This is a genomic window from Streptococcus sp. SR4 (assembly GCF_000517725.1).
GTDB lineage: Bacteria > Bacillota > Bacilli > Lactobacillales > Streptococcaceae > Streptococcus > Streptococcus salivarius_F.
In genome coordinates this window covers 1-57671 of sequence record NZ_AZYW01000048.1, presented here as the reverse complement: position 1 = coordinate 57671, position 57671 = coordinate 1, and the positions used below count along the sequence as shown (strand labels likewise).

Below are 57671 nucleotides of genomic sequence, written 5' to 3'. Positions count from 1 at the left end.
GCACAAGCGTTTTATAAAGACTATAAGGCATTTTTCCTATCTGAATTTCCTGATGATAAGATTCAAGCCAATCTACAATACCCAATTTATTTAGGTGCAGGGAGCGGTGCTTGGACAAAGACCCTATTTGAACAGGCTGATGGTATTTTACAAAGACGATACAGTCGAATGAAAACTAAAATGGTTAAAAAAGGAGTTCTTAAGCTTACAAAAGCACCTCTTAAAACAGTTAAGATTCCATCTGGTAATCATTCATTAATCAAGAACCACGAGTCCTTTTATGAAATGGGGAAAGCTAATTTCATGATTAAGGAGATTGATAAATGAGAGTACTTATATCAGCTGTAGGTGACACAGACCCTTTTAGAAATTTTCATGATGGCGCCTTAATTCATATTGCAAGAAAATATCGTCCCGAAAAAGTTATATTGATTTTTTCAGAACATACTGCAAAAAAACAAGGTAATATTGAAAAAGCCTTGTTTTCTATTGCTCCTGATTATAAGCCTGAACTCATAATTCATGATTCCATTATTAGTGATAATGAGGTTCATATTTTTGATGTGATGTTTCAACGCTTCTCTGATATTTTGCAAGAATACTATACTAAAGAAGATGAATTTATCTTGAATCTTTCTAGTGCAACACCTCAAATCAAATCTGCTCTATTTGTGATTAACCGTTTAAATGGTATCAATGTCAAAGCGGTTCAAGTTTCGAGTCCTGAACACGCTTCAAACGAGAACATCGGTCATGATAATGATGAGAACATTGATGAACTCATCGAAGTCAATGAAGATAATAAAGTCAATTTTATTGACCGAACGATTGAAGATAATGCTGAAAAATTTAGTCAGGCTCTCTTGAAGAAAACAGCTCGTGATTTTATCGAGAAGTTTGATTATAAGGCGGCATTAGACATCCTAGACCAATTATCAGATTTCCCAAATTTAAAAAGTGTTCGAAAAGAAATCCGTGATATTGTAGAATGTCTGTCAAAACAAGATGTTCCGCAAGGGTTACGTCATAAAAAGTTTAACGAAGAAGAACAAAAAATTCTTAGTGCCTATTTGACCATTGAACTGCAAAGAGAACGTGGGAATGTAAGTGAAAGTTTTATACGAATAAAAAACTTAACTGAGTTTATTTTGGAAGACTATATTGAAAAAAGAAACCCAGGTTTAATCGATGATTATTGTGAAAGTATTCAGAAATATTATCTAAGTCTTTTCGATTATAGTAAACTTTTAAAAGCAACAAGAGAATTTAAACTTAGAAAAACAATCGCTCCAATTATTGAGATGAATTCTTCTAGAAATACGGTTGCCCACAGCTTAAGTCCTTTGGACTCAGATGCAGTTAAACAACTAGGGATAGCTATGAAAACCTTAAAAACTCTAGTGAGAGAACAATATCATTTTAGCCAGAGTGATTTTAATTTTTATCAGGATTTGAATAAAAAATTATTGACTAAGTTGAACTAAAGAGGTAATCCAAATTGAAAATTTTAATCTCTGCTGTAGGAACAACCGATCCTATAAGTAATAATCACGATGCAGCTTTACTTCATATCGCAAGAAATTATAGACCTGACAAGATTGTCCTTGTATATAGTCAAGAAATGATGGTCAAACAAGATTTGATAAATAAGGTTTTGCTCTCAATCGAAGGCTATAACCCTATCATTGAAATTGACTCTACAATCTTGAATAACGACGAAGTCTTTCTTTTCGACAAAATGTATGAAGTAATGGGGCTGATTGTTCAAAAGTATACTAATGACGATGACGAAATCATCTTAAACTTGTCATCAGGTACACCACAAATTATTTCGGCTCTCTTTGCCCTTAACCGTATCAATGACTATAATACTCAAGCTATTCAGGTTGCTACTCCTAAAAAAGGTGCAAACAGAGAATACAAGTCTCTGACTGACACTGAGATAGATGCTCTTATTGTGGAAAATCAAGATAATAATGTAGATTTTGTTGACCGAAGTATTAAAGATAAATCTGAGAAGTTTACACAAGCATTAGTCAAACGTCATCTTAGAAGTTTAATTGCTTCTTTTGATTATCAAGCAGCAGAAGCCATAATCAATCGAAAAGAATATAATAAATTACTTTCTAAAAAGAGAATTGCTTATATTCGTGAGAAACTAAACGATTTTTCACGTGTTTTCAAAAACCAATCTATTCTTTCAGATATCCTATCGTTTCCTCTCGATGACTCCCAAAAGAAAGCTTTGAATTACTATTTGTTGATTGATGTTTTAAAAGAACGTGAGCATATTGCTGATGTCTTGATTAAGGCAAAATCACTAGCTGAATTTGTCATCGAAGAAACCATCAAAAAAAATCATGAGGGCTTAATCGTATTTGATGGCAATCTGCCAAAACTGAATCCCGATTTTCCTGATTGTGAGGCAATTTTAGACGATATTGATAAGAAAATGAAAAAATCTAGGGGGATTGAAGACACTGAAGAACGCATTTTTTCAGTACAATCAACACTTAATCTATTAGCTTACTTGAATATCCTTGAGTTCTATGAATATGACTCTCAGCTTCAAACAGCGATTAATAGCATTTTAAGTTTGAATGGTGAACGAAATAAAGTTGCTCACGGTTTGTCAGAAATTGATACGCGATTATTAAGTCGTAAGAAGTTAAAACAACTTTCTGACAACTTGCGATTGCTTCTTGTTGATTGTTTGGGTATTGATTCAAGCTATTTTAACTATTATGACAAACAAAATGAAGAGCTTATCAAGATGCTTGAATAGATATTGGGGTGTCATCCCCCTTTGACATTCCCATATAAAAGCGCTATAATAGAACAAATTGAACTGAACCTTTAATCGAGTCCAGAGAGGCGAGAAAGGTGTACTGAGATGCTACGGCATCACTAAAGGGTAGGGACTGCCCTATTTTCGTGCAACCTTCGCTGACTGGCGGAGGTTTTTTGTGTGAAAGGATATAAGAAATGAGAGAAAATCGTCCTGTTATTGCCCTTGATTTCCCGACTTTTGAGGATGTGAAGGCTTTCCTTGCTAAGTTTCCTGCTGATGAAAAGCTCTATGTGAAGATTGGTATGGAACTTTACTATGCGGCTGGGCCTGAGATTGTGCGCTACGTTAAAGAGCTTGGCCATAGTGTTTTCCTTGACCTTAAGCTTCACGATATTCCAAATACTGTGAAATCAGCTATGCGTGTCTTGTCTAACCTTGGCGTTGATATGACTAATGTGCATGCGGCTGGTGGTGTGGAAATGATGAAGGCTGCGCGTGAAGGCTTGGGAGATGGTCCAATCTTGATTGCTGTAACACAGTTGACCTCTACCTCTGAAGAGCAGATGCGTGACTTCCAAAATATCCAAACCACACTTCAAGAATCAGTGGTTCATTATGCTAAGAAGACTGCTGAAGCAGGTCTTGATGGTGTTGTCTGCTCAGCACACGAAGTAGCAAAAATTAAAGAAGCGACGAATGAAGATTTCGTTTGTTTGACACCTGGTATTCGTCCAGCAGGAGCAGCAGTTGGTGACCAAAAACGTGTTATGACACCTACTGATGCTCGCCAAATTGGTTCAGATTACATTGTTGTTGGTCGTCCAATTACACAAGCTGACGATACAGTAGCAGCTTATCACGACATTAAGGCCCAATGGAACGGTCAATAAATTTTCAAAAAGACCTTATTTCATAGGAAAATAGATTGAATTAGGTTATAATAAAGAATAGAAAACGCTTTACGGAGGATAATAATTATGACATTAGCAACACAAATCGCATCTGACTTGCTAGATATTAAAGCAGTTTACCTAAAACCTGAAGAACCATTTACATGGGCATCAGGAATCAAATCACCAATCTACACAGACAACCGTATTACTTTGTCTTACCCAGAAACTCGTACACTTATCGAAAATGGTTTTGTGGAAAAGATTAAGGAAGAATTCCCTGAAGTAGAAGTAATTGCAGGTACTGCAACTGCAGGTATTCCTCACGGTGCGATTATCGCTGACAAGATGAACCTTCCATTCGCCTACATCCGTAGCAAACCAAAAGATCACGGTGCTGGTAACCAAATCGAAGGTCGTGTGGTTAAAGGCGAAAAAATGGTTGTTGTTGAAGACTTGATTTCAACTGGTGGTTCAGTACTTGATGCTGTAGCAGCTGCAGAGCGTGAAGGGGCTGATGTTATCGGTGTTGTGGCTATCTTCACTTACGAATTGCCAAAAGCTGAGAAAAACTTCGCGGATGCTGGTGTGAAATTGGTTACTCTTTCAAACTACACTGAGTTGATCAAAGTCGCTAAAGTTCAAGGCTACATCACAGCAGATGGACTTCAACTTTTGAAGAAATTCAAAGAAAATCAAGAGACTTGGCAAGACTAATTATCAAGATTTAAGGCGGTACGTTTTAGGCGTTTCGCTTTTTTTAGTATAATTTAGGAAAAGATAAGCAGGGAGAGTATAAGATGACAATTAATGAGTGGTCAGATGCAACGGCAATGGCTCAAGCCGTGCAAAATAAGACGGTCAGTCCCCGAGAACTAGTGGAGGCTACCATTCGTGAAGCAGAGAGGACGAATCCTAACATCAATGCTATCGTTAGCCAACGCTATCAGAAAGCTTTAGAAGAAGCAGAAACTAGAGACTTTTCAGAGAAACCTTTTGCTGGAGTCCCGATTTTTCTAAAGGATTTAGGGCAGGAGCAAGCTGGTGAGCCGTCAACCGCGGGTTCTCGCCTATTTACAAGTTATCGAGCTAAGGAAACAGATAACTATGTCAAAAAGCTTGAGGAACTAGGCTTCATTATTTTAGGACGTTCTAGCACTCCTGAGTTTGGCTTCAAAAATATCAGTGATGCTCAGATTCATGGTTCTGTCAATCTACCTGATGATATAACGCGTAATGCTGGTGGCTCAAGTGGTGGGGCGGCAGCTCTTATAAGTTCTGGCATTTCTCCCTTGGCACCGGCTAGTGACGGAGGAGGCTCTATCCGTATTCCAGCTTCCTTTAACGGACTTATCGGGCTTAAGCCTACCAGAGGACGAATTCCAGTTGGCCCAGGTTCTTTCCGTGGATGGCAGGGAGCCTCTGTCCAGTTTGCCTTGACTAAGACTGTACGCGATACAAAACGCTTGCTCTATCACATGCAGACGTGTCAGATGGAAAGTCCTTTTCTTCTACCGAAGCTTAGCAAAGTGTCGTTAGAAGAAGCAGTTAGACCTTTGAAGATTGCTTTGTCGACTGTCTCTCCTATTGGTGGTAAGGTGTCAGAATCTGCTATTGCGGCGACAAAAAAGGCTGCTAGAGCCTTGGAAAGTCTAGGACATCATGTGCATGAAATCAGCGATCAGCCCTTGAATGGGATTGAAGCCATGCAGTCTTACTACATTATGAATAGTGTCGAGACGGCTGCCATGTTTGACTCTATTGAGGCTGGTTTAGGACGGAAGATGATCTTTGAAGATATGGAGTTAATGACTTGGGCTATCTTCCAATCTGGGCAAAAGATTTCTGCCAAAGTTTACTCTAAAGTCCTAGCTCAGTGGGACCAGTATAGTCATCAGATGGCAAATTTTCATGAGTCTTACGATATTCTTCTGACACCTACAGTTGCGGATGTGGCACCTAAGCATGGACAGTTTGCCCTCTCTGAAAACTTACAAAATCAACTCAAATATGTGGCTGATTTTGACTGGCCAAAGCAACAGGAACTTATTTGGAAAATGTTTGCGGATAGTTTAGATTGGACCCCTTTTACGCAACAAGCTAACCTAACGGGACAACCATCGATTTCTTTACCTGTTTATCGTAATGAGCAAGGGCTGTCACTTGGTGTTCAACTGACAGCCGCCAAGGGAAGAGAGGACCTCTTGCTACACTTGGCCCAACAGATGGAAGAACGTTCGGTTTTTAGCTAGACATCCCTATTCTCAGTTCAATATTTTGTAAAACCCTTTCAAATAGTGTAGGCTAAGATTATAAGTTTTTAACTTAACTTCATTTTTTAAGGAGATACACATAGATGAAAAAGAGATTTTTCGCCGTATTTAGCCTAATTTTGGCTGCGGTCTTTTTGGTTGCCTGCTCGTCACAGAGTACAGGTGAGAAGAACTGGGAAAAGATTGAGAAACGTGGTAGCATCAAGGTTGCGACTGCTGGAACACTTTACCCACAAACCTACCACGATGATAAGAATAATCTGACTGGTTATGACGTTGAGATTCTCAAAGAAGTTGGAAAACGTCTTAAGTTGAAAATTGAATTCACTGAGATGGGCGTGGATGGCATGCTTACTGCTGTAAATAGTGGTCAAGTAGATATTGCTAACTACTCACTCGAAGATGACAACAAGAACGTTAAAAAATTCTTGCGTTCTGAACCATACAAGTATTCATTTACTTCAATGGTAGTTCGTGAATCAGATAATTCAGGAATTTCTTCATGGAAGGACCTCAAAGGCAAGAAAGCAGCTGGTGCTGCAAGTACAAAGTACATGAAGATTGCCAAAAAAATGGGTGCTGAACTCGTCGTATATGACAATGTTACCAATGACGTTTATATGCAAGACTTGGTAAATGGTCGTACAGACGTTATCGTCAACGATTACTATTTGCAAAAGATGGCAGTAGCTGCTATCAAGGATAAGTACCCTGTTAAGATCAACGACGGCATCTACAGTAACCCTTACTCAACAAGCTTTACTTTCTCATTGAAGAATAAAACCCTTCAAGAAAAAGTTAATAAAGCTATCAAAGACATGAAGAAAGATGGTACCCTTACCAAAATTTCAGAGAAGTTCTTTGCTGGTCAAGACGTTACAAAGAAAACGAAAGTTGACTACACTGAGATTGACATCTCTGATGTTGAATAATATGAGCGATCCAATTGGATCGCTTATTTACTAAAGAAATGTTTAGAAAGATAGACTTATGATTATTGATTTTTCACTGATTCTAAAAAGCATTCCCTATGTCCTGTCTGGTCTGCCCTATACTTTGGGGATTTCCCTTTTAAGCTTTATGGTTGGGAATGTATTTGCTATCATCCTTGCCTTTATGCGGATGTCGCAAAAACCTTGGTTGAAGTATCCTGCCCGTGTTTATATTTCCATCATGCGTGGGGTCCCTATGTTGGTCGTGCTCTTCATTCTTTATTTTGGTTTGCCTTACATTGGTGTTCAGCTGCCTGCCCTTCTTTGTGCCTTTATTGGTTTCTCTTGTGTTAGTGCGGCTTATATGGCAGAGATTTTCCGTTCATCCATAGCTGCCGTAGATAAGGGGCAGTGGGAAGCCGCTCGCTCTCTGGGGCTTCCTCAGAAGTCTATTATCCGTCGGATTATCTTACCTCAGGCCATGCGTATAGCGGTAGCACCACTTGGTAATGTCATTATCGACATGGTAAAGAGTTCCTCGTTGGCGGCTATGATTACAGTGCCTGACATTTTCCAAAATGCTAAGATTATCGGTGGGCGTGAGTATGACTACATGTCTATGTATATCTTAATCGCCCTTATTTACTGGACTTTGAGCTTTACTTTAGAACTGCTTGAAGGCTATCTTGAAAAACGTTTAGCTACCTATTGATTTTTGAAAAAATTGTTTGAATATCTAATAAAATATTGAAATTTATTTAATTCTAATCTTATAAATGTGGTATAATAAAAGCGATTTAAAAATCAGAAAGGTCTTTTGGAATGAAGAAGAAAACAGTCGTTGCAACGACACTATCAACCCTACTCGTCTCAACTGCCATCTTGGCTAATGCTGTCCAAGCTGATGAGGTAGAAACTCATGCAGCTGTAACAGCACCAAGCACTGAAGTGGTAGCTACAGAGGCAACTACCAATGCGACATCTACTGCAGCAACAACTGCAATAAGCGAGTCTGCAGCTCCAGTAGCTAGTTCAACATCAGTTGTTACTGCTTCAACAGCTGAAACAAGCGAGACACCAGTTGCCACTGCCAGTGAAACAGCAACTGCAGCCGCAACTCCTACAACAGAAGTTGTGACAAATGCTAGCACAAGTGCCAGCAACGACACTGTAACTGTTCTTCACACCAACGATGTTCATGGTCGTATGGTTGAAGATGATCGTAACGGAGTTATTGGTGATGCCCTTTTGTCTGGTATCGTCAATGATTCTCGTTCAAAAGGAACAACCCTTGTCTTTGACTCTGGGGACTCATTCCAAGGTCTTCCAATCTCAAACAGCTCTAAGGGTGAGGACATGGCAAGCGTCATGAATGCTGTTGGTTTTGATGCCATGACAGTGGGTAACCATGAGTTCGACTTTGGTCTTGACCAATTGCGTCGTTTGAGCAAACAAATCAATTTCCCAATCATCACATCTAACGTTTATGTGGACGGCGTACGTCTTTTCCAACCATCTACAATCGTTGACAAAACACCTGGTGTTGATGGAGATGAAGTAGTTGTTATTGGTGTTACTACACCTGAGACAGCTACAAAGACACACCCACGTAATATCACTGGGGTCTCTTTCACCGATCCTATTACTGAGGTTAAAGCTGTTGTTGACCAAGTAGAATCAAATGCTCGTGCTGAAGGTAAGGAATACAAGACTTATATTGTCCTTAGTCACTTGGGTATAGATACAACAACTCCAGTTGAATGGCGTGGATCAACATTGGCAGAAGCTCTTTCAAACTATGCACCTTTGAAAGGAAAACGTGTTCTTGTCCTTGATGGTCACTCACACACTCTTCACACAGCAACATACGGCGATAATGTCACTTACAACCAAACTGGTAGCTACCTTAACAATGTCGGCCGCGTCGTTTATAATTCTGACCGTGTCTTGTCACATGACGTGATTTCACACGACGAAGCTAAGAAGAATTATAAAGTTAACCCAACAGTTAAAACTATGATTGATGACATCCAAGCTAAGTACAAGGCAGATTCTTCAAAAGTAGTTATCGAAAATAGTCCAGTTAAACTTAGCGGTGACCGTATGGATGTTCGTGTTCGCGAAACTAACCTTGGTAATGTTGTCGCTGATGCTCTCTTAGATTACGGACAATCAGCCTTCACACACAAGTCTAACCTTGCCGTAACAAACGGTGGTGGTCTTCGTGAAACAATTGCCAAAGACAAACCAATCACTAAAGGTGATATCATTGCCGTTCTTCCATTTGGTAACTCAGTTGCTCAAATTCAAGTGACAGGTCAAAATATCCATGATATGTTTGTCAAATCTCTTGGTTCTATTCTCCAAGTTGACGAAAGTGGTAAAACTGTTCTGGACGAAAATGGCCAACCTCTTCTTGAACCATCTGGTGGTTTCCTTCAAGTCTCAGGAGCTCGTGTTTACTATGACACAACTCTTCCAGCTGAAAAACGTATCTTGTCAATTGACATTTTGGACCCAGAAACTGGTGTCTATAAACCACTTAACACTAACGAAACTTACTATCTTGTAACCAACGACTTCTTGGCTGCTGGTGGTGATGGCTTCACTATGCTAGGTGGTCCTCGTGAAGAAGGTCCTTCAATGGACACAGTCTTTGCGGATTACTTGACACGTGCAGACCTTTCTAAGTATGCCGTTATCAATCCAAATTCACGTACCATTTCAATTTCAAGTGCTGATTTTGCTGCCTTGAACAAAAAAGAAAATGCAGCAGACCCTACACTTAATCCTTTGGAACCTGTTACTCCATCAACTATTGCTAAAGATTTAGAAACTAGCAAACCAGTCGTATCTAAAGTAGTGACGACTCCTAATGGAAAAGTATTCTTCATTTCAACGAGAAGTGAAGCACTTAAAGAAACTGAAAAAGCGACAGAAGCTTCTGCTCAAACTGAAGTTCTTCCTACAACAGGTGACAAGGGCTCACACGCTGGTCTTCTTGGACTTGGTATGTTGCTAACTCTCTTTGGACTTAGTGGTAAACACAAAGGCAAAGAGAAAAACTAAGAAGTTTACAGATAAAAAAAGAGTTAACCATTTGGCTAACTCTTTTTTGTTTTCTTCTTGTTACTATGTGTCTTACGATACTGGCTTGGTGTTTGGTCGTAATAGTGTTTAAATTGGCGGTTAAAATTGGATAGGTTATTAAAACCAACATTAGTAGCAATTTCCAAAACTGGTTTAACGCTATTACGAAGCTCCTCGCAAGCAGCATTGAGTCTTGCTTGAATGATAAATTCTGTACAAGAGGTACCTGTATGTTGCTTAAAAATCGTCATAAAGTGAGTCTTACTATACCCCATAAGCTCTGATAACTTTTCAATAGTCAGATTTTCGGCATAATGTTGATTAATATAATCAATGATTTCCCGAATCTTTTCATTCTTACGATAATGATCATCAGAAGTTTTGCGCTCTACCAAACGATAGAAGTAGAGGAGGTAAATTAATTCTTCTAGTTTTGACTTGAGAAGGAGTTCATAGTGACGATCTTTCTGACGAATCATTTTAAAAATCTCAAAGAGGAGAGCTTTGATTTCCCTATACCCCTCGTCTGACGGTCTCAGGCATTGTTTAAACTTGAAATTAGAATTCTGTAAAGGCTGTAGGTAGCGTAGACTAAGCGGGTCCACCAGCGACTGTCCCAGCATATCCAAATGAAAATGTAAGGTGTCCGTATGATGAGGCTGATTATCTACGGGGTGAATCGAATGAAGGCCATTCGGACGTATTAAAAAGATATCTCCAGCCTGACTGTCAAAATAGTCATAATCAATGTGATAACGAGCTGTCCCCTCATAAACGTACTGAATCTCAAGTTCAGGATGCCAATGAAAAAGAATATCAGGGCGTCCATTTTCAACCTTAGTTTCCGTCAGTCGAAAAGGAAGCAGATTATCGTCAAAGTCTATCAAATGTTTAAAATCAGTATCAGTAGTTGCTTGACTCATGACAAACCTTTCAAAATCATAGGATAGTACCATGATAGCATTTTCTTTCTTAAAAAGCATGAGGTAATCGTCTTATGGTATTGATAGGTTTTAGTTTACATAACTTTATTTCTGTATTTATGATACAAAAAATAAAAAGATGACAGAGCATCTTTTTTACATAAATTTAGTTATGTTTATTTTCCTAGACAGAACTGGCTAAAGAGTTGCGTAATGAGTTCATCTGGGGCAGCATCACCAGTGATTTCTCCCAGAATTTCCCAAGTACGTGTCATATCTACTTGTAAGAGGTCAACAGGCATGCCTAATTCAAGACCTTGATTGACTGCTTCAAGGCTTTCGAGGGCTTTTTCAATGAGTGAAATGTGACGGGCATTTGAGAGATAAGTAGCATCTTTCTCCACTAGACCAGCATTATCAAAGAAGAGTTGATTGATGCGATCTTCAATTTTGTCGATGTTTTCATTCTTGAGGACTGAAATCGGAATGACATCTTCAGGAAGCTCTTCCATTTGGATTGCTTGTGGAAGGTCTGTCTTATTTAGGAGAATGATTCGATTGCTATTTTGGCTGATTTCGAGTAATGTACGGTCTTGCTCAGTTAACGGTTCAGAGCTATTAAGGACAAGAAGAACCAGGTCAGCCTCTTCAAGAGCTTTCTTAGAACGCTCCACACCAATTTTTTCAACAACATCGTCTGTGTCACGGATACCAGCGGTATCAATTAACTTAAGTGGAACGCCTTTGATATTAACGTATTCTTCAATGACATCACGTGTTGTACCCTCAATGTCTGTAACGATAGCCTTCTCCTCACGTAGGAGATTGTTAAGAAGGCTAGATTTTCCGACATTTGGACGACCAATGATTGCCGTTGAAAGACCTTCTCGTAGAATTTTTCCTCGTTTGGCAGTAGCCAGAAGATTTTCTAGAAGTGCTTGGAACTCTTGCGTTTTTTCGCGGACTAGATTTGTAGTAACTTCTTCAACATCATCATACTCTGGGTAATCAATATTCACCTCGACTTGAGCCAAAGTGTTAAGAATTTCTTGGCGAGTGTTATTAATGAGATCCTTGAGCGAACCATCAAGTTGAGAAACGGCAACGGCCATAGCCTTATCAGTCTTAGCACGAATCAAATCCATGACCGCTTCGGCCTGGGTCAAGTCCACACGACCATTCAAGAAGGCACGTTTGGTAAATTCTCCAGGTTCGGCCATACGAGCACCAGAACGGATAAGGAGTTGAAGGATTTCATTGGTTACAGCGACACCACCATGGGTGTTGATTTCTACCACATCCTCACGTGTAAAGGTCTTTGGTGCACGCATAACACTGACCATGACTTCATCAATGGTTTCATCATTTTCCACGATATGACCGTAGTTGATAGTATGTGAAGCGATCGTTTCTAAATTTTTTCCTTTGAAAACCTTATTAGCAATAGCAACTGCATCGGTTCCAGATAGGCGAACAATACCGATAGCACCTTCACCTAAAGGTGTTGAGATGGCAGTAATCGTATCAAATTCTTTGGTAATTGACATAGTAATTCCTTTGGATTTATTCTTTACAAGTTATAAAATGATTTAATTTCATTGTAACGCAAAAGAGCAGTAGTCGCAAGGATTGGTGCCGACAAAGCCAAGAAAAAAGAGCCAAAGCTCTTTAGTTTATTTGTGGCGTTCAAAGTATGATTTGGTTTCTTTGATGATAATTGGTGATAGGACTAGGAGGGCAACCAAGTTAGGCAAAGCCATCAAACCGTTTACGATATCCGCAATTTTCCAAACAACATCAAGTGTGAGGTAACCACCAAGAGCAACCATGACTACAAAAATGAGGCGGTAGAGTGGAAGGAATTTCGTTGATTTGAAAATGAATTCGAAACAACGTTCACCGTAGTAAGACCAACCCAAGATTGTTGTAAAGGCAAAGAGAACCAAAGAAAGTGTCAAGGCAATTTCACCAAATGTACCAAAAACAGAAGAGAAGGCTGCTTGTGTCATTGGGGCACCTTCTAGGCTACCTGACCATTGACCCGTTACAAGGATGGCAAGACCAGTAAGCGTACAGATGATAATCGTATCAATGAAAGTACCTGTCATTGAAATCAAACCTTGTTCAACTGGTTCTTCGGTCTTAGCAGCAGCTGCAGCGATAGGAGCTGATCCAAGACCTGACTCATTTGAGAAGACACCACGCGCAATACCAAGTCGCATTGCAACCATGACTGTCGCACCAGCAAAACCACCCACGGCTGCTTTACCAGTAAAGGCAGATTGGAAGACCATTTCAAGGACTGGAAGAAGTTGATTAAAGTTAGTAAAGATAACCACAAGAGCTGCTAGGATATAGAGCCCAGCCATAAATGGTACGACCTTTTCAGAAACTTTAGAGATAGATTGGATACCACCAAAAATGATAGCAGCAGTGATAAGAGCAAGAATGACACTTACGATTTTTGGTGACCAGTCAAAGCTATTTTGAAGTGAAGCGGTGATTGAGTTAACTTGAGAGAAGGTACCAATCCCCAACCATGCAACAAGCACACCTGCAAAGGCAAAGAAGTAGGCCAAAGGTTTAGCAATTGTTTGCCATTTTCCAGAAAAACCGTGTGTGATGTAATACATTGGACCACCAGAGACATTACCTTGGTCGTCAAGTGTACGGAATTTAATAGCCAAAAGACCTTCAGAATATTTGGTTGCCATACCAAAGAAAGCGGCAATCCACATCCAGAAAAGGGCACCAGGTCCACCAGTTTTGATGGCAGTAGCTACACCGACAATGTTACCTGTACCAACAGTTGCAGCAAGAGCAGTCGCCAAGGCTGCAAAACTAGAAATATCACCTTCCCCTTTATCTTCAGCAAAGATAAGTTTAAAAGCTTTAGGAAGACGAAGAACTTGCAAAAGACCAAGACGAATTGTAAGGTAAATCCCAGTTCCTACAAGAAGGACCAGAAGGGGTGGACCCCAGACAAAATCATCAATGGTAGTAAAAAAGTCTAACATAAATTTACAATCTCCTTTAACCGAGACGTCAAAAAAGAGGTTTGGCTTAACCAGACCTCTGAGAATACAAAGCTATTACTACAAGTTAAAAAACTTGCGATGCTTTCTGTCCTTTTACCTGAGAGTTTCGGTTGTTACCCCTTGCCCCTTCGGTGTCTTGTATACAGCTAAGGCTGCTTCAAGATCTCTCCAGAAGTCCGTCAATCACCAGTCATCCTGATGACATCACTCGGTTCTTATTTTATTGTGATTCTATCTTATCGAAAAAACCGAACAGTGTCAACACTAATTTTCATAAAAAGTATAAAAATCCGAATATTATTCTTTAGCATGTCTTCCTCCAAAGCTAGAAAAAGCTAGGAATATCAGTAATCTTAAGCAAAGTACTTCCAAATAAAAACAAACGATTATTTTCTAAAGTTATTTCATACGCATTATGAATAGAGTCTGCATTTTCATCTAAAAAATGATAAAATAGTAGAGCTTATTTTTGAGAATGGAGAATATGATGAACCCATTATTAACTGGTATGAATGACAAACAGGCCGAAGCCGTCCAAACGACTGAGGGGCCTTTATTGATTATGGCTGGTGCAGGATCTGGGAAGACACGTGTGCTTACCCACCGCATTGCCTACCTCATTGACGAGAAAATGATTAACCCCTGGAATATCCTAGCCATTACCTTTACCAATAAGGCAGCTCGTGAGATGCGTGAACGTGCTATGGCTTTAAATCCAGCAACTTCAGAAACCTTAATTGCAACCTTCCATAGTATGTGTGTGCGAATCCTTCGTCGTGAAGCGGACCATATTGGCTACAACCGAAACTTTACTATCGTAGATCCTGGGGAACAACGTACTTTGATGAAACGTATTCTCAAGAATCTGAACCTGGACCCTAAAAAGTGGAATGAACGTGCCATCTTAGGGACGATTTCTAACGCCAAAAACGACCTCTTGGATGAAGTGGCCTATGAGCACCAAGCTGGTGATATGTTCACCCAAATCGTTGCTAAATGTTACAAGGCCTATCAGGAAGAGCTCCGTCGTAGTGAAGCTATGGATTTTGACGATTTAATTATGATGACTTTGCGTCTCTTTGACAAAAATCCTGATGTCCTCGCATATTATCAGCAGCGTTATCAGTACATTCACGTGGATGAGTACCAAGATACCAACCATGCTCAGTATCAGTTGGTAAAACTCTTGGCATCTCGCTTCAAGAATATCTGTGTCGTAGGTGATGCGGACCAATCAATCTACGGTTGGCGTGGGGCTGATATGCAGAATATCCTTGATTTTGAGAAGGACTATCCTGAAGCCAAGGTAGTTCTCTTGGAAGAAAATTACCGTTCAACCAAGAAAATTCTCCAAGCAGCCAACGAAGTTATCAAGAACAACCGTAACCGCCGTCCTAAGAAACTTTGGACTCAAAATGATGACGGTGAACAAATTGTTTATTACCGTGCTAATGACGAGCGTGATGAAGCTGTTTTTGTTGCTTCAACTATTGATAACATTATTCGTGAAGAAGGTAAGAACTTCAAGGATTTCGCTGTACTTTACCGTACCAATGCTCAGTCTCGTACCATTGAAGAAGCTTTACTCAAGTCTAATATTCCTTATACCATGGTTGGAGGAACCAAGTTCTATAGCCGTAAAGAAATTCGTGATGTCATTTCTTACTTGAACTTGATTGCCAACCCTGCGGATAATATTAGCTTTGAACGTGTCGTTAATGAACCTAAACGTGGAGTTGGACCCGGTACACTAGAAAAGATCCGTAACTTTGCCTATGAGCAAAACATGAGTCTCCTAGATGCTTCTGCTAATATTATGTTATCACCGATTAAGGGGAAAGCAGCTCAGGGCGTTTACGATTTTGCTAACATGATTCTGAAGCTACGTGATCAGCTAGATGGACTAAGTATCACTGAAGCTGTAGAGGCTGTTTTGGATAAGTCTGGTTATCTGGATGCTCTTTCGATGCAACAAACACTTGAAAGTCAAGCGCGCATTGAAAATATCGAAGAATTCATGTCTGTTACTAAGAATTTTGACGAAACCAACACCGATGGTACGGAGGACGAGACAGGTATTGACCGTTTAGGCCGTTTCTTGAACGATTTAGCGTTGATTGCTGATACGGACGATGGTGATATGGAAGCAGCAGAGGTAACCTTGATGACTCTCCATGCTGCCAAAGGGCTTGAATTCCCAGTTGTCTTCCTAATTGGTATGGAAGAGGGAGTCTTCCCTTTGTCACGTGCCTCAGAAGAGCCAGATGAACTCGAAGAAGAGCGTCGTTTGGCTTACGTAGGTATCACTCGGGCGGAAGAGATTCTTTTCCTTACCAACGCTAATACGCGTACGCTTTTTGGTAAGACTAGCTATAATCGTCCTAGCCGTTTCTTACGTGAAATTTCAGATGATTTATTACAATATCAAGGTCTAGCACGTCCAGCCAATTCATCATTTGGTGTTCGTTTTACAAAGGAAGAGCCTACACAATTTGGTCAAGGCATGAGTTTACAACAAGCGCTTCAGACCAGAAAAGCAAATGCACAGCCGCAAAGACATACTGGTGCTCAGCCATTTTCAAAAGCCACTGGGGGACTACCTTTTGGTAAGGCTTCAGACTCAGGCAACTCAGCTACTGATTGGGAAATCGGAGATATCGCTCACCACAAGAAATGGGGAGATGGTACCGTCCTAGAAGTAACTGGAAGTGGCAAGACACAGGAACTTAAGATAAAATTCCCAGAAGTTGGACTTAAAAAAGTCTTGGCAAGCGTAGCACCTATTGTGAAGAAATAGAAAGGGACCGAAAGGTCCTTTTTATAAGCCCTCCCTATCACATTGATAAAAAATTTCTATTAGACAGCTAGCTTTTCTGGGTGTAGAATGAAGGCAACTTTTGTTTTGGAGGACACCCATATGTCACGAGAATTTTCATTTGAAACCTTACAATTACACGCTGGACAAACACCTGACAAGGAAACAAAATCACGTGCTGTTCCAATTTACCAAACCACTTCATATGTTTTTGACGACGCTCAAGAAGGTGAAGATCTCTTTGCCCTTAGAAAGCCTGGTAATATTTACACACGTATTACCAATCCAACAGTAGCAGTACTTGAAGAACGTATTGCAGCCCTCGAAGGGGGTGTTGGTGCCTTGGCTACGGCATCAGGTATGGCTGCTATCACCTATGCTATCCTTGGTTTGGCACATGCTGGTGATCACGTTGTTGCCGCGACAACCCTCTATGGTGGGACATTCAATCTCTTAAAAGAAACTCTTCCACGCTATGGTATCACAACAACTTTTGTAGATGTTGACAATCCTGAAGAAATTGAAGCTGCTATCAAAGATAATACCAAGCTTGTCTTGATTGAGTCTTTGGGAAATCCGCTTATCAATATTCCTGATTTTGAAAAAATTGCTGAGATTGCTCACAGTCATAAGATTCCATTGGTTGCTGACAATACTTTTGGAACTCCATATCTCATCAATGTTATCTCCCATGGTGTAGATATCGTGGTTCATTCTGCAACTAAGTTTATCGGTGGACATGGAACAACTATTGGAGGTCTTATCGTCGATTCTGGTAAATTTGACTGGGAAGCTTCAGGCAAATTCCCACAATTGGTTGACGAGGACCCATCTTACCACAATATCAGCTATACGCGTGATGTTGGTCCAGCAGCATTTGTAACTGCCCTTCGTACACAACTTTTGCGTGACACAGGGGCTGCCTTGGCACCTTTCAATGCTTTCTTGCTCTTGCAAGGACTTGAAACACTTTCACTTCGTGTCGAACGCCACGTCGAAAATACTAAAAAAATCGTAGACTTTTTGGAAAATCATCCAAAAGTTGAAAAAGTTAACTATCCTGGATTACCATCAAGTCCTTACTATGATTTGTCACAAAAATACTTCCCTAAAGGACCAGGCTCTATTTTCACTTTCCATGTTAAAGGTGGACAAGACGAAGCGCGTACCGTAATTGATAGTCTTGAAATCTTCTCAGATTTAGCTAACGTTGCTGACGCAAAATCTTTGGTGGTGCACCCTGCAACAACAACTCACCAACAATTGGCAGAAGCTGATTTACTAGCTTGTGGCGTCACTCCAAATCAAATTCGTATCTCAGTTGGTTTGGAAAACGCAGATGATTTGATTGAAGATTTAAAACTAGCTCTTGATAAAATCTAAGTATTTCAATACAAAATGATTTAGCCAGCTCTTTAGCTGGTTTTTTGTTATACTATCCCTATGAAATTTGTTTTTGATTTGGATGGAACCCTATGTTTTGATGGTATGACTATGTCAAAAGACCTACAAAAGGTTCTTTTAACTGCACCAAAATACGGTCATGAAATTATTTTTGCAACAGCACGCTCTTACAGAGACTGTCTTAGTATTTTAGAAGGAGAATTGAGAAAGCTGACAGTAGTTGGCTTAAACGGTGGTGAAGTCTTTCAAGATGAACACTTAGTATCACAATACACAATACCTTCTCCTGCTCTAAGAACGATTGTTAGCTACTGTGATACTTATAATCTCCCTTATTTTATTGATGATACCTTTAATTATACTATTCAAAATCCTGAGCAAATCCCTTTTCTTTCAAATGTTGATCCATTAAACAAAGCAAGGATTTTGCCTGTTCATGAACTTAATGAGCCTATCAAAGTTGTTATTCCATTTGTAGAGCATGAAGATATACGTGAAGACCTTATCTTTAATCTAAACAAACTGGATTGTTTAGATCTTAGTTATCATGATATTGAAAGATGTCTTTACATTAATCCTAAGGGAGTTACCAAGGCTAGTACTGTTTTAAACCACTTTGGTAAAGACTTTGTAGCTTTTGGAAATGATCAAAATGATATTTCTCTTTTCAAAAATGCTATATATGGAGTGCAAATTGGTGATTATCCCTACCTAAAAAACTTTGCGGATGAGGTTATTCCTGAAATTAATGCAATTATTGCTGAAAAAATTAAACTTCTGTTTGAAAAATTCTAAACAAATGCTTAGGCTTATTGCTATATTTACAGTACAATAGTAAAAAAAGTATTGGAGGACGACTAACATGCCAACATTTATTGGAAAACCAGTTACAGTAGCAGAAGACAAACAACTTCAAGTTGGAGATACCTTGCGTGACTTTAACTTAACAGCAACAGATTTGACGAAAAAATCACTTTCAGAATTCGATGGAAAGAAAAAAGTTATCTCTATCGTTCCATCAATCGATACTGGTATCTGTTCAACTCAAACACGTACCTTTAATAAGGAATTGTCAGAATTAGACGATACAGTAGTTATTACTATTTCAGTGGACCTACCATTTGCACAAGCTCGTTGGTGTGGTGCTGAAGGACTTGAAAATGCCATCATGCTTTCTGACTACTATGATAATAGTTTCGGTAAAGATTATGGTGTCCTCATTGAAGAATGGCACTTGTTAGCGCGTGCAGTTTTAGTGGCAGATGCTGACAATAAGATTACTTATGTCGAATATTTGGACAATATCAATACTGATCCAAATTATGAAGCAGCAGTAGCAGCGGTTAAAAGCTTATAAAATGAGGCTCAGGTCTCTTTTTTATTTTGCCTTTCTTACAGTTTTTACTTGCAAAAGTATTAGCTTCTTGCTATTATTGTATAGCAATACTCAATACGGATAGTAAAATATAAAAAAGGAGATTCAATGTCTGAAAAAGAAAGACCTCAACTGATTATCGATTACGAAGCTAACACAGACAAACTTGTTCGTTTAGGCGATGTTGTCGATCAATTTAAAGGAAAAGCTGTCCCTGCTAAGGCAGAACCTGGCGAATTCGCTGTCATTAATCTATCGGATATGACACCCAACGGCATTGCTTACGATGACCTAAAAACATTTTCTGAGGAACGCCGCAAACTTTTACGCTTTCTCTTAGAAGATGGAGATGTACTTATTGCATCTAAGGGAACTGTTCATAAAGTTGCTGTTTTCGAAGATCAAGGCAAGCGTGAAGTTGTTGCCTCATCAAATATCACAGTATTACGACCTAAGGAAAAACTTCGTGGTTTTTACATCAAGTTCTTTCTTGAGACAGATATTGGTCGTGCCTATTTGGACTATGCTGATAAGGGAAAGGCTGTCCTCAATTTATCGACAGCTGACCTCTTGGACATCAAAATACCTGAAATACCGATTGTTAAGCAAGATTACCAAATTGCCGCCTATCTACGTGGTCGTGCCGATTTCCACCGTAAGATGGTTCGTGCAAAGCAAGAGTGGGAAAATATCCAGCATAATGTTACAGAAGCTCTATTTGGAAATTAACCAAAAGCCAGCAAACTAGGATTTGTTGGTCTTTTTTTATTATTCTCGTGTATAATGGTAGTAGTAAATATGTTATTAGGAGGTCATTATGACTACCAACACCATAGATTTATCACAACCAGTCGCAACAATCATAAAAGAGCATCCAGAGGTTAAGGATTTACTGATTGACCTTGGTTTTAAGCCCTTGTCTAACCCAGCTATGCTAAATACTGTCGGTAAGGTAACCAGTCTAAAAGCTGGCTCTAAGTTAGCTAATATTCCCCTAGATAAAATCAAGCAAACCTTACTGTTCAATGGTTATGATGTCATCGGAGACTAACATGGAAAAAAATCGTATTCAAATACTTAAAGAAATTCTCCTAGATTTACATCATGGAGCTAGTCCCGAAAGTGTTCAAGAGCGCTTCAATCAACACTTCAGGGGAGTATCTGCCCTTGAAATCTCTATGATGGAGCATGAATTGATGTCTTCTGAAGATGGAGTTACCTTTGAAGATGTTATGAGCCTTTGTAATGTCCACGCTAACCTCTTTAAAGGAGCTATTGCAGATGTGGAAGTGGCGGACGCTGATCAAGAGGGCCACCCTGTCTATGTCTTTAAACAAGAGAATTTAGCCCTACGTTCAGCTATTCTCCGTATCCGACGTATCCTAGAAAACATCAGTAAGCCCGAAAATGAAGACTTTAAATCTGACCTAGTCAATGGACTTAAACATCAGATGTCTTTATTAGGACAATTCCATAACCATTACACACGTAAAGAAAAACTCTTCTTTCCAATAATGGAGCGTTATGGTCATGACTCTCCTCCAAAGGTTATGTGGGGGGTAGACGATGACATCCGAAAACTCTTTCGAGATGCAGAGGCTAAACTCCAAGAACTTCCAAAAGGAAATTTAAAGGATTTTGAAAAATCCTTCGAAGCTTTTTCAGAAGAATTTGAAGCTATGATTTTCAAGGAAGAAGCTATCTTACTGATGATTCTGCTTGAAACCTTCACGCAGGATGATTGGCTTTCAATTGCCGAAGAAAGTGATGCCTATGGCTATGCAATTATAAAACCTACAGCCGTCTGGCAACCTAAGCGTGAGCGTTTTGAGGAAGACAATACGGAAACATCGCAAGAACAGTCAGGTCTGAGCACTGACGCACATACGGGCAATACCCGAATTATTGAAACCCCAGAAGGGCAATTCACCATCAGCTTCACCCCAAAACCAAAAACTGAAACTGTCGTAGATAGAGAAACAACGCAACCTTTTGGCAATGGTTATCTTTCTGTGGAGCAGGCCAATCTTATTCTAAATCATCTCCCTTTGGAAATTACTTTCGTCAATAAAGACGATATTTTCCAATACTATAATGATAATGTTCCTGCCAATGAAATGGTTTTTAAACGAACACCTAGCCAAATTGGACGAAACGTTGAACTTTGCCATCCGCCAAAAGTACTTGATAAGGTCAAGAAAATCTTTGAATTACTAAGAAGTGGAGAGCGTGACCAAGTTCCAATGTGGTTCAAATCTGAACGTTTAGGAAAATTCGTCTATGTTACCTATGCAGCTGTTAGAGATGACAAAGGAGACTTTCAAGGTGTCCTAGAGTATGTACAAGATATTAAACCTTTCTTTGAACTAGAAAGCGATCTTAAAAGAGACATTGATTAAAAAAGCTAGCAGTCTTGCGATTGCTTGTGATTATAATTCTCAAGAGGTTAGAGACTTTGCTCTCTGCCTCTTTATGTTTCTACCTAGCTCTTTAGGATTGCTTTTGATATAATTATAAGTATGATTTCAGGAATTATTAATCTAAAAAAAGAGGCTGGAATGACCAGCCATGATGCTGTATTTAAACTACGCAAAATATTACAAGAGAAAAAAATCGGACATGGTGGTACCCTTGATCCAGATGTTACTGGTGTCCTACCTATAGCAGTTGGAAAAGCGACTCGTGTCATTGAATACATGACTGAAGCAGGGAAAGTCTATGAGGGAGAAATTACCATCGGCTTTTCGACAACTACTGAGGATGCTAGTGGAGAAATCGTCCAAATAACTCCAGTCACAGAGCTTGATGAAGAAGCCGTTGACAAAGCAATGGCTAGTTTTGAGGGAGAAATCACACAAATTCCCCCTATGTACTCAGCAGTTAAGGTCAACGGAAAGAAACTTTATGAGTACGCACGCGCTGGAGAAGAAGTAGAACGTCCACAACGTCAAGTGACCATTACCGAATTTGTCCGTACCTCACCCATCGAGCTAGAAAACGACACTGCGAGATTCACCTTCCGTGTTGCTTGTAGCAAGGGAACTTATGTCCGTACCTTATCTGTTGATTTGGGTGCTAAACTCGGCTACGCGAGTCATATGTCTGCTCTTCGTCGAACAGCCTCAGCTGGTCTAACCTTAGATAAGGCACTAACTCTCTCTCAAATTTCAGAAATGGTAGAAGCAGGGAATACGTCCTTCCTCCTTCCTATCGAATTTGGTGTTCAGGATCTGCCAGCAGTACAAGTCACTGAAGATGATGCTAAAGAAATCTCATTTGGTCGCTTTATTGCTATTGATAGCCAAGAACCCTTGGTTGCGGCCTTTTTAGGAGACAAAGTTCTAGCCATCATGGAAAAGCGAAATCAAGTTTATAAACCTAGAAAAGTATTAAGTCAATGAAAATAACTTCTATTAACGATTATAAAGATATCCATCAGGAAAAGGGTACAGTCCTTGTCTTAGGCTATTTCGATGCTCTTCATCGTGGTCATAAGGTCCTTTTTGATAAGGCGCGCCAGATTGCTGATGACAAACAGCTTGAAGTAGCTGTTCTTACCTTTAATGAAAGTCCTCAACTGACTTTTCAACGATATACAGATGATCTCCTTCTGCATATTACAGCACCTCAAAGGCGTTGTGATCTTTTTGAAGCCTATGGAACAGATCAACTTTATTTAACAGATTTTAATAGTGATTTTGCTCGAACGAGTTCAGATGATTTCATTGCCCGCTATATTAAGCGTTTAAAAGCTCAAGAGGTTGTTGTGGGCTTTGATTACAAGTTTGGACACCATCGAACAGATGCGGACTATCTATCCCGTAATTTTTCTGGTAATGTTCATGTTATTGAGGAACAACAAAGCGATGGTGAAAAGATTTCGTCAACACGTGTACGTCAATTGATACAAGAAGGTAAGGTTAAAGAAGCCAATAAACTACTTGGCCACGAATTCTCGACACGTGGCATCGTGGTACATGGTGATGCCCGCGGACGTACCATTGGTTTTCCAACTGCTAATTTAGCACCAATCGACAGAACTTTTCTCCCTGCTGATGGTGTCTATGTTGCCGATGTGGTAATTGATGGTAAACGTTATCGTTCCATGACCAGCCTAGGTAAAAATGTTACCTTTGGGGGAACAGAACTCCGTCTTGAAGCCAATATCTTTGATTTTGAAGGCGATATTTATGGAAAAACAATTGAAGTTTTTTGGCTAGATTATATCCGTGATATGATTAAGTTCAATAATATAGACGAACTATGCGCTCAACTGAAGACCGATAAAAAAATCGCGGAAAAATTTTAAGAAAGCGTAGCCAAAACTAATCAAATAATGTATAATGATTAGGAATGTTAAAGTGAAAGGGGTGTTTGCATGGTAACTTTATTTTTATCACCTAGCTGCACCAGCTGTAGGAAAGCACGAGCCTGGTTGACCAATCATGAAGTTGCTTTTGACGAACACAATATTATCACGAGCCCATTAACTCACGATGAGTTGATGAAGATTTTATCTTACACGGAAAATGGTACTGAAGATATCATTTCAACCCGTTCAAAAGTCTTTCAGAAGCTGAATATCGATGTGGATGATTTGACCATCAAGGAACTCATTCAATTGATTTCTGAATATCCAAATCTTCTTCGTCGACCTATCATTATGGACACCAAACGCATGCAAATCGGTTTCAACGAAGATGAAATTCGTGCCTTTTTGCCTCGTGATTATAGAAAGCAAGAATTGCGTCAAGCGACCATTCGAGCTGAAATTGAGGGTAACAATGACTAAAGGAAATTATTCCTACCCACTCGATCCATCATGGAGCACTGAGGAAATTACCACAGTGCTTCATTTTTTGAGTCAGGTAGAAAAAGCATACGAGAGCAAGGTTGACCGTGACCAACTCTTGCAAGCCTATAAGGCATTTAAAACCGTTGTCCCAGGCAAAGCGCCTGAAAAGCAACTAGACAAGGCCTTTGAAGAAGCTAGCGGTTTTTCAACCTATCAAGCTGTCAAAGCTGCTAAAGCAAAAGATAAAGGATTTGTATCACTTGGAAAATAAATTGATTTTTGCCAAAGAAATCATCAAAGAAGCTGGTGCTTTTATTAAAGAAAGTTTAAGTAAAACAATCACGGTCGAAGAAAAGACGGCTTTTGATGATTTAGTCACTAATATTGATAAACAAACACAAGATTTACTCGTGGCACGTATTAAATCTGCCTTTCCTTCAGACAATATTTTCGCTGAAGAAAATGGCTTGGTGCATAATATCAAGGATGGAAACGTCTGGGTCTTGGATCCTATTGATGGAACGGTCAATTTTATTGTCCAACAAGATAATTTTTGTGTGATGATTGCCTACTATGAAGAGGGGCAAGGAAAATTTGGTCTCATTTATAACGTCATGGCTGATCAACTTTTCTATGGTGGTGGCCAGTTTGATGTGTATTGCAATGACAAATTGCTTCCTGCCTATAAAAATCGACCATTAGACCGGTGCCTAGTCGCTAGCAATGGAGCTATGTATGCTAAAAATTTTCACGGCTTAAAAGACCTTATTGATAATACCTTGGGTGTTCGTGTCTACGGTGGTGCCGGTTTAAGCATGTCAAAAGTCCTATCTGGTCAAATTTTAGCTTACTTTTCAGTTATTTACCCATGGGACTATGCTGCAGCAAGTATTATGGGAGAAAAATTGGGTTATCACCTTGAGACCATTACCGGAGAACCACTGGATTATTCTAGTCGTCAAGCTGTGATGCTTGTGCCTAAAGACAGACTTGAAGAAATCAAGGATATTATGGGCTCAGAAAATTAATTTAAAACAAAAAACCATACTGGACAAATCAGAACAGTAAGTTCTCTTGGTTAGTCCAGTTTTTTGATAGAAAGGAAACTATGCAATTTCCATCAGACTTTATAGAAAAATATAATATGCTCCTTGGAGATGAAGCGGAGGAATTCTTTGCATCTTTTGACCAAGAAGCCGTGTCCGCCTACCGTACCAACCCTCTGAAAAAGCAGCAGAAGGAATTTCCTGATGCTATTCCAGAGACGTTATGGGGACATTACGGAAAAATTTCTGGAAAATCCTCAGATCATGCGACCGGTTTGGTCTATTCTCAGGAACCGGCTGCCCAAATGGTCGCTCAAGTGGCAGCTCCAGCCAAGGGAAGTCGTGTCTTAGATTTGGCAGCTGCTCCGGGTGGAAAGTCTACTCATCTTCTAAGCTACTTAGATAATACAGGTCTGCTTGTCAGCAATGAAATCAATCCAAAACGTAGCAAAATTCTAGTTGAAAACATAGAGCGTTTTGGAGCAAGAAATGTTGTGGTGACTAACACGTCAGCCGACAAACTAGCTAAAGTTTTCAAAAATTATTTTGATACAATTGTCTTTGATGGACCTTGTTCTGGCGAAGGAATGTTCCGCAAGGATCCTGATGCCATCCAATATTGGCACAAGGATTACCCTAGTGAACTGGCACAATTGCAGAAGGATATCTTGTCAGACGGTTTGAAGATGCTGGCTCCTGGTGGACAACTTATTTACTCAACCTGCACCTGGTCGCCTGAGGAGAACGAGGGCGTTGTCGCTTGGATTTTAGAGAATTATCCTGACCTTGAATTGGTGGAAATTCCTAAACTAAACGGCATGAGCGATGGCATTAATTTTCCAGAAACAGCCCGCATGTATCCGCATCGTTTCAAGGGTGAAGGTCAGTTTGTGGCAAAATTCCAGGATAAGCGCTTGCCCGAAAAGACTCGTATCAGAGAAGGAAAATCTAACCTAAACAAGGAGCAGAAGCAACTTTGGGAAGATTTTGCAAAGAAACACCTTAAGACTGATCTAGATGGTTTACTCCAAGTTTTTGGGGACAATCTCTATCTGCTTCCTAAGGGACTTCCAGATCTTTCTAAAGTTAAAATTGCTCGTAATGGTTTGCATCTTGGTGTCTTCAAGAAAAAACGTTTCGAACCAAGTTTTGCGCTTGGAATTGCGTTAACCTCTGATGAAGTTGTTTCAAGTATAGAGCTAACTCAAGACCAGTTTGCCCAATATGTTTCTGGTAATGTGGTCACTCTAGATCAAGCGCAACCAAACGGTTGGTATCAGCTTTTAGTGGATGGCAATGGATTTGGATTTGCCAAAATCGTTGGAAACACGGTTAAAAACTACTATCCTAAGGGATTGAGATTCCATGTATAAGGGCCTGTAATCAAACTTTAATATGACTTTATTATCTTATACTTGGTATAATTAGATAGATGTCTTTTTACAGCATATATAAGACACTATCTTACTTAAGTTACAAAATGTCGGAGGACAAAAATGAAAAAAACAAAAGTCCTTGCAGTGATTCTGTCACTGGCAATGACCATACTAGTCTTAACTGGCTGTGCCTCTTGGATTGACCGTGGCCAGTCCATTACAGCAGTTGGTTCTACGGCCCTTCAACCCTTAGTGGAGGCGGCAGCAGATGGGTTCGCTGAGAAGAACCCTGAGAATATCGTTAACGTCCAAGGTGGCGGTTCTGGTACTGGACTTTCTCAGGTACAATCTGGTGCTGTTCAAATTGGGAACAGTGACCTTTTTGCCGAGGAAAAATCTGGAATCGATGCCAGTAAGCTTGTTGACTATCAAGTTGCCGTTGCTGGAATTGCAGTGATTACAAATAAAGAAGTCTCTGTCGATAACCTGACAACCGAACAACTTCGCAAGATTTTCACTGGGGAAATCACAAACTGGAAACAGCTTGGTGGTAAAGACTTAGAGATTACTATTATTAACCGTGCAGCCAGCTCAGGATCACGCGCAACTTTCGATGCAGTGATTATGGACGGTAAATCGCCAATCCGTACCCAAGAGCAAGATTCTAATGGTATGGTTAAGTCAATCGTTGCTCAGACACCAGGTGCTATTTCATACCTATCATTTGCCTACCTTGATGATTCTGTTAAAACATTGAAGTTAAATGGATTTGAACCAAAAGCTGAAAATGTTGCAACTAACGATTGGCCGATTTGGTCCTACGAGCATATGTATACCAAGGGAAAACCGGATAGCTATACCAAACAATTCTTAGATTACATGATGAGTGACGAAGTCCAAGAAAATGTCGTCGCAAAAATGGGTTACATTTCCATCCATAGCATGAAAGTTACCAAGGATGCTGATGGTAACGTCTCAAAGAAGAGTGAGGAGTAAGCATGAAAAATGAAGAATTGGTGAAGCAATTAACATCACCCTCTAAAAATTCACGCCTCGAGAAGTTTGGTAAAACAATCACTTTCCTTTGCCTAGCTTTGATTGTTTTTATCGTAGCCATGATTTTACTTTTCGTTGCTCAAAAAGGGCTGGCGACTTTCTTTGTTAATAAAGTTAGCTTGATCGAGTTTCTCTTTAGTGGCGATTGGTCGCCATCTGAAGGCAAGTTCGGAGCTCTTCCAATGATTTTGGGATCATTCGTAGTTACCTTGCTCTCAGCCTTGGTAGCAACGCCATTTGCCATTGGAGCAGCCATCTTTATGACTGAAATTTCTCCGAAAGGGGCTAAATTCCTACAACCAGCTATTGAACTTTTGGTGGGGATTCCATCTGTTGTTTATGGATTTATTGGTCTCCAAGTCGTGGTTCCATTTGTTCGCTTAATTTTTGGTGGAACAGGTTTTGGTATTCTTTCAGGTACCTTTGTCTTGTTCGTCATGATTCTACCAACCGTAACCTTTATGACAACAGATACGCTTCGTGCAGTGCCTCGTCACTATCGTGAAGCCAGTCTGGCCATGGGAGCTACACGCTGGCAAACGATTTGGCGTGTGACACTTAATGCGGCTAAACCAGGTATTTTCACGGCCGTTATCTTTGGTATGGCCCGTGCCTTTGGTGAGGCTCTCGCCATCCAAATGGTTGTCGGAAATTCCGCAGTGATTCCAACTTCTTTAACGACACCAGCAGCAACATTGACATCTGTCTTGACTATGGGAATCGGGAATACAGTCATGGGTACTGTTTCAAACAATGTCCTTTGGTCTCTCGCCTTGGTGCTCTTATTGATGAGTCTTGGTTTCAATATGTTGGTGAAATTCATTACCCGTGAGAGAAAGAGAAATTATGAACGCTAAAAAAATTGATAAAATTGCCATCGGCACACTCTATGTGATTGCTGGCATTATTGTAACAATCCTGGCAGCCTTGATTCTCTATATCTTGGTTCGCGGGATACCACATATCAGCTGGTCATTCTTGACTAGTCGATCATCATCTTACAAAGCTGGTGGAGGAATTGGGGTTCAACTCTACAATTCATTCTTCCTTTTGGTTATTACCCTGATTATTTCTGTGCCTCTTTCCATGGGAGCTGGAATCTTCTTATCAGAATATGCTAAAAAAGGACGACTTACCAACTTTGTTCGTACCTGTATTGAAATCCTTTCTTCACTACCTTCAGTGGTGGTCGGACTCTTTGGTTACTTGATTTTCGTTGTCCAATTCCAGTATGGATTTTCAATCCTATCAGGTGCCTTGGCTTTAACGGTCTTTAACCTACCACAAATGACTCGTACGGTTGAAGATAGTTTGCGAACAGTCCATCATACCCAACGTGAAGCTGGGCTAGCTCTAGGCTTGTCTCGATGGGAAACAATCTTACACGTTGTTGTTCCAGAGGCCTTACCTGGTATTGTTACTGGTATCGTTCTTGCTTCTGGTCGTATTTTCGGGGAAGCAGCAGCGCTTATCTATACAGCAGGTCAATCGGCACCAGCACTTAACTGGAGCGACTGGAATCCGCTTAGTATCTCTAGTCCAATCTCGATTTTCCGCCAAGCAGAAACACTTGCTGTTCACATCTGGAAGGTCAACTCAGAAGGTACGACACCTGACGCCACTGCAGTATCAGCTGGTTCAGCAGCAGTACTCTTGATTTTCATTTTGATTTTCAACTTTGGTGCACGTCGTTTGGGAGCTTACCTCCATAAGAAATTAACATCCGCTTAAAGGAGTTATCATGACAAAATACAATTGGGACGAGCGTCATATTATCACCTTCCCAGAGAAGGAGCTCGCTCTTGAAACAAAGGACTTGCATGTCTATTATGGTCAAAAAGAAGCCATCAAAGGCATCGACATGCAATTCGAGAAAAATAAAATTACGGCTCTTATTGGGCCTTCAGGATGCGGGAAGTCAACCTTTCTTCGTAGCCTAAACCGTATGAATGATACGATTGATATTGCTAAGGTTACTGGACAAATCCTTTATCAAGGCGTCGATGTCAATGCAAGTAATATCAATGTTTATGAAATGCGTAAACATATTGGAATGGTTTTCCAACGTCCAAATCCGTTTGCCAAGTCTATCTACAGAAACATTACCTTTGCTCACGAACGTAAGGGTGTGAGAGATAAGCAAACGTTGGACGAGATTGTTGAGACATCACTTAAGCAAGCAGGTCTTTGGGATCAGGTTAAAGATGATCTTCATAAATCTGCCTTTACGCTATCAGGTGGTCAGCAGCAACGTCTTTGTATTGCTAGAGCTATTGCCGTGAAACCGCAGATTCTTCTCATGGATGAACCTGCAGCTTCTTTGGATCCTGTAGCTACTATGCAACTAGAAGAGACCATGTTCAAACTTAAGGAGGATTACTCTATTATCATCGTGACGCACAATATGCAGCAGGCAGCGCGTGCCAGTGATTATACAGCATTCTTCTACCTTGGTGATCTTATCGAATATGATGAGACCAAGAAAATCTTCCAAGATGCTGCCCTACAGTCAACTAATGACTATGTATCAGGACGCTTTGGATAGAAAGGAGCACTTATGACTGAACCTATCATTTCAATCAATGATTTATCGGTGTATTTCGATAAGAAAAAAGCCCTCAATAACGTGACAATGGATTTCTATCCAAATGAAATCACAGCTCTTATCGGTCCTTCAGGATCGGGAAAATCAACTTTGCTTCGTTCTATCAACCGAATGGGAGATTTAAACCCCGAGTGGACACTTACTGGTGCTGTTTCTTACAACGGTCACAACGTCTACAGTCCTCGAACAGACACCGTTGAGCTCCGTAAAGAAATCGGAATGGTCTTCCAACAACCCAATCCTTTTCCAATGTCTATCTATGAAAACGTGGTTTATGGCCTCCGTATCAATGGTATCAAAGATAAGGCTGTCCTTGATAAAGCAGTAGAAGAGTCACTAAAAGGAGCTTCAATCTGGGAAGAGGTTAAAGACCGTCTCCATGACTCAGCACTTGGACTTTCAGGAGGGCAACAACAACGTGTCTGTATTGCACGGGTCCTTGCCACGTCTCCAAAGGTTATCCTTCTTGACGAACCAACGTCTGCCCTCGACCCTATCTCCGCTGGTAAGATTGAGGAAACCCTATATAACCTTAAAGACCAATATACCTTGCTATTAGTCACACGTTCTATGCAACAGGCAAGTCGTATCTCACAACGAACAGCCTTTTTCCTCGATGGAGAACTCATTGAGTATTCATCAACGAAAGACATGTTCCTAAATCCACAACATAAAGAAACAGAAGATTATATTACCGGTAAATTCGGTTAAGAAAGGACAGATTACTAAAAAAATTATGATGTTACGAACACCCTTCGAAGAAGAATTAGAAAAACTCCACAACCAATTTTACGCTATGGGTACAGAGGTTGCAGCTCAGCTTAAGAAAGCTGTACGTGCCTTTATCAGCCATGATCGTGATTTGGCTAAGGAAGTCATTGAAAATGACGAAATCGTCAATAACTACGAAACCAAACTTGAGAAAAAATCGCTTGAAATTATCGCTCTTCAGCAACCTGTATCAAGTGATTTGCGAACAGTTATCACAGCGCTCAAAGCATCTAGTGACGTTGAACGCATGGGTGACCATGCCGTTGCTATTGCTCAAGCAACTATCCGCATTAAAGGTGAGGAACGCCTAACTGAAATTGAAGCTGAAATCAAGAAAATGGGGAAGGCAGTTCGCCACATGGTCGAAGATGCTCTAGATGTTTACTTGAACAGTGACGAACAACGCGCTTATGAAATCGCAGCTTCAGATGAAATCATTGATAACTATTTCCGTGATATTCAAGCCATGACAGTAGAAGGTGTTCGCAAGAATCCTGATGCTGCCTTCGCTGCCAAAGAATATTTCCAAGTACTTATGTATTTGGAACGTATTGGTGACTATGCCCGCAATCTCTGCGAGTGGGTTGTCTACCTCAAGTCTGGTAAAATCATTGAACTGTAGGCAAAGCTTCCAATCTATGTTATAATGGGTCTGTATTGAATAATTCAGACCCTTTTCTTTTGCAAAAGGGTCTGATATCGAAACATTTGTCAGTCTGTTTCGATACGAAAAGTTAGATTAGGAGTATATACGTATGACAGCATCTGTTGCTCGTTTTATCGAAAGTTTCATCCCTGAAAACTACAATCTTTTCTTGGACATTAATCGTTCTGAAAAGACCTTTACAGGGAATGTTGCCATCACAGGTGAAGCCCTTGATAACCATATCTCCCTTCACCAAAAAGACCTTACCATTAGTTCCGTTCTCTTGGATAATGAATCATTAAACTTCCAAATGGATGATGCTAACGAAGCCTTCCATATTGAACTTCCAGAGACCGGTGTTTTGACGCTTGTCATTGAATTCTCTGGTCGTATTACAGATAATATGACAGGGATTTACCCATCATATTACACCTACAATGGTGAGAAGAAAGAAATTATTTCAACGCAGTTTGAATCTCATTTTGCGCGCGAAGCCTTCCCATCTGTTGATGAACCAGAAGCCAAAGCTACTTTTGATTTCTCATTGAAATTTGATGCTGAAGAAGGCGATATCGCTTTGTCAAATATGCCTGAAATCAATAGCCATCTACGTAAAGAAACTGGGGTTTGGACTTTTGAGACAACCCCTCGTATGTCTACATACCTCCTTGCCTTTGGTTTTGGTGCTCTTCAAGGTAAGACTGCGAAAACACATAACGGAACTGAAGTTGGTGTCTTCGCTACAGTTGCACAAGCTGAAAACAGCGTTGACTTTGCCCTTGATATTGCCGTTCGTGTCATTGATTTCTACGAAGACTACTTCCAAGTCAAATATCCTATCCCATTGTCATACCATCTGGCTCTTCCTGACTTCTCAGCAGGTGCCATGGAAAACTGGGGACTTGTTACCTATCGTGAAGTTTACCTACTAGTAGACGAAAATAGCTCAGCTGCAAGTCGTCAACAAGTAGCTCTTGTGGTTGCCCACGAATTGGCTCACCAATGGTTCGGTAACCTTGTAACGATGAAATGGTGGGATGATCTCTGGCTTAACGAAAGCTTTGCCAATATGATGGAGTATGTTTCAGTAGATGCCATTGAACCTAGCTGGAACATCTTTGAAGACTTCCAAACAACTGGTGTGCCTCATGCCCTCCAGCGTGATGCTACAGATGGTGTTCAGTCAGTCCACATGGAAGTTAATCACCCAGATGAGATTAACACCCTCTTTGATAGTGCTATCGTTTATGCCAAAGGTAGCCGTCTCATGCATATGCTTCGCCGTTGGTTAGGTGATGAAGCCTTTGCTAAAGGACTTAAAGCTTACTTCGAGAAACACCAGTACAACAACACTATTGGACGTGACCTTTGGAATGCACTCTCTGATGCTTCTGGAAAAGATGTCTCTAGTTTCATGGATACTTGGTTGGAGCAACCAGGTTACCCTGTTGTTACTGCAGAAGTTGTTGATGACACTCTTATTCTTAGTCAAAAACAATTCTTCATTGGTGAACATGAAGATAAAGGGCGTCTTTGGGAAATTCCATTGAACACAAATTGGAACGGACTTCCAGACACACTTTCAGAAGAGCGTATTGAGATTCCAAATTATAGCCAGCTTGCTGCTGAAAATAATGGAGCTCTTCGCCTTAATACAGCAAATACGGCACATTACATCACAGACTACCAAGGACAACTCTTGGACCAACTCTTAGAGGAATTTGCTAGCCTTGATACTGTAAGTAAACTTCAAATTTTGCAAGAACGTCGTCTTCTTGCTGAAAGTGGCCGTATCTCCTATGCAAGCCTAGTGGCTCTTCTTGATCTTGTCGAAAAAGAAGAAAGCTTCTTGATTGCGCAAGCTAAGTCTCAAATCCTCGCTGGTTTGAAACGCTTTATCGATGAGGATACAGAAGCAGAAGTGCACTACAAAGCTTTGGTACGTCGTCAATTCCAAAACGACTTTGAACGTCTTGGTTTCGATGCCAAAGATGGAGAGTCAGATGAAGATGAAATGGTTCGTCAAACGGCACTTAGCTACTTGATTCAAGCAGACTATCAACCAGCAGTCCTTGCAGCTGCAAGTGTTTTCCAAGCTCATAAAGAAAACATTGAAATCATCCCCGCAAGTGTCCGTGGTCTTGTCCTCATTAACCAAATGAAACAAGAAGACAGTCTTACCCTTGTTGAGGACTATGTCAACGCATACGTCACAACAAATGATAGTAACTTCCGTCGTCAATTAACTCAAGCAGTTTCATACCTTAAAAATCAAGAAGGCATCGACTACGTACTAGGTCAGCTTAAAGACAAACATGTCGTTAAACCTCAAGACTTATACCTCTGGTATATGAATTTCCTCAGCAAATCATTTGCTCAAGAAACCGTTTGGAACTGGGCGAAAGATAACTGGGATTGGATTAAGGCAGCCCTTGGTGGTGATATGAGCTTTGATAGCTTTGTTAATATCCCAGCATCAATCTTTAAAACGCAAGAGCGTCTTGATCAATATATTGCTTTCTTCGAGCCACAAACAAGTGATAAAGCCTTGGAACGTAATATCTTAATGGGAATTAAGACAATTGCTGCACGAGTAAACTTGATTGAAAAAGAAAAAGCAGCCGTTGAATCTGCTCTTAAAGATTATTAATAAGAAAAACAAGCTTTCCGTCAAGGAGAGTTTGTTTTTTGTGTATGATAGTTTACATAAATATAGTTATGTATTTAAAGGGATAACAAAACAACTTTAGCATAATTAAATTTATGTAAACTAAAAACAACCACTCCAAATAGGAATGGTTGGGATAGCTAATTATAAATTGTCTAGAGCATTTTTTTGCTCATCATTAACAATATGCGTATATAGATCGGTAACCTGAGTAGAAGCATGGCCAAGTTGGTGACTAACTAAAACTTGAGACTTGGTAGCATCATAAAGACGCGTCGCTAGAGTATGTCGTAGTTTATGGGGAGTTACACGTATCTTGAAATCCTGAGAATACTTAGCAACCATTTTTTCGATACTTGAAGCATCAATGCGGTTGGGAACCCCTCGATATTCTGTTAAAAATAGGGCAACATCTTGCTTTTCAGCCTTATAGCGTTTATCACGGATACTAAGATAATTTGCAAGATAAGGTTTCGCGAAACTTGCTACATTAACTGAGTCCCGTTTGCCACCTTTTCGAGTAACGTCAATGACCATCATTTTAAGATTGATATCTTTAAGGTCCAGATTAACTGCTTCAGAGAGTCGAACACCTGAAGCCAGTAGCAAGGCAATGATAGCCAAATCACGTTCTTTATTCTTATAAAACGATGATTTAGCGCGATTTGAGAGCTTGACTTCGTATTCATTTTCTACATAATCAAGGAATTCCATGGTCTCATCGCCTAGAAAGAGTTTCTGTTTGATATTCTCAGCACGTGCAGCTAGAGTTTCTTTTTTTTTCTTAGTAGAAACTTTTTTCATAACGTTACGATAGAAATACGGCTCACCGTCAGGACCCTCGACCTCCTCGGTTAAATACTTATAGAGACTAGATAGAGCTGAAAGTGTACGATTAATGGTCGTTTGAGAAACACCCTGTTTCTTGGAATAGGTATTCAAAGATGGACGTTCTCGTAGATAAAGGACAAATGACTCCATATCTTTTTTAGTTAGATTTTCCAAGGTTTTGATGTCAATTGAGGAAATATCATCAGCATCTGAAATACCTGAGTCAATCAACCAGTCAAAAAAGCGTTTATATTCCTTAAGGTATTCGTATAAGGTTGTAAAAGAATACGGTACCGATAGTTTAGATTGATAATACTCCAGAACAAACCAAGGCATTAGAGATTTGTATTCTTCAATTTTTTCAAGCAAGAGTTCACGTTTCATTTGATTTTTCTCTCCAAAGTTACTTAATAGAAGTATATCACACCCTTATCTTTCTTTCAAGAAAATTACAGTTTTTCGGAAAGATATTATAAGATGTTTTTCACTTAGCGGCTTTATAGATTTACAATCCTGATATACAAAATACCACACTAAATCAATCATAAACCAACTTTTGATAATATCTTTATCGTTCTTTGATTTTTAAAAATCTTTATAACGTATTATTTACTTATAGAATTTTTCCCAAGAAAAAACAACCTGGAGTTTTCCAGATTGTTCAAACAATGATTAAGCTACGATAGCTTTTGCAACCTCCTCAGTTGTCATACGTGAGAAATAATGTGCTGTGTCAATGGTTTTAAGTTTAGCCAAGACATCTTCGTACTCGTAAGGTACACCGACCAGCAAGTCTTCAATATCAGATACATCCCCGATACCAAAGAAATCTCCGTAAATCTTAACAGATTTAATAATTGAATTCTCAACATTGGCGTAAGTTGAGATCTTACCAGCTGGGTAACGAACGTTACGCTCTACTGTGTATTCTGGTGATTGACCGTATGTCCAGTCCCAAGTATTGAATTGCTTCTCATAAGACTCTTGGATTTTAGCTAATTCATCCTCAGAAAGGACGTATTCAGTCATGTCAGGGTAAAATTCCTTCATTTTTTCCAAGATTTTATCTGAGAATTCATTTACTGTGATTTTTTCTGGTAATTCATCTACGATGTTTGTTACACGAGCTCGTACAGATTTAACACCTTTTGATTCAATTTTGTCTTTGCTGACTTTGAGGGCTTGGCCAAGAACGGACATATCAACGTCAAAGAGCAAGCAACCATGGTGCATCATACGCCCTTTATAGTAAGCTTGAGCATTTCCACAGAACTTTTTACCGTCGATTTCAAGGTCATTTCGGCCAGTAAATTCAGCTTTAACTCCCAAATCAGCAAGTGTTGCGATTACAGGTTGAGAGAAAGTCTTAAAGTCAAAAGCACCTTCATCTGCCTTATTTGAAATAATAGTATAGTTGAGGTTATTCAAATCGTGATAAACAGCGCCACCACCAGACAAACGACGAACGACCTTAATACCATGAGCATCTGTATATTCTTTGTTAATCTCTTGAATGGTATTTTGGTGCTTACCGACAATGATAGCTGGACGGTTAATCCAAAGAATGAACAGTTCATCTTCATTCACCAATTCACGAAAGGCATAGGCTTCCAAAGCAATATTATAGGCAGGATCATTTGATGTGTTTACAATATATTTCATGAGGTCTCCTCTTGTAATGTGATACTTATATTATAAAGGAAAACGGTGACAAAGTACACGAAGACGCCTTAGGTATAAGGATTTTCATGATATAATAGTAAAAAATATATGGGGAGTTTTGGAATGATACAAAATCCTAGTAAATTAAGTCTCTTTTTCTCGAGGCTAACCAGTAAAATAAATAAAAAGGTCAAAATAGCATTTGCTCTGCTTCTTTTTGTAGTCTTTGGAATGTTTCTCTATAATGCCTACCAACGAGCTTATAAGCCTTATCTCTACGATAAAAACAATTACTATTACAAAGCCTATAATTACAGCGTCAAGAAGATAATACCTCAAAGAAAAGTTGTCAAAGATATTGAGATTGAGGTCCTACACTTCGGAAAAGACGATTTCCCTGATAATCTGTCTACATATAAGGTCGGCCATTATATTGATAAAGGAATTGATCCCCGCAGACTTTTATTGCATATCACTTTTACTGATAAGACCAAAATCATTTTTCCATTTGGACAGGTGACTTCTACTGAAAACTTTTTCGACCGTTATGAACGCTATTTTGACCGTAAAGTTTTTGAGGTTGGTCCGGGTTTTGATGAAGAATGGTTTTCGAATGCAGAGAATTACAGACAAATGATTCGACGTTTCCCTGGATTACATGATAAAACAATGGATGCCGACTTCGAGTTATATCTAAGGGACTTCCTGTTTATGATAGTTCCTGGCGATACCCTTTATCAAACTGGGGCTGTGAAAGATGGTGTCAGTGAATACCACTTTCAGTTGAAAAATCCTAAAACAGGAAAAATGCAAAGCTATATTATCTACGGAAATGAAGGAGACATCCCACTCTGGGATTGGCAGGCTCCCTTTGTTACCTTTGATAAGGATTTTGCTAACAAAGAAAGAATTCAGGAATTCTTCGATGACTACGAAATTAGAGAGTATGGAAATTATTGGAATGGCATCTACCATATACAATTCCCTCACTTAAATTCATTTAGAGGTGACAGGTACAACTTTTATAAAATGGCCTTTTACTCAGATGAATTTACAAATTTCCCGCTAAGCCTTGATCTAACAGGTAAGAGCGAGGATTTTAAGATTACCATTACAGATTCTTACTTACAAGAAGAATCCAGAAATGCAAAAAATGAAATCCATTATCTAAAATACTCAACATCTAAAACTTATGATTCATCAAATAAAAAAGCCTATATGAATGATATACTGAATTATCACTCATAGGTAACATAACATTATTTATGTAAATACAGCTAATTTATCTATTGGCTGTTTTTTTCATACAAAAAAACAAGACCATTTCTGATCTTGTTTTCCTTCTATGCAACTAGAATATTATTTTGTGTGCCAGATGTCTTTGTCATACTGTTCGATTGTACGGTCAGATGAGAAGAATCCTGCTTCAGCAATGTTGTAAACAACTTTTTTGTTCCATGCATCTTGATCTTCGTAAGCTGCGTATACTTCTTCTTTCTTGTCGATGTATTCAGCCAAGTCAATCAACGTCATGAACCAGTCTTTAGAGATAAGTTCTTTGTGGAGACGTTCCAAGCGTTCTTTATCTCCAACTTTAACGAGGTCTTCGCTTACGATAAAGTCAACAGCTGCTTTGATGTTAGCATCTTTTTCGTAGTAATCACGTGGTACATAACCTTCTTTTTCATAAAGGTCGATGATTGTATCAGAATCTTTACCAAATGTGAAGATGTTTTCTGGTCCTACCAATTCAGCAATCTCAACGTTGGCACCGTCCATTGTACCAAGTGTAAGGGCACCGTTAAGCATGAATTTCATGTTACCTGTACCTGAAGCTTCTTTAGAAGCCAATGAGATTTGTTCTGAGATATCTGTTGCTGGGATGAGGTGTTCAGCAACTGTTACGTTGTAGTTTTCAACCAAGTGAACGTTGAGGTATTTGCTTACTTCTGGATCATTGTTGATGAGTTCAGAAAGTGACAAGATCAAGTGGATGATGTCTTGAGCAATAACGTAGGCAGGAGCTGCTTTACCACCAAAGATGATAGTGATTTTACGTTTTGGAAGGTTTCCTTTTTTGATTTCCAAGTATTTGTGGATGACATACAAAGCGTTCATTTGTTGACGTTTGTATTCGTGGAAACGTTTGATTTGAGTATCAATAATTGAGTTTTCATCAAGATCGATACCTTTGTTGGCTTTAAGATAACGTTTAAGAGACAATTTGTTATCATATTTGATTTCAGCCAAACGTTTGTGAACTGCTGGATCATCTGCAAAGGCAGCCAATTTTTCCAATTGAGTTGCGTCAGTAAGGTAACCATCACCAATCAATTCTTTGATGTAATCAGCAAGTTCTTGGTTTGAGAATTCCAACCAACGACGGAATGTAATACCGTTTGTTTTGTTGTTGAAGCGTTCTGGGTAAAGGTCGTAGAATGGTTTCAACTCAGAAGATTTAAGGATTTCTGTGTGAAGTGCTGCTACACCGTTAACGCTTGTAGAGAAGTGGATATCCATGTGTGCCATGTGAACACGGTTGTCTTTGTCAATGATTTGAACACGTGGATCTTCGAATTTTTCACGAATGATAGCATCCAATTTCTTGATGATAACAACAAGGTGTGGAACAACTTCTTCAAGGTAGTCAAGAGGCCATTTTTCAAGGGCTTCAGCCAAGATAGTGTGGTTTGTGTAACCAACCATTTTGCTTACGATTGCTACTGCTTCATCAAATTCAAATCCATGTTTTTCTGTCAAAAGACGGATCAATTCTGGAATTACCATTGATGGGTGAGTATCATTGATTTGTACGTAAGCGTAATCTGGAAGATCGTGAAGGTTAGATCCACGTTCGATAGCTTCGTCAATCAAAAGTTGAGCAGCATTTGATACCATGAAGTATTGTTGGTAGATACGCAAGAGCTCACCTTTACGAGTTGAGTCATCTGGGTAAAGGAAGAGTGTCAAGTTCTTTTGGATTTCGTCTTGATCAAAAGTGATTCCTTTATCAATCAAATCGTAGTCCACACCATTGATGTCAAAGAGGTTAAGGTAGTTCTTAGTTTCTTTCTTATAACCCAAGATATCCAAACGATCCAAACGTGATTTCAATGTGAAGTTTTTGAATGGAACATCATAAGAGATATCAGTTGGTACCAACCATGATTGATCTTCAATCCAGTAGTTTGGTTCTGCATCTTGTTTGTTGTCTTTGAAGACTTGTTTGAAAAGACCACAGTGGTAGTTAAGACCAACACCTTCACCGTTGATGCCAAGTGTTGCCATAGAGTCGATGAAACATGAAGCCAAACGACCCAAACCACCGTTACCAAGAGATGGTTCTGGTTCAACGTCTTCAATTTCGCTGATTGATTTACCAGCAGCATCCAATTCAGCTTTAACATCCTTGTAGATGCCCAAGTTGATCAAGTTGTTAGACAAAAGTTTACCGATCAAGAATTCAGCTGAGATGTAGTAAACTTTACGTTTGCTATCGTTTTTTGGTTTTGGAGCAGCTGCTTCTTTTACGAATTCCAACAAAAGATAGTAGATTTCTTCGTTTGAAAGGTCCTTAAGATTTTTGTTTTTTGCTTCAACATATTGTGTAAATGTAGCCATTTTAGTTATTACCTCGATTATATCTTTCTGTAATGTCTGTCAAAAATTCTTTCTTGTCGACAGTAATTTCACCTGGAAGCATACGCCATTTCCAGTTTTGACCAACTGTGTTAGGGAAGTTTGTACGGCTATTTTCAGGTTTATCAAGGATATCCTGCATAGTCGCAATAGCTGTGTTGCTTACAGTAGCAAAGAGGGTGCGAAGAAGAGCACGTGTGATTGGTTCACCTTGACGACGGTTGATGTATGCATCAGTATAATCACGTTGCTCTTGCGTCAAGTTGTCGTACCAACCGTTGATTACTTCGTTATCATGTGTACCTGTGTAGGCAACTGAATGTTGTGTGTATACGTGTGGAATGTCAATGCTATTTCCAGTAGTATCGTAGAATCCAAATTGAACAATCTTCATTCCAGGGTAACCACAGTCTGCAAGAAGTTTACGTGTCTTATCATCAATGTTACCAAGGTCTTCGGCAATGATTTTAAGATCACCCAATTCTTCTTTAACCACTTTGAAAAGGTCATAACCAGGTCCAGGAACCCATTCACCATTTTCAGCTGTTTCATCTCCGCCAGGAATTTCCCAGAAGTCAGAGAAACCTTTGAAGTGGTCGATACGCAAGTAATCATAAAGTTTGAATGATTCTTGAATACGGAATACCCACCAAGCATAGTTTTCTGCTTTATGTTTATCCCAAGCATAGATTGGGTTACCCCAAAGTTGACCAGTAGCTGAGAAGTTATCTGGTGGAACTCCGGCAATGTAACGTGGTTTACATTCAGCATCTAGTTTGAAGAGGTGTGGTTGAGTCCAAACTTCAACACTATCAGCTGAGATGTAGATTGGCATGTCACCAATGATTTGAATACCATTTTTGTTAGCATAGGCTTTAAGTTCTGCCCATTGGCTAAAGAAGAGGTATTGCACTACTTGGTGGTAAGTGATGACATCAGCAAGTTCTTTGCGAAGTTTTTCAAGAGTTGCCTCATCGCGTTTAACTGCTTTTTTGTCATCCCAATCTTGAAGTGCTTTGTTATCAAAGTGTTCTTTGATAGCCATGAAATCAGCATAATCTGCTAACCAGTTAGCATTTTCAGATTTGAAAGCTTCAAACTTCTTAGCTTCTTTTTTGTCAGCCAAGATTGCTTTTACAGCTTTTTCAAGGATTGGACGACGTGCTTCATAAACTTTAGCATAGTCGATAAACTCTGGATCTGATCCAAAGTCAGCGTCTTTAACATCAGCTTTAGTTAGAAACTTGTCACGAATAAGGAAATCCAAATCGATGAAGTGTGTGTTCCCCGCTACCGCTGAGAATGATTGGTAAGGTGAATCCCCATAACTTGTTGTAGTAAGTGGCAAGATCTGCCAGTAAGTTTGTTTTGTTTCTTTCAAGAAATCAACAAAGTCATAGGCTGCTTGACCGAAAGATCCGATCCCGTAGTCACCTGGAAGTGATGTGATGTGCATCAATACACCGCTTGCTCGTTTGTTCATAAAGTTTACCTCAAATTATTTTTTACACTTATGATTATAATGCAAACGTTTGCATTAGTCAAGAATTTTTAGCAAAAAAATAGATTTTTTTTTATTTTTTCTTGAATAATTGTTCGCAAAACAAACGCTTACAATTTGAGAGAGTGTTTTTAAGCCGAGGCTTCTAGTAAATTCCGGAAAATAGTCATCTTACATAAAATAAAAAAGTAGCCGGCTAATTTACTAACCAACTACTTAGATTCTCCTTAAGATATTATGAATGCGTTAAGACGCTTTCTCTTTCTATAAGTTTAAATGGAATGATGACTTTCTGTGACTTGTTCTTAGTTGACTTAAGGAGTCCCATAAGACTTTGTACACTTTCTTTAGCAAGTTCTTGGATATTAATATCAAAAGTGGTCAAGAACGGATGCATGATTTCTGCAAAAGTAGAATTATTGAAAGAAATAATGGCATAATCTTCAGGTACTCTAATTCCTTGATTGTTTAGCCATTGAATGAGACGAAGGGCGATAAGGTCATCCTTGACAATCAAAGCTGTCGGAGAAAATCTATCTAATTCCTTCTTTAGCTTATCGATTGTTTTAGATGAAAATACAAGTTCAGGTAAGATTTCTAATTCTAGTTCATCTGCTGCTTCTTTATAACCTCGATAACGTTCCTGTCCTACTTGACCAAAAAGGTCATCCGTAATAAAACCTATTTTTTTATGACCATGAGATGATAAATAAGTCACTGCTTCCTTACCTAAGGCCTTATTGTCATTATCGATGTAGGTAACCTTATCTTTTGTATCACCTGCAGCTCCAATGACGACAAAAGGAACTTTTTCTTTTAGGAGATAGGATTTAACAGGATCATTCTTCTCAGAGTAGAGAATAATGAAACCATCAGCTCGTTTTTGGCGATGCATGAGTTCGACTTGTTTAACCAATTCATCCAAACTAGCACCTGTGGCAATACTGACGACCTGAGAATTGCGACTTGCTTCTTCATTGATAGCCGTTAGAATTTCCATATAGAAGGGTTGACTGATATTTTCTCTATTCGCCAAAGGAGGAAGAATCACACCTAAACTATGAGTTAAGCCAGTTGCCAACATCTGAGCTGCAAGATTGGGGACATAACCTAATTCATCCATAGCCGCACGCACCTTGTTTTTTGTTTCTTCAGAAATGGCTGGATTATCTTTTAGGGTCCTACTAACCGTTGAAGGACTTACTCCTGCTTTTTGGGCAACATCCTTAATTGTAGCCATTATTTTCCTCTCATTCTCATAAATATTTATAGTCGTAAAATACAAGAACAATTATAACCGAAACAATTTAGTTTTGCAATCGTTTGCACAAAGTTAAAAATTTTTTTATAAAATACTTGACAAATGATGAAAGCGATTGCATAATGGTTATCGTAAACTAAATTTCTGGAGGAAATAGAAATGAAAAAATGGCAAAAGGTATTACTTGGTAGTGCTGGATTACTTGTGGCTGGATCGCTCTTGGTAGCTTGTGGCTCAAACTCAAGCAAGAGCTCAAGCTCAGATAGCAAGACTTTGAAACTTTGGGTACCAACTGGTGCTAAGAAATCTTACTCAGATACAGTAGCACAGTTTGAAAAGAAATCTGGTTACAAGGTTGATATGGTTGAAATGGAAGATCCAAATGCTCAAGAAAACTTGACTAAGGACGCTTCTACTGCTGCAGATGTCTTCTCACTTCCACATGACCAACTCGGTAAATTGGTAGACGCTGGAGCTATCCAAGAAATCCCAGAGCAATACTCAAAAGAAATTGCTGAGCAAGATACTGAACAAGCTGCTGTAGGTGCTCAATACAAAGGTAAAACTTACGCCTTCCCATACGGTATCGAAACTCAAGTTACATACTACAACAAATCTAAACTTAATGAAGAAGATGTGAAATCATATGAAACAATCACTTCTAAAGCTAAATTTGGTAGCAACTTGAAAGAAGTTAACGCTTATGTAACTGCTCCTCTCTTCCTTTCAGTTGGTGACACACTCTTTGGTCCTAACGGTGAAGATGTGAAAGGTACTAACTGGGGTAACGAAGCTGGTGTGAACGTTCTTAAATTCATCGCAGCTCAAAAAGACAATAAAGGATTTGTTAATGTCGATTCAGCTAACATGATGGCTAAATTCGAAGATGGTTCTGTTGATGCTTTCCAATCAGGACCATGGGACTACGCTGCAGCTGCTAAAGCTGTTGGTAAAGACAATCTTGGTGTTGCTGTTTACCCAACAGTTAATATCGGTGGTCAAGATGTTCAACAAAAAGCCTTCATGGGTGTTAAACTTTACGCTGTTAACCAAACACCATCTAAAGGTAACGCAGAACGTATCGCTGCTTCTTACCAATTGGCACAAGCTTTGACAAGCAAAGACAGTCAAAATAACCAATTCACTAATGAAGACCGTCACATCATCCCAGCTAACAAAGACGTTCAAGCTTCTGAAGCTGTTCAAAAGGATGCACTTGCACAAGCTGTAATTACTATGGGTTCATCTGATCAGTACACAACTGTTATGCCTAAACTTAGTCAAATGTCAGTCTTCTGGACTGAAAGTGCTGCTCTTATGAGTGATGCATATAACGGTAAAATCAAGGAAGACCAATTCCTTACTAAATTACAACAATTTGATAAAGATTTGGCAGCAGCTAAATAAGAATCCTAACTATGAGAAGGTAAAGAGGCAGGTCAGGTTCCTAGCCTCTTTATCTATCACTAATTAAACATTTATCTGAGGAGATATCTATGTCACAAACAATCTACGACACAACTCCTATGCGCCAAGTCTTCAAAGAAGGTACATGGGATGTCAAATTATCCTTTCTGGTAATGGGATTGGCAAACTTGGTCAACAAACAGTTCACCAAGGGCTTGCTCTTCCTCCTTTCTGAGATTGCCTTCTTAGTAGCCTTCGTTATTCAAATCATCCCTGCGCTTAAAGGTATGATTACCTTGGGGACTCAAGAACAAGGTGAGGCTATTAAAGAAGTTAATGGGGTTAAGCTTACTGTTCAGGTCGCTGGAGATAATTCAATGCTTATGTTGATTTTTGGTCTTGCATCATTAATCTTCTGTGCAGTTTTCGCTTATATTTACTGGTGTAACCTTAAGAGTGCTCGTCATCTCATGGCTCTCAAACAGTCTGGACGTAAAGTTCCTAACTTTGTCGAAGACTTCAAGACCTTGGCTGATGGTCGTTTCCACATGGGACTTATGACTGTACCATTGATTGGAGTTTTGCTCTTCACAATCTTGCCTTTGATCTACATGATCTGTTTGGCCTTTACTAACTTTGACCACAATCACCCAGCACCTAAATCACTCTTTGACTGGGTTGGTTTCTCAAGTTTTGGTGAAGTTTTGCAAGGTCGTATGGCTGGTACTTTCTTCCCACTTTTGACATGGACCTTGATTTGGGCAGTTGCTGCAACAGCAACAACTTTCTTCTTCGGTATTGTCCTTGCTCTCTTGCTCAACACTAAAGGGCTTAAATTCAAGAAAGTATGGCGTACTCTCTTTGTTATCACTATCGCCGTTCCTCAGTTCGTATCCCTTCTTTTGATGCGTAACTTCCTTAATGACCATGGGCCTTTGAATGGTTTACTTCAAACCTTGCATCTTACTAATGGACCAATTCCATTCTTGACTGATCCTCTCTGGGCTAAGTTCTCTATTATCTTTGTAAATATGTGGATTGGTATTCCGTTCACAATGTTGGTCGCAACTGGTATCATCATGAACTTGCCAACTGAGCAGATTGAAGCTGCTGAAATTGATGGAGCAAGCAAATTCCAAATTTTCAAGAGCATCACTTTTCCACAAATTCTCTTGATTATGGCACCATCGTTGATTCAACAATTCATTGGTAATATCAATAACTTCAACGTTATCTACTTCCTTACTGGTGGTGGACCTACTAACTCTGAATACTATCAAGCGGGTTCAACTGACCTCTTGGTAACTTGGCTCTACAAACTGACTGTTAGCTCTAAAGACTACAACTTGGCATCTGTTATCGGTATCTTGATTTTCGCCATCTCTGCAACATTCAGTCTCTTGGCCTACACAAGATCATCTTCATTCAAGGAAGGGGCTGCTAAATAATGAAACGTAAGAAAAATCTTTACCTAACTGGTACTTATATTCTATTGACAGTTCTAGCTGTCATCTGGTTAATCCCTATTATTTGGATCTTCCTTACAAGTTTCCGTGGTGAAGGAGCTAATGCGGTGCCTTACTTCTTCCCTAAGACTTACACTTTTAATAACTACATTAAACTGTTTACCAGCGATGCTTACCCATTTGGAAAATGGTTCATCAATACTTTCATCGTTGCCACATGTACATGTATCCTCTCAACTTTGATTACCGTAGGTATGGCCTACTCACTTAGCCGTATTAAATTCAAACACAGAAATGGCTTCTTGAAATTGGCACTTGTACTTAACATGTTCCCTGGATTCATGTCAATGATTGCGGTCTACTACATTTTGAAGGCCCTCAATTTGACACAAACCTTGACATCTTTGGTTTTGGTATATTCTGCTGGAGCAGCACTTGGTTTCTACATTGCGAAAGGTTTCTTTGATACTATCCCTTACTCTTTGGATGAATCAGCAATGATTGATGGGGCAACTCGTCTTCAAATCTTCACTAAGATTACCTTGCCACTTTCTAAACCAATCATCGTCTACACTGCCCTCATGGCCTTCATGGGACCTTGGGTAGACTTCATCTTTGCATCTGTTATCCTCGGTGACGTTAAAGATAAATATACGGTTGCCCTTGGACTCTATCAAATGCTTAACCAAGACGCTATCAATGAATGGTTCCTTCCATTTACCGCAGGTGCTATTATCATCGCCATCCCAATCACCCTTCTCTTTATCTTCATGCAGAAATACTATGTTGAAGGTGTAACCGGCGGATCAGTTAAATAATAAAGGATAAATGATATGACAACTCTTAAACTGGATAAAATTTATAAAAAATACCCAAATGCAACTCACTACTCTGTCGAAGATTTCAGTATCGACATCAAAGACAAGGAATTCATCGTTTTCGTAGGTCCTTCAGGATGTGGTAAATCAACAACTCTCCGTATGGTTGCTGGTCTCGAAGAAATCACAGAAGGTAAACTCTATATCGATGGTGAGGTGGTTAATGACAAATCACCAAAAGATCGTGACATTGCCATGGTATTCCAAAACTACGCACTTTACCCTCACATGACTGTTTATGAAAATATGGCCTTTGGTCTTAAACTTCGTAAATATAAAAAAGACGATATCGACAAACGTGTGCGTGAAGCTGCTGCTAGCCTTGGTTTGACTGAGTTCTTAGATCGTAAGCCTGCAGACCTTTCTGGTGGTCAACGTCAACGTGTGGCTATGGGACGTGCCATCGTTCGTGATGCTAAAGTCTTCCTCATGGATGAACCTCTCTCAAACTTGGATGCTAAGCTTCGTGTGACCATGCGTGCTGAAATTGCTAAAATTACTCGTAATATTGGCGCAACAACCATCTACGTTACTCACGACCAAACAGAAGCTATGACTCTTGCTGACCGTATCGTTATCATGAGTTCTACTAAAAACCCTGATGGTTCTGGTACTATCGGTCGTATCGAACAAATTGGTACCCCTCAAGAACTTTATAATGAGCCAGCCAATAAATTTGTTGCTGGATTCATCGGAAGTCCTGCTATGAACTTCTTTAATGTTAAGGTTGATGGTAACCGCATTACTAACTCTGAAGGTTTGGATATTGCAATCTCTGAGGGTCAAGCTAAAATCTTGAAAGAGACAGGGTATCAAGGCAAGGAAGTAATCTTTGGTATCCGTCCTGAAGATGTTTCAAGCCGTCCAATTGTTCAAGAAGTTTATCCAGATGCCAATGTAGATGCTGAAGTCGTCGTTTCAGAGCTTCTTGGTGCAGAAACAATGCTCTACCTAAAACTTGGAGAAACTGAGTTTGCTGCCCGTGTTGATGCGCGTGACTTCCATAATCCAGGTGAAAAAGTTAACCTTACTTTCAACGTTGCTAAAGGTCACTTCTTCGACGCTGAAACAGAAAAACGTATCAGTTTGTAAGATAAAAAAATCAGCCCTCTTGAGCTGATTTTTTGTTTGGCATGATTAACCTACATTCTAACTAATACTTCCTATCACTCACTAAACATATCTCTTTCAATCTATGATATAATATCCTTTGGCACCTCGACACCGCCTACGAAGGGAGGTGAGTTTGCCTATGATGGATTTACTATTCAAAACTATCATCGGACCTATTGTGGTCGGTGTTATCCTTCGTCTGATCGACAAGTGGTTAAACAAGGATAGATAGTGCTAAAAAAGGCCCCGAGCTTATGTGGAAGTTAGCTTGGGGTCTTTTCTTGCCTATGATATAGACTTACTATTCAATACAAGTGTATTATGTCATAAAAGCTTAGAATTGTCAAGAAACTTGAAGATAATCTTTAGATAGAGATCTTAGTCTTTAGTCTTGTCTTCTTCGTCTTTTTTATCATTATCTGTCTTATTTACGGCTGCTTTAAACTCGGCTAGCATTTTACCGATAGATTGTCCGAGTTCTGGCAAGCGTTTAGGACCAAAGATGAGGAGGGCTCCTAGGACGATAATGATAAGTCCTGGAGCTCCGATATCACGTAGAATTCCCATGAGATTTCCTTTCTATTTATCTTTATATTTTCTTTGTTTACGTTTATAAATGAGCTTACTAAGAGTTACGCTAACTTCATAGAGTAGGATTAAGGGAGCAGTCATAGCCAAGTCGCTAATAAAGTCAGCTGGTGTCAGAACCACTGCCAAAACCAAGAGAACAAAGTAGGCATAGCGTCTATAATGTGTGAGAAACAATGGTGTTATTATGCCGATAGATGTCAAAAAACTCACAACTACGGGAAGTTCAAAGAGAACAGCTAAAGGCACTGTCGTATGCAGTAAAAAACTAAGGTAGTTTTGTGCTGTAATTTGTGTATCAAAGAGTCCTTCACCTAGCTTTAAAAGCACTTCTAAGATAGCTGGACTAACAAAATAATAACCAAAGGCAAGACCCAAAACAAAACAGACAAAAGTTGCTGGAATATAGGCAAAAATGGCACGCGCTTCATTGTCCCTCAAACCAGGTTTCACAAACTGCCAAATCTGGTAGGTGGTAAATGGCAAAGTGACCGTAAAAGCCATAAGACTGGCTAAGTTAATGTAAATCCAGAGAATATCGTTAGGTCCTAGAACCAATAAGGGCTTATCAAATCCTCTAGTCAGATAAGCATAGAGCTCCCCGGCAAACAACAGAGTGATACAGAAAACTAGGAAAAAGCAAATGACTACTGCAATAAAACGTCTCCGAAATTCCACCAGATGTTCAACAATGGTCATCTCGTCCTTACTTCTTGCCATGCTGTTTCACCGTTACAAAGGCAATAATAACAATAAAGATAAGTTGTGGAATCAAGACTTCCCAGCTTGGATAGATACCAGCCCAATCAATGGTTGGGAAACCACTAATCAAATGATTGGACATCATATTAGTCAACTGAAGGGCATGAATGCTGACACCGAGCATCTTGAAGGCCAAGGCATAAATCAACCAGGTCAAAATAAAGAAGATACGATGCGGTTTAATGTAGTGACTAGCTTTAGTCATAGCCACAGCAATAATAACAAGAACTGCAATGGCTAAAGCAATACCAATCAAGAAATTAGCTGTCGTGATACGTGGGATAATACCAACATAGAAAAGAATAGTCTCGGCACCTTCACGGAAGACAGCCAAGAAACTGAGGGCAAACATGGATACAAAACTTCCAGTAGCCGTCACTGTCTTCATCTGACGGTCCATAAAGTCATTCCACTGTTTGACTGAAGACTTGCTGTGGAGCCAGATACCGATAAGAATCATCATCGCAACTGCAAAGATACCAACGCCACCTTCAATAATTTCACGGTTAGCCCCAGAGGTCACAGCTGGAAAGACAACTTGTAAGATAACAGCTATAAGTGCGCTGGCAAGAACACCAGCAATGGCTCCGCCATAAACCCATTTGAGTCCCTTACGCATCTTGGCTGCCTTAAGAGTTGTCACAAGGGCCATAACGATGAGGAGGGCTTCGACCCCTTCACGCAGGAGAATCAGCATGGCATCAAAGGCATTATAAGAAGCACTGGTATCGATAGCTGATAGGTCTGTAATCAAGGCTTGCAGTTTGTCCTGATAAGCTTTTTCTTTCCCCTTAACCATAATAACAGGTGTTTCACTCTCCACGCGCGTATAGAGGCTAGGGTTAGTCGTGCTTACATCACCTTCAATGGTTGGCCAGATAGTGATGAACTTCTTCATAGTTGCCGCAGCTGTTTTTTCATCACCTGCTTGGAATTGACCTAGAGCTTTTTCCAAGAGCTTAATACCATCTTTAAGGGTTAAACTTGAACTCGTACTATCAAGAGGAACTCCCTTGATAAAGTCATCAATCCCACCCTTGAGATCATCATAAGATGACTGGATGCTGGTGAAATCAGTTGGCTCCGTCTCAATGCTGCTGCGCAAAAGTGAAATAGCTGTCTCAATCTTGCCGTAGTAGGCAGTGCTATGATCACGGACAACAGCTTCATTTCTTGTCCAAGCATTATTCAATTCGCCGTAAGTTTTTCGTGTTGCAGCCAAATCTTTAGCCGTAATGACATCCTGTAAGTTCTTGAAATAAGGATTGAGACGGGTCTCAAGTTTTTCCTTTTCGGCATCCAAGTCAACAGGATTTTGCTCTTTCTCAAATTTAAGAAGGGCTGACGAGATAGAGGTTAGGTCCTCTTCTGTCACGTCACCTTTAATATCAAGAGCCTTGCTGACTTTTTTACCAGCCTTGGAATCGTGATTTTCTTTTGTTTCGAAATCAGTCTTAATCTCACCGACTAATTCCTTAGCTTTTGCTTGATCCTTGTTTTGAACAGCTGTTGTTGCATCTGTGATTTTGATATAGAGATCGCTATAGGATTCAGCAGCAACTGGATAGGTCAAAAATAGAGCTAGAAGTCCAAGTAAAACGAGGAGTTTATTCAAAGAGTGCTTGACCAAGGTAGCCTCCTTTCTCCACGCCAGCAAAGCAAGCAAATAGCCCACTTCCGATATGAGTGATATACTCATTCATCTTGTCTACAGCTCCAAGATTGGTCTGTATTTTGACAAAACGGTCGGGATCCTTCTGGAAGGCAATGAATATCAAGCCTGCATCAAACTGACCAGTTCTCTCATCAATGCCATCAGAATAAGAATAGGAACGACGTAAGATAGGAAGGTCTACTTCTTTAGCCAAACGCACATGCGAATCGACTGGTAGTTTTGACAGATCTACTTCGTCAAACTCATCTTTCTTACCAAAGGGTGCTCCTGATTCCTTATAGCGACCAAAGGTGTTTTCCTGCTCCTGCAAATTGGTACGATCCCAAGTCTCCAAGTGCATCTGTACTAGACGAAGAGCCATATAAGAACCACCCTTCATCCAATCTTTACTATCCGTCCAGACAACCTTGTCGAATTCCTTTTCCGTCGTAACATTGGCAGTACCGTCCTTAAAACCAAAGAGATTTCGCGGCGTCTCCTTACGATCTCCGATGGCTGCAAAACCAGATTTGCTCCACTTCATGGTGATTTTATTACGACCTTTGCGGATCAGATTTCGAACAGCATGAAAGGCTACCTGTTCATCATCTGCACAGGCTTGAATAACAATATCTCCACCCGTATACTTGTCCTGCAACTGCTCCTTTGGAAATGGAGGCAAATCACGGAAGAGCTTAGGACGCTTGGACTCCAAGCCAAGTTTTTTAAGAAAATCAGCCGAGACACCAAAAGTCAGGCTAAGACGATAGGGATTGAGCCCCACTGTTTCACCTGTATCTGTTGGAGGCAAGAGGGCATTTGATCCATCTTTTTTGACCAGCTCTCCATCGACCAATTTACTACTATAGTCTGTCCAGTCTTTAAAGAGCTGGATTACTTCTTTTTTATCAGTTGTATGAAGATCTAGAACCACCAAGTAGCAAGCCTTCTGCATGGGAGTCGTAATCCCAGCCTGGTGCTTACCAAAAAAGCTAATATCCTCATCCCCATCAAGGGCTTTTTTTGTTGAACTATCCTGATTAGCGAAAAAAGCAGATGCACCAGAAAGACCAAGCGCAAGCCCAGCCCCTCCAATACCTGCTTTTTTAAGAAATTCACGACGGTCCATTTTTTTATCTAAAAATTTTTCGTCAGTCATTTTTCTTATTTCCCATCTAGGATAACACCCATTTGTGATAATGGTTCACCAAGTTTAGTTACAGCTTCGGCCAATTCCTTAGTATCTGCCTCACTCAAATCTGTATAAGATTTATAGTTTTTCTCATCAGTCATGTGTTTGTCCAAAAGACCATTGACATTCTTGAATTCTGTTTCCAAAGTCTTAACAAGCTTAGTATCTTTCTTTTGGATCAACGGCTTGAAGAGTTCAAAGATTTTTTCTGCCCCTTCAATATTGGCACGGAAGTCGTAAAGATCAGTGTGCGAGAAGACTTCTTCTTCACCTGTAATCTTTTGAGTAGCAACTTCGTTCAGAAGGTCTACAGCTCCAGTCAACATGATATCTGGAGTGACTTTAACAGTTGCAATTTTAGCCTTGAGTTCCTTGATATCGTTGACCAATTGATCTGCATAGGCAGCTGTACCATCGGTCGTGTTGTCTTGCCACATGATACGTTCAATACGGTGGAAACCTGACCAGCCATCTTCTGATTTATTTTCGTCCATGTAATCAACCAAACGGTAGTCAATTTTCACATCAGACTCACCAAAGCTTTCAGCAATTGGTTCTGAACGTTCGTAAGCCATACGAACCAATGGGTATTGTTTCTTGGCTTCTTCAAGATTTCCTGACTTGAGGGTTTCACTGAATCCTTCAGTATCTTTCAAAAGCTGATCGATTTCACCTTCAACGAAAGTCTTGTAATCACTTGTAGCCTGCTTCAATTGTTTTTGCTCACTGGCTGTGAGTTTTGAGTTAGTTGAGCTAGAATGACTTGAATTACCAGATTTGGCACAAGCCGTCAATAAAAGCCCTGATGCTAAAAGAACAACACCAAGTTTGTTAAGTTTTTTCATGAATGTCTCCTATTTTCAAGATAGTGTTCGACATTTGTCGTTATATATGTGAATCGTTTGTTATTTCGATATGAAAAACGAACGATGATAAGTCAATAATGGTCTCTCATATGTAAGAGAACATATTCTAAACTAACAGAAGAAACCAGCACTGTCAACGGTTTTAGGCTATTTAAGAACTATTCTAAAGAGCAGATAAGAATGATTCTAAATAAAAGAAAAACAACAGGAAATAACCTGTTGTTACTTATTATTTTGTCCGACGTTTTCGAAGGAACCCTAGGCTAATAATACTTAGCAGACCTGCTACAAAGAGTCCACGATTTGTCTTTTCACCAGTAGATGGTAGTTGCTTATCAGTTTGACGACTAGCTTCAGTCTTAGCCTGACCATTGTCATGGTTAACAAGCTCAGCATCTCCGACAAGGTCCTCTTGACTTGAGGTCTGGACTCTTGTTTTAGTTACCTCAGTATCTTTGCCACCAAATGACGCAGTCTTCTCAGAAGGCTTAGCTACTTCTTCAGTTGGTGTCTGAGCATTGGTTAAACGAATAATAGTCGCTGTTAATGGATCCAAAGTCAAGATGTGATTGTTGATTGCAACACCTGATAACTCACTAATTCCAGATAGATTAACTTGATTGCCATCTGCTAAAACCATATAGGATAGACCATTTGTAAGCTTGCTCAAATCAAACTGACGAGCCTTGCTATCAGCATTGACATAGACAAGGTAACGGTCTCCATTGGAAGCAACAGTTTGGTATCCTAATACCAAATCCTCTTGAGCGACATTATCCTGACCAGGAACCGTCAATAGCGTCACACGAGCATCCACATCTACTTTAGATTTGAAATTGAAGGCATCCGTAGACTTACGTAAGGCAATTAACCCTTTGGTAAAGGCACGCGTTTTCGTATTTTCTGGGAAGGCCTGACTATTAGTCGCCTTAGTCCAGTCAAAATGGTTAACCGCATCACTTGAATCATAAGAATCATGGATGAAGTAAGGATAGTCAAATGGATTACCCTTTTCATCAACTAAGAGGTGTGACTTATTCGGCACCTTGTCCTCAGATACAGGATAACGGTAGGCAGGATCACGGAACTGTTTGGTGCGACCGTATTCCTGACCAGAGTGAATAAATGGTGTTCCCTGAGCAGTCAAGATCATGAGGTTCCCTAGACGCAAGCGACGATGAATTTCAGCATTATTCTCAGGCTTGCTTGGATCCTTCTTGATTGATTGGGCGATGATATCAAAAAGGGTCAAATTATCATGAGCAGCAATATACTGAATAACATCTCCTGGTGAATCAGCCTCAAAGTTAGTTGGCTGTGCCTTGATATTATCAAAAACCTTATTAATATCACGTTTTCCACCTGTGATGAAGGCCGGTGTTCCCTCGTTTGGATAACCTGATTTGAGGGTATTTCGAATATCATCTGAAAATACAGCTACGGTATCTGTGTCTTTCATCCAAGACTGATCGGCAGGCTGAACAGGGCTATTTTCATCGCCAGCATAAGTCACCCAACCCTCACCAAGCATAATGAGATTTGGATTAAGGGCGCGTGCAGTATTGTATGCTTGCTCGATACTTTCAGCATCATGGTCACCCATCATATCAAAACGGAAACCATCTACTTTATATTCCTTAGTCAAATAAGCAATGGAATCCACCAAGACACGACGGCTCATATAGTGAGTCGTACCTAGACGACCGCCTCCAAAACTCGAACGAGGAGTGCCATCAGCATCCATAAAGTGATAGTAATTTGGCTCAAGGTCTTCAAAAATAGCTGTCTTGGCTGTATGATTGTAAACCACATCCAAGATAACACCCATACCATGGGCATGGATAGCTGCAACTAAATTCTTGAATTCTTCAATACGTTTAGCTGGATCACTAGGGTTTTCAGAATACATACCCGTCAAAGAGAAATAGTTTTGTGGGTCATAGCCCCAGTTGTAGTTACTATCGCTTGATGCATAGGCAGCCAAACGCTTGCCATTTTGCAATTCATTAACAAAATAGTAGCTCAATACTGGCAAAAGCTGAATATGAGTAACCCCAAGGTCTTTAAGATAATCCAAACGCTCCGCAAAGGCTGCAAAAGTACCAAACTGGTGCCTCAATTCAGTTGAGATAGCCTTGTCAGAGGTGAAATCTCGGACATGAGCCTCATAAATGATGGCATCTTCTCGAGATTTAAAGTTAGGAATCTTAGCGTAGTCAAGGTCTTTTGGTCCATAATTAGCAGGATCTACAAAGGCAGCCTTGGCAATCTTGTGTTCAGGTCCCTTGTTGGCATCGTCACTATTCCAAGCTGCCAGAGATTTCGCATAAGGATCAAGAACAATTACTGACTGATCTCCACGTTTAATGCGGTATTGATAGAAATAACCAGTTAAGTTTTCAAGGCCAAAATCAGTCGCAAGGAGGTCAGCTTGCCAAGTACCTCTAGGGCCTTTGCTTAGAGCGTGTTCAGCCAGCACCTTGTCTTGATTATTCTTATCATAGACAATGATGTCTACTTGATCAGCACTTGGTGACCAAAGTGTCACATGTGCCTTAGTACCATTCTCTTCTAGTCGAGCACCCAATTCACCATCATAACTGTAGAGGGCATCCTTTAATTGCCAGCTCTCAGATGTTTTAAAACTATCACTGCCCAAAGTGACCTTGTAAGGCAGATTTTCTGCAGCAAAATCACCTGTTAAAGTAGCTTTTTTAAGTTTAGCATCCAAGTCAAGCTGTTTAAGAGTGACACTGTTACCATCCTTATCCGTCACCTTAAGGTCTTTAAGAATATCCTCAGATGAGACCTCGTCTAAGTTGGTGAAGCTAAGTTCGATTTTGCTTGGACTAAGCTGCTGAGCCCCAGTCAAACGCACATCCTTGACAAAGTAAGGGTTGGTGTAGACTGTCGGATCAGTATCTCGTACGAAAAGCTGACGAGATTTTTTCAAGTCACTAAATTTATAATCATTTGGTTGAATTTTCACATCATCTCCAGTTTTGCTCTCATCTAAGAGTAAAAATCCTATCGATTTTGCCGCTTGTGTTAGTGGAATATCTAAGTAGGCACCATACTTACCATTCGGTTGGAAATTGACACCATCAGGCCAATTGCTTGGAGCGTCCTTAACATCACCCCAATACCAGACAGACTTATTGCTATAGTCGCCATCCGTACGGAAATAATTGATACGAACGTGGTCTTGAGGGATAGGTTGATAGCTGTAAACTTGGAAATCTTTGTCAATCCAGGCCTCATTCATTTGAGGGCTAAGAATTTCCACTGCTTTATCCCCTGAAAGGTTCGTTCCAGCGGCATTATTAATCAAGAAGCTAAGTTTTTTAGGTGTTGAAGACAACTTCACATCTAAATAGACACCATAATCATCCTGTTTGGCTTCAGCAAATGAGGTTGCCCCTGTCGGCCAGGCCCCCTTCTGAGATGATGGTGTCTCAACATCATCCCAAGTCCAAAGACCAAGAGATGACTTGTCTTGACTTGGCAACTCTTGGAAATGCAAGCGAATAGTCCCCTCAGCAATAGGATTTTCAGACGCATTCGTAAGAGCTTGACTATTATTAGTACTTACTGTTTTTGGCGTGTTTTCGCTAGTTTCAGTTAGCTTGGTAGTCTCAGTAGGGCTAGTATTTTCTTCTGGAAGAGAAACTGGCTCATTTGCCTTGGAAACAGAGGTACTCTCAGCTGTTACAGGAGCTGCTGGCGTTTCAGTTACTAGACCACTGGTAGTAAGACTCGAATCAGCTGGTTCTACCTGTGTGCTTGATTCGGTCGTTGATACTGCTTCATCTGCCTTGACGACTTGAACAGCAGAAAAGCTCAAAAAAATAGCTCCAATGGTTACAGAAGCCAAACCTAACTTGTACTTGCGAAGGCTATAACGAAGGATTTTTCCATCATTAGCTTGAGTATTTCTTTTCATAGAAACTCCTTTTGTTAACGTTTTCATGTTTTTTAATATACCATTTAGCTTTCATTTATGCAAGCGTTTTCTCTCTTTAAAAATTAAAAAAGAGAGAACCATAAGATTCTCTCAATCTATTAATTATAAATAGAATAGTAACGCTTAATCCCTGCCACAATTGCGTTAGCTAAAGTCTCCTGATAAGCAGAGGTATTCAATCGAGCTGCTTCTTGAGGATTTGACAAGAAACCTAGTTCAAGAAGGACTGCTGGCGCTGTCGTTTCACGCAAGACCGCAAAGGTTTGACGTTTCACGCCTTGATTCTGAGCACCAGTCGCATTAATCAAGCTAGACTGGATGGCATTGGCCAAGGTATCACTCATGCTCAAACGAGTCGGATTAGCATGATAGGTCGCATTAATACGTGATGGA

50 protein-coding genes and 1 riboswitch (1 of these 51 running past the window's edge) are annotated in these 57671 nt (G+C 39.9%); of the genes, 35 read left to right on the top strand and 15 right to left on the bottom strand.

Annotated elements, in window-relative coordinates:
• From csm5 to nt5e, 9 genes are all read left to right on the top strand, one after another.
• A protein-coding gene (gene csm5, locus HMPREF1519_RS06695) for a type III-A CRISPR-associated RAMP protein Csm5 (RefSeq protein ID WP_037611603.1) crosses the window boundary here: on the top strand, positions 1 to 327 show its 3' end. 747 nt of this gene lie to the left of the window's left edge; 327 of the gene's 1074 nt are visible here — the last part of the coding sequence; the start codon falls outside the window, past its left edge; the stop codon is at positions 325 to 327.
• Entirely contained in the window at positions 324 to 1484 is a 1161-nt protein-coding gene (gene csm6 / locus HMPREF1519_RS06690; RefSeq protein WP_037611602.1) for a type III-A CRISPR-associated CARF protein Csm6, read from the top strand. Before csm5 ends, csm6 (HMPREF1519_RS06690) begins: the two co-directional genes overlap by 4 nt.
• Positions 1485 to 1498: 14 nt before the next feature.
• A complete protein-coding gene (csm6, locus tag HMPREF1519_RS06685; RefSeq protein ID WP_037611601.1) occupies positions 1499 to 2785 on the top strand; it encodes a type III-A CRISPR-associated CARF protein Csm6 in 1287 nt (428 codons plus the stop codon).
• Between the two features lie 200 nt (positions 2786 to 2985).
• On the top strand, positions 2986 to 3681 hold the full coding sequence (gene pyrF / locus HMPREF1519_RS06680) for an orotidine-5'-phosphate decarboxylase (protein ID WP_037611599.1): 696 nt from the start codon (positions 2986 to 2988) through the stop codon (positions 3679 to 3681).
• An 87-nt stretch (positions 3682 to 3768) separates the two neighbouring features.
• On the top strand, positions 3769 to 4398 hold the full coding sequence (gene pyrE / locus HMPREF1519_RS06675; RefSeq protein WP_002885126.1) for an orotate phosphoribosyltransferase: 630 nt from the start codon (positions 3769 to 3771) through the stop codon (positions 4396 to 4398).
• An 83-nt stretch (positions 4399 to 4481) separates the two neighbouring features.
• Positions 4482 to 5933, top strand: a complete 1452-nt coding sequence (locus tag HMPREF1519_RS06670) for an amidase (RefSeq protein WP_037611597.1) — start codon at positions 4482 to 4484, stop codon at positions 5931 to 5933.
• A gap of 104 nt (positions 5934 to 6037) precedes the next feature.
• Complete coding sequence (locus HMPREF1519_RS06665) at positions 6038 to 6886, top strand: transporter substrate-binding domain-containing protein (RefSeq protein WP_022496381.1); 849 nt, start codon at positions 6038 to 6040, stop codon at positions 6884 to 6886.
• A 58-nt stretch (positions 6887 to 6944) separates the two neighbouring features.
• On the top strand, positions 6945 to 7598 hold the full coding sequence (locus tag HMPREF1519_RS06660; RefSeq protein ID WP_037611595.1) for an amino acid ABC transporter permease: 654 nt from the start codon (positions 6945 to 6947) through the stop codon (positions 7596 to 7598).
• Positions 7599 to 7708: 110 nt separating this feature from the next.
• The gene (gene nt5e / locus HMPREF1519_RS06655) at positions 7709 to 9955 is read left to right on the top strand and encodes a cell surface ecto-5'-nucleotidase Nt5e (RefSeq protein WP_037611593.1); all 2247 of its coding nucleotides are present in this window, start codon (positions 7709 to 7711) and stop codon (positions 9953 to 9955) included.
• Positions 9956 to 9990: 35 nt separating this feature from the next.
• Here the strand turns inward: nt5e and HMPREF1519_RS06650 are convergent, their stop codons facing one another.
• The 3 genes from HMPREF1519_RS06650 to HMPREF1519_RS06640 all read right to left on the bottom strand — a co-directional run bounded on the left by HMPREF1519_RS06650 (position 9991) and on the right by HMPREF1519_RS06640 (position 13916).
• Entirely contained in the window at positions 9991 to 10932 is a 942-nt protein-coding gene (locus HMPREF1519_RS06650) for an AraC family transcriptional regulator (RefSeq protein WP_081721229.1), read from the bottom strand.
• Between the two features lie 143 nt (positions 10933 to 11075).
• Entirely contained in the window at positions 11076 to 12446 is a 1371-nt protein-coding gene (gene mnmE / locus HMPREF1519_RS06645) for a tRNA uridine-5-carboxymethylaminomethyl(34) synthesis GTPase MnmE (protein ID WP_037611591.1), read from the bottom strand.
• Positions 12447 to 12572: 126 nt separating this feature from the next.
• Positions 12573 to 13916, bottom strand: a complete 1344-nt coding sequence (locus HMPREF1519_RS06640) for an alanine/glycine:cation symporter family protein (protein ID WP_037611590.1) — start codon at positions 13914 to 13916, stop codon at positions 12573 to 12575.
• Between the two features lie 96 nt (positions 13917 to 14012).
• A riboswitch (glycine riboswitch) is annotated at positions 14013 to 14119 on the bottom strand.
• Between the two features lie 305 nt (positions 14120 to 14424).
• On the opposite strand from HMPREF1519_RS06640, the gene pcrA reads away from it, so the two are divergent.
• The 20 genes from pcrA to HMPREF1519_RS06540 all read left to right on the top strand — a co-directional run bounded on the left by pcrA (position 14425) and on the right by HMPREF1519_RS06540 (position 34476).
• Entirely contained in the window at positions 14425 to 16734 is a 2310-nt protein-coding gene (pcrA, locus tag HMPREF1519_RS06635) for a DNA helicase PcrA (protein ID WP_037611588.1), read from the top strand.
• Between the two features lie 120 nt (positions 16735 to 16854).
• The gene (locus tag HMPREF1519_RS06630) at positions 16855 to 18135 is read left to right on the top strand and encodes an O-acetylhomoserine aminocarboxypropyltransferase/cysteine synthase family protein (protein ID WP_037611586.1); all 1281 of its coding nucleotides are present in this window, start codon (positions 16855 to 16857) and stop codon (positions 18133 to 18135) included.
• Between the two features lie 60 nt (positions 18136 to 18195).
• Complete coding sequence (locus tag HMPREF1519_RS06625; protein WP_037611584.1) at positions 18196 to 18951, top strand: HAD hydrolase family protein; 756 nt, start codon at positions 18196 to 18198, stop codon at positions 18949 to 18951.
• Positions 18952 to 19018: 67 nt separating this feature from the next.
• Positions 19019 to 19513: a thiol peroxidase gene (gene tpx, locus HMPREF1519_RS06620; RefSeq protein ID WP_037611582.1), complete on the top strand. Its 495-nt coding sequence runs from the start codon at positions 19019 to 19021 to the stop codon at positions 19511 to 19513.
• Positions 19514 to 19639: 126 nt separating this feature from the next.
• Complete coding sequence (locus tag HMPREF1519_RS06615) at positions 19640 to 20260, top strand: restriction endonuclease subunit S (RefSeq protein WP_022496391.1); 621 nt, start codon at positions 19640 to 19642, stop codon at positions 20258 to 20260.
• Positions 20261 to 20348: 88 nt separating this feature from the next.
• The gene (locus HMPREF1519_RS06610) at positions 20349 to 20582 is read left to right on the top strand and encodes a DUF1858 domain-containing protein (RefSeq protein WP_004182516.1); all 234 of its coding nucleotides are present in this window, start codon (positions 20349 to 20351) and stop codon (positions 20580 to 20582) included.
• Between the two features lies 1 nt (position 20583).
• Positions 20584 to 21930 (top strand): DUF438 domain-containing protein, encoded by a 1347-nt coding sequence (locus HMPREF1519_RS06605; RefSeq protein WP_037611579.1) that lies wholly within the window; start codon positions 20584 to 20586, stop codon positions 21928 to 21930.
• 120 nt (positions 21931 to 22050) lie between these two features.
• A complete protein-coding gene (gene truB / locus HMPREF1519_RS06600; protein WP_002884911.1) occupies positions 22051 to 22932 on the top strand; it encodes a tRNA pseudouridine(55) synthase TruB in 882 nt (293 codons plus the stop codon).
• Positions 22929 to 23840 (top strand): bifunctional riboflavin kinase/FAD synthetase, encoded by a 912-nt coding sequence (locus HMPREF1519_RS06595; protein WP_037611577.1) that lies wholly within the window; start codon positions 22929 to 22931, stop codon positions 23838 to 23840. The genes truB and HMPREF1519_RS06595 overlap by 4 nt, the downstream gene beginning before the upstream one ends.
• Positions 23841 to 23909: 69 nt before the next feature.
• Positions 23910 to 24323, top strand: coding sequence for a Spx/MgsR family RNA polymerase-binding regulatory protein (locus HMPREF1519_RS06590; RefSeq protein WP_002890965.1), 414 nt, complete (start codon positions 23910 to 23912; stop codon positions 24321 to 24323).
• Positions 24316 to 24597, top strand: a complete 282-nt coding sequence (locus tag HMPREF1519_RS06585) for a UPF0223 family protein (protein WP_004182521.1) — start codon at positions 24316 to 24318, stop codon at positions 24595 to 24597. Before HMPREF1519_RS06590 ends, HMPREF1519_RS06585 begins: the two co-directional genes overlap by 8 nt.
• Positions 24587 to 25354, top strand: a complete 768-nt coding sequence (locus HMPREF1519_RS06580) for an inositol monophosphatase family protein (RefSeq protein ID WP_037611576.1) — start codon at positions 24587 to 24589, stop codon at positions 25352 to 25354. The genes HMPREF1519_RS06585 and HMPREF1519_RS06580 overlap by 11 nt, the downstream gene beginning before the upstream one ends.
• An 80-nt stretch (positions 25355 to 25434) precedes the next feature.
• Positions 25435 to 26745: an RsmF rRNA methyltransferase first C-terminal domain-containing protein gene (locus HMPREF1519_RS06575; RefSeq protein ID WP_037611574.1), complete on the top strand. Its 1311-nt coding sequence runs from the start codon at positions 25435 to 25437 to the stop codon at positions 26743 to 26745.
• Positions 26746 to 26868: 123 nt separating this feature from the next.
• A complete protein-coding gene (locus HMPREF1519_RS06570; RefSeq protein WP_037611572.1) occupies positions 26869 to 27744 on the top strand; it encodes a phosphate ABC transporter substrate-binding protein PstS family protein in 876 nt (291 codons plus the stop codon).
• A 2-nt stretch (positions 27745 to 27746) separates the two neighbouring features.
• Positions 27747 to 28661 (top strand): phosphate ABC transporter permease subunit PstC, encoded by a 915-nt coding sequence (pstC, locus tag HMPREF1519_RS06565; RefSeq protein ID WP_002885101.1) that lies wholly within the window; start codon positions 27747 to 27749, stop codon positions 28659 to 28661.
• Positions 28651 to 29535 (top strand): phosphate ABC transporter permease PstA, encoded by an 885-nt coding sequence (gene pstA / locus HMPREF1519_RS06560; RefSeq protein WP_022495957.1) that lies wholly within the window; start codon positions 28651 to 28653, stop codon positions 29533 to 29535. The genes pstC and pstA overlap by 11 nt, the downstream gene beginning before the upstream one ends.
• Before the next feature lie 10 nt (positions 29536 to 29545).
• Positions 29546 to 30349 (top strand): phosphate ABC transporter ATP-binding protein PstB, encoded by an 804-nt coding sequence (gene pstB, locus HMPREF1519_RS06555; RefSeq protein WP_037611570.1) that lies wholly within the window; start codon positions 29546 to 29548, stop codon positions 30347 to 30349.
• A gap of 12 nt (positions 30350 to 30361) precedes the next feature.
• Positions 30362 to 31120 carry a phosphate ABC transporter ATP-binding protein PstB gene (gene pstB, locus HMPREF1519_RS06550; RefSeq protein ID WP_037611568.1) on the top strand — a complete coding sequence of 253 codons (759 nt, stop codon included), beginning with the start codon at positions 30362 to 30364 and terminating at the stop codon, positions 31118 to 31120.
• Between the two features lie 28 nt (positions 31121 to 31148).
• Positions 31149 to 31802: a phosphate signaling complex protein PhoU gene (phoU, locus tag HMPREF1519_RS06545; RefSeq protein ID WP_037611566.1), complete on the top strand. Its 654-nt coding sequence runs from the start codon at positions 31149 to 31151 to the stop codon at positions 31800 to 31802.
• 133 nt (positions 31803 to 31935) lie between these two features.
• Complete coding sequence (locus HMPREF1519_RS06540) at positions 31936 to 34476, top strand: M1 family metallopeptidase (RefSeq protein ID WP_037611564.1); 2541 nt, start codon at positions 31936 to 31938, stop codon at positions 34474 to 34476.
• Positions 34477 to 34638: 162 nt separating this feature from the next.
• On the opposite strand, the gene xerS is transcribed toward HMPREF1519_RS06540, so the two are convergent.
• Positions 34639 to 35709 (bottom strand): tyrosine recombinase XerS, encoded by a 1071-nt coding sequence (gene xerS, locus HMPREF1519_RS06535; protein WP_037611562.1) that lies wholly within the window; start codon positions 35707 to 35709, stop codon positions 34639 to 34641.
• 288 nt (positions 35710 to 35997) lie between these two features.
• Positions 35998 to 36987, bottom strand: coding sequence for a lipoate--protein ligase (locus tag HMPREF1519_RS06530; protein ID WP_037611560.1), 990 nt, complete (start codon positions 36985 to 36987; stop codon positions 35998 to 36000).
• Positions 36988 to 37110: 123 nt separating this feature from the next.
• On the opposite strand from HMPREF1519_RS06530, the gene HMPREF1519_RS10375 reads away from it, so the two are divergent.
• Positions 37111 to 38235 carry a hypothetical protein gene (locus tag HMPREF1519_RS10375; protein WP_081721225.1) on the top strand — a complete coding sequence of 375 codons (1125 nt, stop codon included), beginning with the start codon at positions 37111 to 37113 and terminating at the stop codon, positions 38233 to 38235.
• A gap of 111 nt (positions 38236 to 38346) precedes the next feature.
• On the opposite strand, the gene glgP is transcribed toward HMPREF1519_RS10375, so the two are convergent.
• The 3 genes from glgP to HMPREF1519_RS06505 all read right to left on the bottom strand — a co-directional run bounded on the left by glgP (position 38347) and on the right by HMPREF1519_RS06505 (position 43367).
• Positions 38347 to 40608, bottom strand: coding sequence for a glycogen/starch/alpha-glucan family phosphorylase (gene glgP / locus HMPREF1519_RS06515; RefSeq protein ID WP_037611558.1), 2262 nt, complete (start codon positions 40606 to 40608; stop codon positions 38347 to 38349).
• A 1-nt stretch (position 40609) separates the two neighbouring features.
• Positions 40610 to 42109, bottom strand: a complete 1500-nt coding sequence (gene malQ, locus HMPREF1519_RS06510) for a 4-alpha-glucanotransferase (RefSeq protein WP_037611556.1) — start codon at positions 42107 to 42109, stop codon at positions 40610 to 40612.
• Between the two features lie 253 nt (positions 42110 to 42362).
• A complete protein-coding gene (locus HMPREF1519_RS06505; RefSeq protein WP_002885097.1) occupies positions 42363 to 43367 on the bottom strand; it encodes a LacI family DNA-binding transcriptional regulator in 1005 nt (334 codons plus the stop codon).
• Between the two features lie 180 nt (positions 43368 to 43547).
• Here HMPREF1519_RS06505 and HMPREF1519_RS06500 point away from each other — a divergent pair, with 180 nt between their 5' ends.
• The 5 genes from HMPREF1519_RS06500 to HMPREF1519_RS10370 all read left to right on the top strand — a co-directional run bounded on the left by HMPREF1519_RS06500 (position 43548) and on the right by HMPREF1519_RS10370 (position 48484).
• Positions 43548 to 44795 (top strand): extracellular solute-binding protein, encoded by a 1248-nt coding sequence (locus HMPREF1519_RS06500; RefSeq protein WP_037611554.1) that lies wholly within the window; start codon positions 43548 to 43550, stop codon positions 44793 to 44795.
• Between the two features lie 89 nt (positions 44796 to 44884).
• Positions 44885 to 46243 carry a carbohydrate ABC transporter permease gene (locus tag HMPREF1519_RS06495; RefSeq protein WP_037611552.1) on the top strand — a complete coding sequence of 453 codons (1359 nt, stop codon included), beginning with the start codon at positions 44885 to 44887 and terminating at the stop codon, positions 46241 to 46243.
• Positions 46243 to 47079: a sugar ABC transporter permease gene (locus HMPREF1519_RS06490; protein ID WP_004182537.1), complete on the top strand. Its 837-nt coding sequence runs from the start codon at positions 46243 to 46245 to the stop codon at positions 47077 to 47079. Before HMPREF1519_RS06495 ends, HMPREF1519_RS06490 begins: the two co-directional genes overlap by 1 nt.
• Positions 47080 to 47094: 15 nt before the next feature.
• The gene (locus tag HMPREF1519_RS06485; RefSeq protein ID WP_002884983.1) at positions 47095 to 48231 is read left to right on the top strand and encodes an ABC transporter ATP-binding protein; all 1137 of its coding nucleotides are present in this window, start codon (positions 47095 to 47097) and stop codon (positions 48229 to 48231) included.
• A 160-nt stretch (positions 48232 to 48391) separates the two neighbouring features.
• Complete coding sequence (locus HMPREF1519_RS10370) at positions 48392 to 48484, top strand: type I toxin-antitoxin system Fst family toxin (RefSeq protein ID WP_004182539.1); 93 nt, start codon at positions 48392 to 48394, stop codon at positions 48482 to 48484.
• Positions 48485 to 48630: 146 nt separating this feature from the next.
• Here the strand turns inward: HMPREF1519_RS10370 and HMPREF1519_RS06480 are convergent, their stop codons facing one another.
• The 7 genes from HMPREF1519_RS06480 to HMPREF1519_RS06450 all read right to left on the bottom strand — a co-directional run.
• Positions 48631 to 48819 (bottom strand): twin-arginine translocase TatA/TatE family subunit, encoded by a 189-nt coding sequence (locus HMPREF1519_RS06480; protein ID WP_004182540.1) that lies wholly within the window; start codon positions 48817 to 48819, stop codon positions 48631 to 48633.
• A gap of 12 nt (positions 48820 to 48831) precedes the next feature.
• A complete protein-coding gene (gene tatC / locus HMPREF1519_RS06475) occupies positions 48832 to 49560 on the bottom strand; it encodes a twin-arginine translocase subunit TatC (protein ID WP_037611550.1) in 729 nt (242 codons plus the stop codon).
• Complete coding sequence (locus HMPREF1519_RS06470) at positions 49547 to 51232, bottom strand: FTR1 family iron permease (RefSeq protein WP_037611549.1); 1686 nt, start codon at positions 51230 to 51232, stop codon at positions 49547 to 49549. Before HMPREF1519_RS06470 ends, tatC begins: the two co-directional genes overlap by 14 nt.
• Complete coding sequence (efeB, locus tag HMPREF1519_RS06465; protein ID WP_022496646.1) at positions 51210 to 52415, bottom strand: iron uptake transporter deferrochelatase/peroxidase subunit; 1206 nt, start codon at positions 52413 to 52415, stop codon at positions 51210 to 51212. The genes HMPREF1519_RS06470 and efeB overlap by 23 nt, the downstream gene beginning before the upstream one ends.
• Positions 52416 to 52420: 5 nt before the next feature.
• Positions 52421 to 53293, bottom strand: a complete 873-nt coding sequence (gene efeO / locus HMPREF1519_RS06460; protein WP_022496645.1) for an iron uptake system protein EfeO — start codon at positions 53291 to 53293, stop codon at positions 52421 to 52423.
• A gap of 250 nt (positions 53294 to 53543) precedes the next feature.
• Positions 53544 to 57257, bottom strand: a complete 3714-nt coding sequence (locus HMPREF1519_RS06455) for a pullulanase (RefSeq protein ID WP_022496644.1) — start codon at positions 57255 to 57257, stop codon at positions 53544 to 53546.
• 119 nt (positions 57258 to 57376) lie between these two features.
• Positions 57377 to 57671, bottom strand: a 295-nt coding sequence (locus tag HMPREF1519_RS06450; RefSeq protein WP_037611546.1) for an N-acetylmuramoyl-L-alanine amidase family protein, incomplete at its 5' end; no start/stop codon positions are given.

Coding starts and splice junctions, on each gene's coding strand:
- tpx (WP_037611582.1), top strand. CDS start 19,019: ATGCCAACATTTATTGGAAAACCAGTTACAGTAGCAGAAGACAAACAA.
- truB (WP_002884911.1), top strand. CDS start 22,051: ATGATTTCAGGAATTATTAATCTAAAAAAAGAGGCTGGAATGACCAGC.
- glgP (WP_037611558.1), bottom strand. CDS start 40,608: ATGGCTACATTTACACAATATGTTGAAGCAAAAAACAAAAATCTTAAG.
- efeB (WP_022496646.1), bottom strand. CDS start 52,415: ATGACTGACGAAAAATTTTTAGATAAAAAAATGGACCGTCGTGAATTT.
- HMPREF1519_RS06615 (WP_022496391.1), top strand. CDS start 19,640: ATGTCTGAAAAAGAAAGACCTCAACTGATTATCGATTACGAAGCTAAC.
- HMPREF1519_RS06490 (WP_004182537.1), top strand. CDS start 46,243: ATGAAACGTAAGAAAAATCTTTACCTAACTGGTACTTATATTCTATTG.
- HMPREF1519_RS06660 (WP_037611595.1), top strand. CDS start 6,945: ATGATTATTGATTTTTCACTGATTCTAAAAAGCATTCCCTATGTCCTG.
- pstB (WP_037611570.1), top strand. CDS start 29,546: ATGACAAAATACAATTGGGACGAGCGTCATATTATCACCTTCCCAGAG.
- HMPREF1519_RS06670 (WP_037611597.1), top strand. CDS start 4,482: ATGACAATTAATGAGTGGTCAGATGCAACGGCAATGGCTCAAGCCGTG.
- xerS (WP_037611562.1), bottom strand. CDS start 35,709: ATGAAACGTGAACTCTTGCTTGAAAAAATTGAAGAATACAAATCTCTA.
- HMPREF1519_RS06480 (WP_004182540.1), bottom strand. CDS start 48,819: ATGGGAATTCTACGTGATATCGGAGCTCCAGGACTTATCATTATCGTC.
- pyrF (WP_037611599.1), top strand. CDS start 2,986: ATGAGAGAAAATCGTCCTGTTATTGCCCTTGATTTCCCGACTTTTGAG.
- HMPREF1519_RS06665 (WP_022496381.1), top strand. CDS start 6,038: ATGAAAAAGAGATTTTTCGCCGTATTTAGCCTAATTTTGGCTGCGGTC.
- pstA (WP_022495957.1), top strand. CDS start 28,651: ATGAACGCTAAAAAAATTGATAAAATTGCCATCGGCACACTCTATGTG.
- malQ (WP_037611556.1), bottom strand. CDS start 42,109: ATGAACAAACGAGCAAGCGGTGTATTGATGCACATCACATCACTTCCA.
- HMPREF1519_RS06540 (WP_037611564.1), top strand. CDS start 31,936: ATGACAGCATCTGTTGCTCGTTTTATCGAAAGTTTCATCCCTGAAAAC.
- HMPREF1519_RS10375 (WP_081721225.1), top strand. CDS start 37,111: ATGATACAAAATCCTAGTAAATTAAGTCTCTTTTTCTCGAGGCTAACC.
- tatC (WP_037611550.1), bottom strand. CDS start 49,560: ATGGCAAGAAGTAAGGACGAGATGACCATTGTTGAACATCTGGTGGAA.
- HMPREF1519_RS06570 (WP_037611572.1), top strand. CDS start 26,869: ATGAAAAAAACAAAAGTCCTTGCAGTGATTCTGTCACTGGCAATGACC.
- HMPREF1519_RS06505 (WP_002885097.1), bottom strand. CDS start 43,367: ATGGCTACAATTAAGGATGTTGCCCAAAAAGCAGGAGTAAGTCCTTCA.
- HMPREF1519_RS06605 (WP_037611579.1), top strand. CDS start 20,584: ATGGAAAAAAATCGTATTCAAATACTTAAAGAAATTCTCCTAGATTTA.
- HMPREF1519_RS06530 (WP_037611560.1), bottom strand. CDS start 36,987: ATGAAATATATTGTAAACACATCAAATGATCCTGCCTATAATATTGCT.
- HMPREF1519_RS06590 (WP_002890965.1), top strand. CDS start 23,910: ATGGTAACTTTATTTTTATCACCTAGCTGCACCAGCTGTAGGAAAGCA.
- pyrE (WP_002885126.1), top strand. CDS start 3,769: ATGACATTAGCAACACAAATCGCATCTGACTTGCTAGATATTAAAGCA.
- HMPREF1519_RS06585 (WP_004182521.1), top strand. CDS start 24,316: ATGACTAAAGGAAATTATTCCTACCCACTCGATCCATCATGGAGCACT.
- pstB (WP_037611568.1), top strand. CDS start 30,362: ATGACTGAACCTATCATTTCAATCAATGATTTATCGGTGTATTTCGAT.
- phoU (WP_037611566.1), top strand. CDS start 31,149: ATGTTACGAACACCCTTCGAAGAAGAATTAGAAAAACTCCACAACCAA.
- HMPREF1519_RS06640 (WP_037611590.1), bottom strand. CDS start 13,916: ATGTTAGACTTTTTTACTACCATTGATGATTTTGTCTGGGGTCCACCC.
- HMPREF1519_RS06595 (WP_037611577.1), top strand. CDS start 22,929: ATGAAAATAACTTCTATTAACGATTATAAAGATATCCATCAGGAAAAG.
- HMPREF1519_RS06625 (WP_037611584.1), top strand. CDS start 18,196: ATGAAATTTGTTTTTGATTTGGATGGAACCCTATGTTTTGATGGTATG.
- pstC (WP_002885101.1), top strand. CDS start 27,747: ATGAAAAATGAAGAATTGGTGAAGCAATTAACATCACCCTCTAAAAAT.
- pcrA (WP_037611588.1), top strand. CDS start 14,425: ATGAACCCATTATTAACTGGTATGAATGACAAACAGGCCGAAGCCGTC.
- HMPREF1519_RS06500 (WP_037611554.1), top strand. CDS start 43,548: ATGAAAAAATGGCAAAAGGTATTACTTGGTAGTGCTGGATTACTTGTG.
- HMPREF1519_RS06575 (WP_037611574.1), top strand. CDS start 25,435: ATGCAATTTCCATCAGACTTTATAGAAAAATATAATATGCTCCTTGGA.
- HMPREF1519_RS06650 (WP_081721229.1), bottom strand. CDS start 10,932: ATGGTACTATCCTATGATTTTGAAAGGTTTGTCATGAGTCAAGCAACT.
- HMPREF1519_RS06485 (WP_002884983.1), top strand. CDS start 47,095: ATGACAACTCTTAAACTGGATAAAATTTATAAAAAATACCCAAATGCA.
- HMPREF1519_RS10370 (WP_004182539.1), top strand. CDS start 48,392: ATGATGGATTTACTATTCAAAACTATCATCGGACCTATTGTGGTCGGT.
- HMPREF1519_RS06630 (WP_037611586.1), top strand. CDS start 16,855: ATGTCACGAGAATTTTCATTTGAAACCTTACAATTACACGCTGGACAA.
- mnmE (WP_037611591.1), bottom strand. CDS start 12,446: ATGTCAATTACCAAAGAATTTGATACGATTACTGCCATCTCAACACCT.
- csm6 (WP_037611602.1), top strand. CDS start 324: ATGAGAGTACTTATATCAGCTGTAGGTGACACAGACCCTTTTAGAAAT.
- HMPREF1519_RS06495 (WP_037611552.1), top strand. CDS start 44,885: ATGTCACAAACAATCTACGACACAACTCCTATGCGCCAAGTCTTCAAA.
- HMPREF1519_RS06455 (WP_022496644.1), bottom strand. CDS start 57,257: ATGAAAAGAAATACTCAAGCTAATGATGGAAAAATCCTTCGTTATAGC.
- nt5e (WP_037611593.1), top strand. CDS start 7,709: ATGAAGAAGAAAACAGTCGTTGCAACGACACTATCAACCCTACTCGTC.
- efeO (WP_022496645.1), bottom strand. CDS start 53,293: ATGAAAAAACTTAACAAACTTGGTGTTGTTCTTTTAGCATCAGGGCTT.
- HMPREF1519_RS06610 (WP_004182516.1), top strand. CDS start 20,349: ATGACTACCAACACCATAGATTTATCACAACCAGTCGCAACAATCATA.